The 54,599-nt window shown below is 68.7% G+C and carries 59 protein-coding genes (1 of these 59 running past the window's edge); 33 read left to right on the forward strand and 26 right to left on the reverse strand.

Annotation, left to right across the window (positions count from 1 at the left end; genetic code table 11):
• The 4 genes from VKQ35_RS01655 to VKQ35_RS01670 form a co-directional block, all read right to left on the reverse strand.
• Positions 1 to 606, reverse strand: a 606-nt coding sequence (locus tag VKQ35_RS01655) for a hypothetical protein (protein WP_414692301.1), incomplete at its 3' end; no start/stop codon positions are given.
• On the reverse strand, positions 603 to 1,133 hold the full coding sequence (locus VKQ35_RS01660; RefSeq protein WP_324358307.1) for a DUF6468 domain-containing protein: 531 nt from the start codon (positions 1,131 to 1,133) through the stop codon (positions 603 to 605). The genes VKQ35_RS01660 and VKQ35_RS01655, both read right to left, overlap by 4 nt.
• Positions 1,130 to 2,227, reverse strand: coding sequence for a flagellar motor switch protein FliM (gene fliM / locus VKQ35_RS01665; RefSeq protein WP_324358308.1), 1,098 nt, complete (start codon positions 2,225 to 2,227; stop codon positions 1,130 to 1,132). The genes VKQ35_RS01660 and fliM overlap by 4 nt, the downstream gene beginning before the upstream one ends.
• A gap of 39 nt (positions 2,228 to 2,266) precedes the next feature.
• Positions 2,267 to 2,857 carry a flagellar basal body-associated FliL family protein gene (locus VKQ35_RS01670; protein WP_324358309.1) on the reverse strand — a complete coding sequence of 197 codons (591 nt, stop codon included), beginning with the start codon at positions 2,855 to 2,857 and terminating at the stop codon, positions 2,267 to 2,269.
• Between the two features lie 222 nt (positions 2,858 to 3,079).
• On the opposite strand from VKQ35_RS01670, the gene flgF reads away from it, so the two are divergent.
• From flgF to VKQ35_RS01695, 5 genes are read left to right on the forward strand one after another with little or no spacing between them, the layout of a single operon-like run.
• On the forward strand, positions 3,080 to 3,820 hold the full coding sequence (flgF, locus tag VKQ35_RS01675; RefSeq protein ID WP_324358310.1) for a flagellar basal-body rod protein FlgF: 741 nt from the start codon (positions 3,080 to 3,082) through the stop codon (positions 3,818 to 3,820).
• 14 nt (positions 3,821 to 3,834) lie between these two features.
• The gene (gene flgG, locus VKQ35_RS01680) at positions 3,835 to 4,623 is read left to right on the forward strand and encodes a flagellar basal-body rod protein FlgG (protein WP_324358311.1); all 789 of its coding nucleotides are present in this window, start codon (positions 3,835 to 3,837) and stop codon (positions 4,621 to 4,623) included.
• A 4-nt stretch (positions 4,624 to 4,627) separates the two neighbouring features.
• A complete protein-coding gene (gene flgA, locus VKQ35_RS01685; RefSeq protein ID WP_324358312.1) occupies positions 4,628 to 5,383 on the forward strand; it encodes a flagellar basal body P-ring formation chaperone FlgA in 756 nt (251 codons plus the stop codon).
• A gap of 15 nt (positions 5,384 to 5,398) precedes the next feature.
• Positions 5,399 to 6,151 carry a flagellar basal body L-ring protein FlgH gene (gene flgH, locus VKQ35_RS01690; RefSeq protein ID WP_324358313.1) on the forward strand — a complete coding sequence of 251 codons (753 nt, stop codon included), beginning with the start codon at positions 5,399 to 5,401 and terminating at the stop codon, positions 6,149 to 6,151.
• A gap of 22 nt (positions 6,152 to 6,173) precedes the next feature.
• A complete protein-coding gene (locus tag VKQ35_RS01695) occupies positions 6,174 to 6,632 on the forward strand; it encodes a hypothetical protein (protein ID WP_324358314.1) in 459 nt (152 codons plus the stop codon).
• 36 nt (positions 6,633 to 6,668) lie between these two features.
• On the opposite strand, the gene VKQ35_RS01700 is transcribed toward VKQ35_RS01695, so the two are convergent.
• The 7 genes from VKQ35_RS01700 to VKQ35_RS01730 form a co-directional block, all read right to left on the reverse strand.
• Complete coding sequence (locus VKQ35_RS01700; RefSeq protein ID WP_324358315.1) at positions 6,669 to 6,998, reverse strand: hypothetical protein; 330 nt, start codon at positions 6,996 to 6,998, stop codon at positions 6,669 to 6,671.
• A gap of 16 nt (positions 6,999 to 7,014) precedes the next feature.
• Positions 7,015 to 7,791, reverse strand: a complete 777-nt coding sequence (locus VKQ35_RS01705) for an FRG domain-containing protein (protein ID WP_324358316.1) — start codon at positions 7,789 to 7,791, stop codon at positions 7,015 to 7,017.
• A gap of 1 nt (position 7,792) precedes the next feature.
• Complete coding sequence (gene dxs / locus VKQ35_RS01710) at positions 7,793 to 9,706, reverse strand: 1-deoxy-D-xylulose-5-phosphate synthase (protein ID WP_324358317.1); 1,914 nt, start codon at positions 9,704 to 9,706, stop codon at positions 7,793 to 7,795.
• A 27-nt stretch (positions 9,707 to 9,733) separates the two neighbouring features.
• A complete protein-coding gene (locus tag VKQ35_RS01715) occupies positions 9,734 to 10,651 on the reverse strand; it encodes a farnesyl diphosphate synthase (protein WP_324358318.1) in 918 nt (305 codons plus the stop codon).
• A 516-nt stretch (positions 10,652 to 11,167) separates the two neighbouring features.
• On the reverse strand, positions 11,168 to 11,410 hold the full coding sequence (locus tag VKQ35_RS01720; protein WP_324358319.1) for an exodeoxyribonuclease VII small subunit: 243 nt from the start codon (positions 11,408 to 11,410) through the stop codon (positions 11,168 to 11,170).
• A 9-nt stretch (positions 11,411 to 11,419) separates the two neighbouring features.
• The gene (locus VKQ35_RS01725) at positions 11,420 to 12,007 is read right to left on the reverse strand and encodes a histidine phosphatase family protein (RefSeq protein ID WP_324358320.1); all 588 of its coding nucleotides are present in this window, start codon (positions 12,005 to 12,007) and stop codon (positions 11,420 to 11,422) included.
• Positions 12,008 to 12,060: 53 nt separating this feature from the next.
• Complete coding sequence (locus VKQ35_RS01730) at positions 12,061 to 12,984, reverse strand: histone deacetylase family protein (RefSeq protein ID WP_324358321.1); 924 nt, start codon at positions 12,982 to 12,984, stop codon at positions 12,061 to 12,063.
• Positions 12,985 to 13,011: 27 nt separating this feature from the next.
• Between VKQ35_RS01730 and VKQ35_RS01735 the strand changes: the two genes are divergently transcribed.
• Complete coding sequence (locus VKQ35_RS01735; protein WP_324358322.1) at positions 13,012 to 13,584, forward strand: GNAT family N-acetyltransferase; 573 nt, start codon at positions 13,012 to 13,014, stop codon at positions 13,582 to 13,584.
• Between the two features lie 120 nt (positions 13,585 to 13,704).
• Positions 13,705 to 14,247: a recombinase family protein gene (locus VKQ35_RS01740; RefSeq protein ID WP_324358323.1), complete on the forward strand. Its 543-nt coding sequence runs from the start codon at positions 13,705 to 13,707 to the stop codon at positions 14,245 to 14,247.
• A gap of 7 nt (positions 14,248 to 14,254) precedes the next feature.
• Here the strand turns inward: VKQ35_RS01740 and VKQ35_RS01745 are convergent, their stop codons facing one another.
• From VKQ35_RS01745 to VKQ35_RS01755, 3 genes are all read right to left on the reverse strand, one after another.
• A complete protein-coding gene (locus VKQ35_RS01745) occupies positions 14,255 to 15,814 on the reverse strand; it encodes a DHA2 family efflux MFS transporter permease subunit (protein WP_324358324.1) in 1,560 nt (519 codons plus the stop codon).
• A 26-nt stretch (positions 15,815 to 15,840) separates the two neighbouring features.
• Positions 15,841 to 16,983, reverse strand: coding sequence for an HlyD family efflux transporter periplasmic adaptor subunit (locus VKQ35_RS01750; RefSeq protein WP_324358325.1), 1,143 nt, complete (start codon positions 16,981 to 16,983; stop codon positions 15,841 to 15,843).
• A gap of 69 nt (positions 16,984 to 17,052) precedes the next feature.
• Positions 17,053 to 18,498, reverse strand: a complete 1,446-nt coding sequence (locus VKQ35_RS01755) for an efflux transporter outer membrane subunit (protein ID WP_324358326.1) — start codon at positions 18,496 to 18,498, stop codon at positions 17,053 to 17,055.
• Between the two features lie 212 nt (positions 18,499 to 18,710).
• Here VKQ35_RS01755 and VKQ35_RS01760 point away from each other — a divergent pair, with 212 nt between their 5' ends.
• Entirely contained in the window at positions 18,711 to 19,274 is a 564-nt protein-coding gene (locus VKQ35_RS01760) for a TetR/AcrR family transcriptional regulator (RefSeq protein ID WP_324358327.1), read from the forward strand.
• 97 nt (positions 19,275 to 19,371) lie between these two features.
• Here VKQ35_RS01760 and VKQ35_RS01765 read toward each other — a convergent pair whose 3' ends face one another.
• Positions 19,372 to 20,679, reverse strand: a complete 1,308-nt coding sequence (locus tag VKQ35_RS01765; RefSeq protein WP_324358328.1) for a serine aminopeptidase domain-containing protein — start codon at positions 20,677 to 20,679, stop codon at positions 19,372 to 19,374.
• A gap of 260 nt (positions 20,680 to 20,939) precedes the next feature.
• On the opposite strand from VKQ35_RS01765, the gene VKQ35_RS01770 reads away from it, so the two are divergent.
• Together VKQ35_RS01770 and VKQ35_RS01775 are read left to right on the forward strand one after the other, a co-directional pair.
• A complete protein-coding gene (locus VKQ35_RS01770) occupies positions 20,940 to 22,118 on the forward strand; it encodes a VWA domain-containing protein (protein WP_324358329.1) in 1,179 nt (392 codons plus the stop codon).
• 7 nt (positions 22,119 to 22,125) lie between these two features.
• Positions 22,126 to 22,785, forward strand: coding sequence for a TetR/AcrR family transcriptional regulator (locus VKQ35_RS01775; RefSeq protein ID WP_324358330.1), 660 nt, complete (start codon positions 22,126 to 22,128; stop codon positions 22,783 to 22,785).
• 297 nt (positions 22,786 to 23,082) lie between these two features.
• On the opposite strand, the gene VKQ35_RS01780 is transcribed toward VKQ35_RS01775, so the two are convergent.
• Both VKQ35_RS01780 and VKQ35_RS01785 read right to left on the reverse strand, forming a co-directional pair.
• Positions 23,083 to 23,349, reverse strand: a complete 267-nt coding sequence (locus VKQ35_RS01780; RefSeq protein WP_324358331.1) for a hypothetical protein — start codon at positions 23,347 to 23,349, stop codon at positions 23,083 to 23,085.
• 123 nt (positions 23,350 to 23,472) lie between these two features.
• Complete coding sequence (locus VKQ35_RS01785) at positions 23,473 to 24,522, reverse strand: class I SAM-dependent methyltransferase (RefSeq protein WP_324358332.1); 1,050 nt, start codon at positions 24,520 to 24,522, stop codon at positions 23,473 to 23,475.
• Positions 24,523 to 24,675: 153 nt separating this feature from the next.
• Between VKQ35_RS01785 and VKQ35_RS01790 the strand changes: the two genes are divergently transcribed.
• The 8 genes from VKQ35_RS01790 (at position 24,676) to VKQ35_RS01825 (ending at position 30,913) form a co-directional block, all read left to right on the forward strand.
• On the forward strand, positions 24,676 to 25,389 hold the full coding sequence (locus VKQ35_RS01790; protein ID WP_324358333.1) for a glutathione S-transferase family protein: 714 nt from the start codon (positions 24,676 to 24,678) through the stop codon (positions 25,387 to 25,389).
• Between the two features lie 363 nt (positions 25,390 to 25,752).
• A complete protein-coding gene (locus VKQ35_RS01795; protein WP_324358334.1) occupies positions 25,753 to 26,367 on the forward strand; it encodes a DUF6134 family protein in 615 nt (204 codons plus the stop codon).
• A 54-nt stretch (positions 26,368 to 26,421) separates the two neighbouring features.
• Positions 26,422 to 27,747 (forward strand): MFS transporter, encoded by a 1,326-nt coding sequence (locus tag VKQ35_RS01800; protein ID WP_324358335.1) that lies wholly within the window; start codon positions 26,422 to 26,424, stop codon positions 27,745 to 27,747.
• Between the two features lie 4 nt (positions 27,748 to 27,751).
• On the forward strand, positions 27,752 to 28,534 hold the full coding sequence (locus VKQ35_RS01805) for a prolipoprotein diacylglyceryl transferase family protein (RefSeq protein WP_324358336.1): 783 nt from the start codon (positions 27,752 to 27,754) through the stop codon (positions 28,532 to 28,534).
• A complete protein-coding gene (locus tag VKQ35_RS01810) occupies positions 28,428 to 29,867 on the forward strand; it encodes a radical SAM protein (RefSeq protein ID WP_324358337.1) in 1,440 nt (479 codons plus the stop codon). The genes VKQ35_RS01805 and VKQ35_RS01810 overlap by 107 nt, the downstream gene beginning before the upstream one ends.
• 59 nt (positions 29,868 to 29,926) lie before the next feature.
• Complete coding sequence (locus VKQ35_RS01815; RefSeq protein ID WP_324358338.1) at positions 29,927 to 30,112, forward strand: hypothetical protein; 186 nt, start codon at positions 29,927 to 29,929, stop codon at positions 30,110 to 30,112.
• Complete coding sequence (locus VKQ35_RS01820; RefSeq protein WP_324358339.1) at positions 30,109 to 30,393, forward strand: hypothetical protein; 285 nt, start codon at positions 30,109 to 30,111, stop codon at positions 30,391 to 30,393. The genes VKQ35_RS01815 and VKQ35_RS01820 overlap by 4 nt, the downstream gene beginning before the upstream one ends.
• Positions 30,371 to 30,913 (forward strand): hypothetical protein, encoded by a 543-nt coding sequence (locus VKQ35_RS01825; protein ID WP_324358340.1) that lies wholly within the window; start codon positions 30,371 to 30,373, stop codon positions 30,911 to 30,913. Before VKQ35_RS01820 ends, VKQ35_RS01825 begins: the two co-directional genes overlap by 23 nt.
• Here the strand turns inward: VKQ35_RS01825 and VKQ35_RS01830 are convergent.
• The 6 genes from VKQ35_RS01830 to VKQ35_RS01855 form a co-directional block, all read right to left on the reverse strand.
• Positions 30,876 to 31,955, reverse strand: a complete 1,080-nt coding sequence (locus tag VKQ35_RS01830) for a Glu/Leu/Phe/Val dehydrogenase (protein ID WP_324358341.1) — start codon at positions 31,953 to 31,955, stop codon at positions 30,876 to 30,878. The two genes, VKQ35_RS01825 and VKQ35_RS01830, sit on opposite strands and share 38 nt — an antisense overlap.
• A gap of 79 nt (positions 31,956 to 32,034) precedes the next feature.
• Positions 32,035 to 33,072 carry an alpha/beta fold hydrolase gene (locus VKQ35_RS01835; protein WP_324358342.1) on the reverse strand — a complete coding sequence of 346 codons (1,038 nt, stop codon included), beginning with the start codon at positions 33,070 to 33,072 and terminating at the stop codon, positions 32,035 to 32,037.
• 46 nt (positions 33,073 to 33,118) lie between these two features.
• On the reverse strand, positions 33,119 to 33,379 hold the full coding sequence (locus VKQ35_RS01840) for a DUF3253 domain-containing protein (protein WP_324358343.1): 261 nt from the start codon (positions 33,377 to 33,379) through the stop codon (positions 33,119 to 33,121).
• Entirely contained in the window at positions 33,380 to 34,528 is a 1,149-nt protein-coding gene (locus VKQ35_RS01845; protein WP_324358344.1) for an acyl-CoA dehydrogenase family protein, read from the reverse strand.
• A 2-nt stretch (positions 34,529 to 34,530) separates the two neighbouring features.
• Positions 34,531 to 35,727, reverse strand: a complete 1,197-nt coding sequence (locus tag VKQ35_RS01850) for an acetyl-CoA C-acetyltransferase (protein WP_324358345.1) — start codon at positions 35,725 to 35,727, stop codon at positions 34,531 to 34,533.
• A gap of 68 nt (positions 35,728 to 35,795) precedes the next feature.
• On the reverse strand, positions 35,796 to 36,584 hold the full coding sequence (locus VKQ35_RS01855) for a hypothetical protein (RefSeq protein ID WP_324358346.1): 789 nt from the start codon (positions 36,582 to 36,584) through the stop codon (positions 35,796 to 35,798).
• A 57-nt stretch (positions 36,585 to 36,641) separates the two neighbouring features.
• On the opposite strand from VKQ35_RS01855, the gene VKQ35_RS01860 reads away from it, so the two are divergent.
• The 5 genes from VKQ35_RS01860 (at position 36,642) to VKQ35_RS01880 (ending at position 40,586) form a co-directional block, all read left to right on the forward strand.
• Positions 36,642 to 37,115 (forward strand): PaaI family thioesterase, encoded by a 474-nt coding sequence (locus tag VKQ35_RS01860; protein ID WP_324358380.1) that lies wholly within the window; start codon positions 36,642 to 36,644, stop codon positions 37,113 to 37,115.
• Between the two features lie 74 nt (positions 37,116 to 37,189).
• Positions 37,190 to 37,546 (forward strand): GFA family protein, encoded by a 357-nt coding sequence (locus VKQ35_RS01865; protein ID WP_324358347.1) that lies wholly within the window; start codon positions 37,190 to 37,192, stop codon positions 37,544 to 37,546.
• A 4-nt stretch (positions 37,547 to 37,550) separates the two neighbouring features.
• Positions 37,551 to 38,558 carry an MsnO8 family LLM class oxidoreductase gene (locus tag VKQ35_RS01870; RefSeq protein WP_324358348.1) on the forward strand — a complete coding sequence of 336 codons (1,008 nt, stop codon included), beginning with the start codon at positions 37,551 to 37,553 and terminating at the stop codon, positions 38,556 to 38,558.
• A complete protein-coding gene (locus VKQ35_RS01875; RefSeq protein ID WP_324358349.1) occupies positions 38,555 to 39,466 on the forward strand; it encodes an MBL fold metallo-hydrolase in 912 nt (303 codons plus the stop codon). Before VKQ35_RS01870 ends, VKQ35_RS01875 begins: the two co-directional genes overlap by 4 nt.
• Positions 39,467 to 39,497: 31 nt before the next feature.
• Positions 39,498 to 40,586 carry an FAD-dependent oxidoreductase gene (locus tag VKQ35_RS01880; protein ID WP_324358350.1) on the forward strand — a complete coding sequence of 363 codons (1,089 nt, stop codon included), beginning with the start codon at positions 39,498 to 39,500 and terminating at the stop codon, positions 40,584 to 40,586.
• Between the two features lie 10 nt (positions 40,587 to 40,596).
• Here the strand turns inward: VKQ35_RS01880 and VKQ35_RS01885 are convergent, their stop codons facing one another.
• Positions 40,597 to 41,226, reverse strand: a complete 630-nt coding sequence (locus VKQ35_RS01885; RefSeq protein ID WP_324358351.1) for a glutathione S-transferase — start codon at positions 41,224 to 41,226, stop codon at positions 40,597 to 40,599.
• Positions 41,223 to 42,617, reverse strand: a complete 1,395-nt coding sequence (locus VKQ35_RS01890) for a NupC/NupG family nucleoside CNT transporter (protein WP_324358352.1) — start codon at positions 42,615 to 42,617, stop codon at positions 41,223 to 41,225. Before VKQ35_RS01890 ends, VKQ35_RS01885 begins: the two co-directional genes overlap by 4 nt.
• Positions 42,618 to 42,829: 212 nt before the next feature.
• Here VKQ35_RS01890 and VKQ35_RS01895 point away from each other — a divergent pair, with 212 nt between their 5' ends.
• The 7 genes from VKQ35_RS01895 to VKQ35_RS01925 all read left to right on the forward strand — a co-directional run bounded on the left by VKQ35_RS01895 (position 42,830) and on the right by VKQ35_RS01925 (position 51,161).
• The gene (locus VKQ35_RS01895; RefSeq protein ID WP_324358353.1) at positions 42,830 to 43,912 is read left to right on the forward strand and encodes a hypothetical protein; all 1,083 of its coding nucleotides are present in this window, start codon (positions 42,830 to 42,832) and stop codon (positions 43,910 to 43,912) included.
• A 197-nt stretch (positions 43,913 to 44,109) separates the two neighbouring features.
• Positions 44,110 to 45,252, forward strand: a complete 1,143-nt coding sequence (locus VKQ35_RS01900) for an ABC transporter permease (protein ID WP_324358354.1) — start codon at positions 44,110 to 44,112, stop codon at positions 45,250 to 45,252.
• Positions 45,249 to 45,998, forward strand: coding sequence for an ABC transporter ATP-binding protein (locus VKQ35_RS01905; RefSeq protein ID WP_324358355.1), 750 nt, complete (start codon positions 45,249 to 45,251; stop codon positions 45,996 to 45,998). The genes VKQ35_RS01900 and VKQ35_RS01905 overlap by 4 nt, the downstream gene beginning before the upstream one ends.
• Positions 45,999 to 46,009: 11 nt before the next feature.
• A complete protein-coding gene (locus tag VKQ35_RS01910; RefSeq protein ID WP_324358356.1) occupies positions 46,010 to 46,984 on the forward strand; it encodes an efflux RND transporter periplasmic adaptor subunit in 975 nt (324 codons plus the stop codon).
• A 208-nt stretch (positions 46,985 to 47,192) separates the two neighbouring features.
• On the forward strand, positions 47,193 to 48,101 hold the full coding sequence (locus tag VKQ35_RS01915) for an SDR family NAD(P)-dependent oxidoreductase (RefSeq protein WP_324358357.1): 909 nt from the start codon (positions 47,193 to 47,195) through the stop codon (positions 48,099 to 48,101).
• 129 nt (positions 48,102 to 48,230) lie between these two features.
• On the forward strand, positions 48,231 to 49,637 hold the full coding sequence (locus VKQ35_RS01920) for an MFS transporter (protein WP_324358358.1): 1,407 nt from the start codon (positions 48,231 to 48,233) through the stop codon (positions 49,635 to 49,637).
• A gap of 138 nt (positions 49,638 to 49,775) precedes the next feature.
• Positions 49,776 to 51,161 carry an MFS transporter gene (locus VKQ35_RS01925; RefSeq protein WP_324358359.1) on the forward strand — a complete coding sequence of 462 codons (1,386 nt, stop codon included), beginning with the start codon at positions 49,776 to 49,778 and terminating at the stop codon, positions 51,159 to 51,161.
• Between the two features lies 1 nt (position 51,162).
• Here the strand turns inward: VKQ35_RS01925 and VKQ35_RS01930 are convergent, their stop codons facing one another.
• Positions 51,163 to 52,275 (reverse strand): Mrp/NBP35 family ATP-binding protein, encoded by a 1,113-nt coding sequence (locus VKQ35_RS01930; protein ID WP_324358360.1) that lies wholly within the window; start codon positions 52,273 to 52,275, stop codon positions 51,163 to 51,165.
• A gap of 135 nt (positions 52,276 to 52,410) precedes the next feature.
• Between VKQ35_RS01930 and hflK the strand changes: the two genes are divergently transcribed.
• The 3 genes in view from hflK to VKQ35_RS01945 are tightly spaced (at most 4 nt apart) and all read left to right on the forward strand, a layout consistent with a single transcriptional unit that may run on beyond the window.
• Entirely contained in the window at positions 52,411 to 53,583 is a 1,173-nt protein-coding gene (gene hflK / locus VKQ35_RS01935) for an FtsH protease activity modulator HflK (protein WP_324358361.1), read from the forward strand.
• Complete coding sequence (locus VKQ35_RS01940) at positions 53,580 to 54,497, forward strand: protease modulator HflC (protein WP_324358362.1); 918 nt, start codon at positions 53,580 to 53,582, stop codon at positions 54,495 to 54,497. Before hflK ends, VKQ35_RS01940 begins: the two co-directional genes overlap by 4 nt.
• 4 nt (positions 54,498 to 54,501) lie before the next feature.
• Positions 54,502 to 54,599: the 5' portion of a GNAT family N-acetyltransferase gene (locus VKQ35_RS01945; RefSeq protein WP_324358363.1), read on the forward strand. The gene runs 442 nt beyond the window's last position; 98 of the gene's 540 nt are visible here — the first part of the coding sequence; it begins with the start codon at positions 54,502 to 54,504; its stop codon lies off the right edge, out of view.

Here is a 54,599-nt window from a genome sequence, read left to right on the forward strand (position 1 = left end):
CATGCCCTCGAACACCTTCACCAGCCGGTCGGTCTCGGCGGCTTCGCGGCCGTCGGCCTGGGCCAGCAGCGCTTGCACATCGGCCTTCAGGCCCTGCAGCACCTTGGTCTTGACGTCGATCTTCGCCTCGGCGGCGGCCAGCAGGGCAAGTTGGGTGGAGAGGTCGGCTTCGCGCTGGTCCAGCTGACCGCGGCGCGCGCCCAGGTTCTGCAGCACCTGCAGTTCGGCGGGCGAGAGGCCGGCTTCCTTGGCCAGTTCCGCGGCGGTGGGCGCGCAGACCGGCTTGGCGGTGATGGTCGGCGGCGGCAGGCCGGCGGTGGCGGCTGTGTCGGCGGCGTCACCGGTGGCCGCGGCAACGGTCGAGCCGCCCGGGACGGCGGGCATGACGGGCTTCGCCGCCGCATCGGCGGGCGTGGCGTCGGCCGGCTTGGCGGACTTGGCCTTGGCCTTCTTATCGCCGCCGATCGGCTTGGCGGCCTCTTCGGCGAAGGCCTTGGCGCCGGAGATCAGGTCGGGAAGACTGCGCGCGCCGGCGAGCGCATTGATCGCCAGCACGCCGCCCAGCGCGACCCCCACCAGCGGCAGGATGCGAGGCATGTTCTTCACCGGCGGGCTCCGCGGATAGCTTCAAGGATCAGGGGTTCGTCGTCGAAGAGCTCGTCCTCGACGGTGCGGCGGGCGCGCGCCGGCTGTTGCGGCTGCATCTGGGCGCGGACCTCGTTGCGGACTTCCGGGCGCAGCGGCGGCATGACCCGCTCGGGGCGCGCCTCGCGGGCGGCGGCCAGCAGGGCGCCCAGACGGCGCTCGGCCACCGGGTCGTCCGGGGTCGCGGCGGCAGGGCGCTGCGGCACCGCGGCGTGCTCGGCCAGGCGCTCCAGCTTCATGGCCAGGCTGCGGCCCTTCTCGATACGGTCGGCCAGCATGTCGACGGCCTCGTCGGTGGCGGCGCGCAGGTCGGAAAGGCCCTGTTCGGCGCGGGCCGCGGCGGTGTTCAGCTCGGCGACGGCGGTGGCGAAGCCGTCATGGCTGTCGCGCAGCGCCTTCAGGCGGCGGTTCAGGCGCCAGCCCATCATCAGGGCGGCGACCAGGAGCCCGGCCAGCAGCAGGTTCATGGCCAAACCGATCAAGCTCATGATGTCCTCGTCACGGCTTGCCGCGCGTGCGGCGTCAGCGGCGCCTCCACACGGACGGCGATGTGGGCGTTGCGGCGGCCCATGCGGCCGCGGGTGAGCGGGATGACGCCGGCGCGCAGCTCGATCAGACTGTCCGGCGTGGCGTTCAGCATCAGGGTGTCGCCGACCTTCAGGTCGAGCACCTGCTTGAGGCCCATCTGCTGCTCGTCGAGCACGGCGCGGACGTCCATCTGGGTGGTCCAAAGCTCGGTGGCCAGGTGGCCTTCCCAGATGTTGTCGCGGCCGAACTTCTCACCCATGAACTGCTGCAGCAGCATCTTGCGGATGGGTTCCAGCGTGGCGTAGGGCAACAACAGCTCGATGCGGCCGCCGCGGTCTTCCATGTCGATGCGCAGCTTCACCAGAATGGCGGCGTTGGCCGGGCGCGCGATGGCGGCGAAGCGCGGGTTGGTCTCCAGGCGGTCCAGCGTGAAGTTCACCGGGGTCAGCGGCTCGAAGGCCTCGCGGGCGTCGGCCAGCACGACCTCGACCATCCGCTGCACCAGCACGCGCTCGATGGTGGTGTAGGGCCGGCCCTCGATACGCATGGCCGCGGTGCCGCGGCGCCCGCCCAAGAGCACGTCGACGATCGAATAGATCAGGTTCGAGTCGACGGTCAGCAGGCCGTAGTTGTTCAGCTCTTCCGCCCGGAACACCGACAGGATCGCCGGCAGCGGGATCGAGTTCAGATAGTCGCCGAAGCGGATGGACGAGATGTTGTCGAGGCTGACCTCGACGTTGTCGGAGGTGAAGTTGCGCAAGGACGTGGTCATCAACCGCACCAGGCGGTCGAAGACGATTTCCAGCATCGGCAGGCGCTCGTAGGAGACCAGCGCCGAGTTGATGATCGCGCGGATGCCGGTGCGCTCGCCGCCCTCTTCCTCGGAGAGGTCGAAGCCGAGCAGGCTGTCGATCTCGTCCTGATTGAGGATGCGTTCGGACTGGCCGTCGGGGTCGTCGGCCCACGAGTTGGTGTCCTCGCCGTTCGGCGCGGCGTCGGCGGCCTGGACCCCTTCGGGCGTCTCGGCGGTGATGTCTTCGGGTTCGTCGGCCATGCGTCTTGAGCGATCGCGGGCGCGTCCTGTGAGGGCGCGCTAGTTGATCAGCATCTCCTCGATCAGGACGGCGTTGGCCTTCGACGGCGCGATCACCAGGTTGACCCGGCGCAGGATCTCCATGCGCAGCTGATAGGAGCCCTGGCTGCCGGAAAGGTCCTCCGGGCGCAGTTCGCGCAGGAAGGTCTGGAACATGTCCTGGAGCCTGGGCATGTTCGGCTCCAGGTCGTCGACCGTCGCCTGGTCGGGCAGTTCCAGGGTGAGCTTGAGCTTCAGGAAGGTCGGCTTGCCGTCGGCGGTCTGCATGTTCACGACCACGTCGGGGATCGTATAGAACAGGACGCCGTCCGGGCCTTCGCGGACCACGGCCGCGGTCTTGTCGTCCTTCTTGTCCTTGTCGCCCTTCTTCTTGGCGGGCTTCTTCTTGGCGTCCTTGCCGGCCGCGGCCTCGGGTTTGGGCTTCAGCAGGAAGAAATAGGCAGCCCCGCCGCCGCCGAGCACGAGCACCATCGCGGCCGCGCCGGCGATGAGCATCATCAACGGCAGCTTCTTCTTGGGCTTGGCGCCCTCGCCGTCTTCGCCCTCGGGGGTTTCCCCCTCCGGCGCTTCCTTGACCTTGTCTTCGGCCACGCGCGCGTTCCTTAGAAACTTACGCCTCTCTCATGGGGGCAAGTTGGTTAACGCGCGGTTTTTAACGGTCGTTAATAGGTGCGAACCCTGCCCGGCATTTTCCGCCGCTGGGCAGGCGTTAACTATTCTATTTGTTGATTTCGTTCAGCTTTTAAGTTGGCCCGAAGCTTGCAGCCCTGACTGGCGAAAGTGTCGCGTCCAACAAGGCTGCAAAGAAATTCCATGGACAACGCCCTCTACGTCGGCCTGTCGAACCAGATGGTGCTCAAGCGCCAGATGGACATCATCGCCAACAACATCGCCAACGCCGACACCAACGGCTTCAAGTTCGAAAACCTGATCACCAAGACGGTGCCGGGCGCGCCGGCCTTCACCACGGGCGGCCCGCGTCCGGTGAAGTTCGTGGGCGCCGACGGCGTGGCCCGCGACTTCGGCCAGGGCACCCTGCGCAAGACCGACGCCAACTTCGACCTCGCCATCGAGGGCCAGGGCTTCTTCAAGGTCACCACCAAGAACGGCGACCGCTTCACCCGCGACGGCCACTTCCGCACCGACGCCAACGGGGTGATCACCACCCAGGCCGGCGATCCTGTCGCCGACGACGGCGGCGGCCAGGTCACCATCGACCCGTCGAAGCCCGGCGCGATCACCATCTCGCAGGATGGCATCGTCAGCCAGGGCGCCGAGCGGGTCGGCAAGATCGGCGTCTACAAGTTCGACAGCCTGTCGGCCCTCGAAAAGACCGGCGACAACCAGTTCCAGAACGCCGCCAACCAGCAGCCGACCGCCGCCACCGACGCCAAGGTGCGCCAGGGGATGCTGGAAAGCTCCAACGTCAATCCGATCGTCCAGATCACCAAGATGATCGATGTCAGCCGGGCCTACGAGTCCGTCACCCAGATGATGTCCACCGAATCCGATCTGTCGCGCAACTCCGTCGCGCGGCTCGGCAAGGCCAATTAGTGAGGACCTGAGCGATGCAAGCTCTCCGTACCGCCGCGACCGGCATGGCCGCGCAACAGATGAACGTCGAGGTCATCTCGAACAACATCGCGAACATGAACACCGTCGGCTACAAGAAGCAGCGGGCCGAGTTCCAGGATCTGCTCTACCAGACCCTGCAGCAGGCCGGCGCGCAGTCGTCCGACCAGGGCACCGTGGTGCCGACCGGCGTGCAGATCGGCGCGGGCGTGAAGGCCGGCTCGGTCTACCGGATCAACACCCAGGGCGCGCTCACCCAGACCGGCAACCAGTACGACCTGGCGATCAACGGCCGCGGCTTCTTCCAGGTGCTGACGCCCACCGGCGAGATCGCCTACACGCGGGCCGGCAACTTCTCGACCAACGACCAGGGCCAGCTCGTCACCCAGGACGGCTACCAGGTTCAGCCGGCGATCTCGATCCCGCAGGACGCCACCAACGTCACCATCTCGCCGTCGGGCCAGGTGCAGGTCACCCAGCCCGGCAACACGACGCCCAGCACGGTCGGCCAGCTCGAGCTCGCCAGCTTCACCAACGAGGGCGGCCTTTCGGCCCAGGGCGGCAACCTCTTCCTGCAGACCGGCGCGTCAGGCGCACCGGTCACCGGGGTCCCGGGCGTCCAGGGTTTCGGCACCCTGACGCAGGGCTACACCGAGGCCTCCAACGTCGATCCGGTGACCGAGATCACCTCGCTGATCGTCGCCCAGCGCGCCTACGAGATGAACTCCAAGGTGATCTCGACGGCGGACAACATGCTGCAGGTCGCCAACCAGGTGAAGGGCTAGGGTCATGCGCGGCTTCGTAAGCTTCATCGCGGTTCTGGCCTTTGCCGGCCCCGCCCTGGCGGGCAGCGCCGTCAGCCTGAAGGCCGACGCGGCGAGCGCCGACAGCGTCGTCACCCTGGGCGACCTCTTCGACGGCGCCGGCCCGGCCGGCCGCGTCGCGGTCGCCACCCGCACCGGCCAGACCGTGGTGCTCGACGCGGCGACCGTCCAGGCCGCGGCGCGCCGCGCGGGCCTCGACTGGGCCAACGCCGAGGGTCTGCACCGCATCGTCGTCCACGCCGGCGCGCCCAGCGCCGCGGCGGGGGGCTCGCCTGCTGTGTCCGCCGCACGCGGCAATACCGAGGTCCTGACCTACACCCGCAGCCTGGGCGCCGGAGAGATCGTCCAGCCCACCGACCTCGCCTGGACCAAGGCGGTCGGCGCGCCTGGCGACGCGCCCTCCGACGCCGACCAGGTGATCGGCCAGATGGCCAAGCGTCCCTTGCGCGCCGGCGCGGTGGTGCTGGCCCACGACGTGGCCGCCGCCATCGTCATCAAGGCCGGCGACCTGATCAGCGTGAAATACGACTCCGACGGCGTCTCGCTGACGCTGGAGGGCAAGGCCATGGCGTCGGCCGGCATCGGCGAGACCCTGGCCGTGATGAACACCCAGTCCAAGAAGATCGTCCAGGCCGTGGTCTCCGGACCCGGCCAGGCCGTGGTCGGCCCCGGCGCCGACCAGATGAAATCCGCCCGCTCCCTCCGCTACGCCGCCCGCTAAGAGGAAATCCGTTCCATGCGTACCCGCACCCCAATTCTTGCCTGCACTGGCGCCGCCCTCGCCGTCCTGATCCTGGCCCCGCTCGGCGCCTGTTCCTCGATCAAGGAGGCCGTGAAGGGCCCCGAGCTCTCGCCCGTCGGCTTCCCCGCCCAGCTCGCGCCGCTCGACCAGAAGATCTACGCCCAGAACCCGGCGCCGCAGCCGGCCACCGCCAATTCGCTGTGGCGCACGGGGGCCAGGACCTTCTTCAACGACCAGCGCGCGCACCAGCCCGGCGACATCCTGACCGTGCTGATCAATGTCAACGACAGCGCCAAGACCTCCAACGAGACGACCGCCGGCCGGACCTCGAGCAACAACGTCGGCATCCCCAACCTGCTCGGCCTGGAATCGACGCTTGGGAAGATTCTGCCGAGCGGCTTCAACCCCGCGACCGCCGTCAGCACCAACGCCAAGACCACCAGCGACGGCGTCGGCGCGGTGAACCGCCAGGAGCAGATCACCACCACCATCGCCGCGGTGGTCGCCTCGGTGCTGCCCAACGGCAACCTGGTGATCCAGGGCACCCAGCAGATGATGATCAACAACGAGATGCGCCAGGTGACCATCGCCGGCATCGTGCGGCCCGAGGACATCTCGTCCGCCAACACCATCCTGCACACCCAGATCGCGGAAGAGCGCCTGAACTACGGCGGCCGCGGCGACATCAGCCGCGTCCAGAAGACGCCCGCTCTGCAGTCGATCATGGAGAAGTTCTCGCCGTTCTAGGGCGAGAGGAGGTCGCTTTAAGATGCGCGGGTTGATCGCCCTGGGGTTGCTCGCGGCCGCGCTCGGCGGCTGCGCGACGCCGGTGGAACGCGTCTCCTGGCTGTTGGGTGAGACTCCTCAAGGGACCCTTCAGCTCATGTTGGGCGTCCCCAACTCGGACGATCTGCGGGTTCTGGCCGCTTGCCGGCCGCACTCCGGCGAGATCCGGCTGACGGTCTTCGGCCAGCGCGGCGATCCGCCGATCGTCGAACTGCATTCCGGCGAGCTCTTCAAGCGCTACGGCGGCGGCGGCGTGGACTATGGCGCCGACAGCCTTGGCGGGGTGGAGCTGCAGTTCCAGCTGCGCGCCGACGACCCGATCCTCGCCCGGGTGGCCGATACCGGCGAGCTGAAGATGAAGCTCGGCGACCGGTGGCTGAACCTGCCCAACGGCTTCGCCCAGCAGCACGACTTCCTGCGGCTCTGCCGGGCGAGTGATTAGCAATCCGCGCCACACAAGCTCTTGCAGACTACTTTGCTAGCTAGCGAGAGCTACTTGATCGACTTCAATGCCACCGGCATCGCTTACGTGAAACAAAATGGTCGCACGCCGAGACTGAGAGCTCTTCGAATTTCCCCCACTCGATTCTATATAGACGACACCCGGCGCTTCGTAATTTCCCTCAGCTCTACGAAGGACCAGCCCAGGAACCACGTCGATTCCTAGGACAACCACGGTTCCCTCGCCGCCAGGGCGCAGCTCGCCGTCGATTTTGTCCAAGCCAATCCCATCGACCGCCGCTTGCAGGTCGGAAGCTGAAACATTTCCTGCTTCAAGAGTCGGAGAGGTGTTGGGATCGTTGTCCATGATGGAGGCTATCAGATTAGAGCGACGGGTTCATGTAGCGCCATGTCAGCGCCTCGCAGATTCCACCGAGATCAGACATAATTGACGAGGCATCAACTCCTAGGCTGCCAATGCGGTTCTGAAAGTGAAGGCGAAACGCGGCGGGAATCTTAAATCTCCGCGGTTTGATGATCCGATATCGAGGTTGACCCAGAAGTCTCCGCCGAAACCCCTCCCAATCTTCGGTCGGGTTCAGATGAACCGAAAATACCCCGCGCTGCGAAATCATTCTCGGGGCACGTATTAGCGGCCTCACAAAAGCGACACCGCCTTGGGCATCAAATTGGGAAGGCCAAGTGTCGCTGTCAAACGGCCTTGGGTTCCGCGCGCCTTCATCATTGAGGTCCAGGTAATCGCGCTCTCGAGCGAGGACAGCCACGACCTCGGCGTCCGTATTCAGCGGGCGAGACGAAACTGCAAAATAGGCGGCCACAAGAGGATTTTGAGTCCAATCCAACATACGGGTCGGCAAGCCAAAATGCTGAGCCAGAGCCAGCCAATCCCAATCGCTGAAATCCACTCCCGTCTCGAATTGCCGAGCTCTCCGCTTGAACTCGGCGAGTAACGCGACCTCTGCGGAAGCGGTCCATTTCGAGACCAAATCCTCTCGACCGATCTTAGGGCGTAGCTTCCAAGATGTGTCCGAATGGCCCCGAAACACCCAGTCAGGCGATGAGAGTTCCGAAAGAAATCGTTCAAATCGCCGCCATTGGGGCTCCGGCTCGGGAGGTCTTCCTCTGCGAGCGTCGGCCATTCTAAGCTCGCCAACCCTTGGCGATGGCGTTGTCCATGCCGAGCGCGGCGAGCGCCCCGCGCACGATACCCTCCGCGTCGAGGCCGGCCTGGGCGTACATGGCGTCCGGCTTGTCCTGGTCCTGGAAGACGTCCGGCAGGACCAGGCTGCGGATCTTCAGGCCGCGGTCGAGCGCGCCGTGGTCGGCGAGCGCCTGCAGGACGAACGCGCCGAAGCCGCCCATCGCGCCCTCTTCCACGGTGATCAGCGCCTCGTGCTCGCGGGCGAGCCGCAGGATCAGATCGACGTCCAGCGGCTTGGCGAACCTCGCGTCGGCGACCGTGGCGGGCAGCCCGCGCGCGGCCAGCATGTCGGCGGCCTTCAGCGCTTCGCCAAGGCGCGTCCCGAACGACAGGATGGCGACGGCGGTCCCCTCGCGCACGATGCGGCCCTTGCCGATCTCGTAGGCGTCGGCGAGCGCGGGGATTTCCACGCCCGTCCCCTCGCCGCGCGGATAGCGGAAGGCGGACGGGCGATCGTCGATCTCGACGGCGGTGGCGATGGCGCGGGCGAGTTCGGCCTCGTCGGCCGGGCCCATCAAGACCATGCCCGGCAGCGCGCCCATGAAGCCGATGTCGAAGGAGCCGGCATGGGTCGGCCCGTCGGCGCCCACCAGGCCCGCGCGGTCCATGGCGAAGCGCACCGGCAGGCGCTGGATCGCCACGTCATGCACCACCTGGTCGTAGCCGCGCTGCAGGAAGGTCGAATAGACCGCCGCGAACGGCTTCATCCCATCGGCCGCCAGGCCCGCGGCGAAGGTCACCGCATGCTGCTCGGCGATGCCGACGTCGAAGGTGCGCTCGGGGAAGCGGTCGCCGAACAGGTCCAGGCCGGTGCCGGACGGCATGGCGGCGGTGATGGCGACGATCTTCGGGTCGAGCTCGGCCCGCTTGATCAGTTCCTGGGCGAAGACCTTGGTGTAGCTGGGGGCGGCGGCCTGACCCTTGGCCTGCTGGCCGGTGACCACATCGAACTTGACCACCGCATGGTGCTTGTCGGCGGCGTTCTCGGCCGGGCCGTAGCCCTTGCCCTTCTGGGTGACCACGTGGACCAGCACGGGCCGGTCGTTGATGCCGCGCGCGTTCTGCAGCACATGGACCAGGGCGTCCATGTCGTGCCCGTCGATCGGCCCGACATAATAGAAGCCCAGCTCCTCGAAGAAGGTGCCGCCGGTGACCATGCCGCGGGCGAATTCCTCGGCCTTGCGGGCCGCCTCCTGCATCGGCTTGGGCAGCACGCGCGCCACCGACTTGCCGACCTTGCGCAGCGACTGGTAGCCGCCGCCGGAGACCAGGCGCGCCATATAGGCGCTCATCCCGCCCACCGGAGGCGCGATCGACATGTCGTTGTCGTTGAGGATGACGGTCAGCTGGCGGGTGGTCTCGCAGGCCTGGTTCATCGCCTCATAGGCCATGCCGGCGCTCATCGAGCCGTCGCCGATCACCGCCACGACCTTGTTGTCCTCGCCCTTCTGGTCGCGGGCGGCGGCGAAGCCGAGCGCGGCCGAGATCGAGGTCGCCGCGTGCGCCGCGCCGAACGGATCGTAGGCGCTTTCCGCCCGCTTGGTGAAGCCCGACAGCCCGCCGCCCTGGCGCAGCGTGCGGATACGGTCGCGCCGGCCGGTGAGGATCTTATGCGGATAGGCCTGGTGGCCGACGTCCCAGATCAGGATGTCCTTGGGCGTCTCATAGACATGGTGCAGGGCGACGGTCAGCTCGACCACGCCAAGTCCCGCGCCGAGGTGGCCGCCGGTCACCGACACCGCGTCGATGGTCTCGGCCCGAAGCTCGTCGGCCAGCGTCTTCAACTGGGCGATCGTCATGCCGCGGGTGTCGGCGGGCGAGGCGACCGTGTCGAGCAGAGGGGTGTCGGGCATGGATCTCAAGCGGACCGCGAACGGGAACTAGTTTCGGCGCTCTAACACGAAATCGACGCTCGCCCGCAGGAATTCGGCCGCCACGCCGAAGGGCTCCAGGTGAGCCTTGGTCTGGTCGCGCAGCAGGCTCAGCCGCTCGCGCGCGGCGTCGACGCCCAGCAGGGTGACGAAGTTCGCCTTGCCCTTTTCAGCGTCCTTGCCGACCGCCTTGCCCAGGCTCGCCGCGTCGCCCTCGGCGTCCAGCAGGTCGTCGACGATCTGATAGGCCAGGCCCAGATCGTGGGCGAAGGCCAGCATGGCGTGGCGCTCGCTATCCTTGGCGCGGGCGATCACCAGCGGCAGCTCGAAGGCGCAGGCGATCAGCGCCCCGGTCTTCAGCCGCTGCATGCGCGCGACCCCGCCCAGATCGTCGCGCACGCCCAGAATGTCGATCATCTGGCCGCCGGCCATCCCCTTGGCGCCCGCCGCCTGGGCGAGCTTCATCACCAGCTCGGCGCGGATCGCCCCGTCGGAATGGGTGTCCGGGTGCGCCAGGATCTCGAAGGCCGCGGTCTGCAGCGCGTCGCCGGCCAGGACCGCGGTCGCCTCGTCATAGGCCTTGTGGGTGGTCGCCCGGCCGCGCCGCATGTCGTCGTCGTCCATGCACGGCAGGTCGTCGTGGATCAGGCTGTAGGCGTGGATGCACTCCAGCGCGCAGGCCGCGCGCAGCACCGCGCGTTCCGGCGCGTCGAACATCTTGCCGGTCTCCAGCGCGAAGAAGGTGCGCAGCCGCTTGCCGGGCCCGAGCGCCGCATAGCGCATCGCCTCGGTCAGCCGGCCCTCCGGCCCGTCCGCCCGGGGCAGAAGCTCGTCCAAGGCGACGGTGACCAGATCGGCGGCCTGGGCCACACGATGGGAGATCGCTCCGGTCCGGGGCGCCGGCCCGCCTGGATCGTTGGCGGGCATCAGCTGAACTCGGCGGGTTCGGCTGCCCGAGGACCGGTCATGGCTTGCCCCTTTCACCCCAAAACAGCCAAGCGTTGAGGCGCATGTTGTTGGCGCTCAGCGGCGACATCACGGCTCCCCAAACCACCACGAGGGCGAAGACCATCAGGGCGGAAGCCGCTGCCCAAGCAACAGCATGTGAACGAACCGGCGGAGGCTGAAGGTCGCGCAGTGAGCCATCTCCGGGATGGCCGTTCTCAAGCCAGACCTTCAAGGGCTGTCCTCGATGGAGATCAAAGCAATCGGGGGGACCGACCGGGCTGGAACCGCTGGTCTGGAATGTCCTTCCACCCACCTGGTAGGCAAATGTGACCCGGCCGTGGTTCTGGCAATCGGTCGACAACAACCACCCTGCGACTACGGATTCGCCAGCAAACATCTCCGGAGGGGGATTTGGTGCGAGCCAGAGAATGGCGGCAGCGCCGGCTGCGCAGAGCAGTCCGAACAAGACCTGAACAGCGAGAACCGCCCGGCGCATCAGCTGAACTCGGCGGGTTCGACTCCCGGCGGGCCGCCCGCGCCCACCACAATCTTCTCCACGCGCAGGCGCGCGGCCTCGAGCCGCGTCTCGCAGTGGGCCTTCAGCGCCGCGCCGCGTTCGTACATGCGGATGGAGTCCTCCAGCGGCGCCTGGCCGCTCTCCAGCCGCGCGACGATCTGCTCGAGCTCGGCCAGCGCCTGTTCGAAGCTGAGGGTGGCGATGTCGGCCGGTTCGGACATGGGTCCTTCCTAACGCCGCTCGAAGCGCCGCGTCGACCAGTACTTGTAGCCTTCACGCAGAGTCGGACGCCAACCGCGCCGCTTCAGCGCGCGCGCGATCAAAAAATTGAAGAACCCGTGGGCCAGGACCACGACGTTCTGTCCGCCAAGCGCCAGCTCTTGCAGCTTGTCCGCCGCCTGGTCGGCGCGGGCCTCGGCCTCACGCCGCGTCTCGCCGCCTTCATGATGATCGAAGAACCACCACCAGAACCGCGCGAAGAAGCCCCAGAGCCTGGGCGACAGCCGGATCCACGACGGCCAGTTGGGTGGCGGCAAGGGCGCCTCGACCAGAAGGGCCTCCTGCTCGAAGGCGCGGCCCTGTCCCACCGCCTGGGCGCTCTCGATGGCGCGCAGGCGCGTGGACGCGATCAGCAGGTCGCACTGCTCGACGAAGACGGAGAGGTGCGCCGGCGGCGTCTGGCCGGGCAGCAGGCCCATGATCTCGTAGTTGGCCCAGAAGTCGCGGTATTCGCTGGCCGACAGCCTGACCTTGCGCGAGAGCGCCGGCTCGCCGTGACGGGCGAGCGTGATCGCGCCAGTGGATTTGGAGGCGGTCAAGGCGCCTGCCGGTCCATCTGAACGGCCTGCCAATTGACCCCCACGCGCCGCCCCTAACCCTCGGAGAGAGCCCGCACGTGCGCCACCGCCGACGAGCCCAATGCTTCAAGGTCGTAACCGCCCTCCAGCGAGGACACAACCCGGCCCTTGGCGTGGCGGTTGGCCACCGAGGCGATGGCGCGGGTGGCCCAGGCGAAATCCTGCGCCTCCAGCGACTGGCCGCCGGCGCCCAGCGGGTCGCGCACATGGGCGTCGAAGCCGGCGGAGACGATGATCAGGTCGGGCGCGAAGGCGTCGACCTTGGGCATCAGGCTCTCGAACGCCTTGCGCCAGACCTCGCGGCTGCCGCCCTCCGGGGCCACGGCGTTGGCGATATTGGCGCTGACCGGCTCGTCCGGATGGCCGGTGCCGGGCCACATGGGCCACTGCTGGATCGAGGCCAGGAACAGGCCGTCCTGGCCGTCGAACGCGGCCTGGGTGCCGTTGCCGTGGTGGATGTCGAAGTCGACGACGGCGACCTTACGTAGGCCCGCCTCCTGGGCGGCGCGGGCGGCGATGGCCACGTTGGAGAAGATGCAGAAGCCCATCGGCAGGCCGGGCTCGGCGTGGTGGCCCGGCGGGCGCACGGCGCAGAACGCACGGTCGGCCTCGCCGGCGGCCACGTCGCGCACCGCGGCCACCACGGCGCCGGCGGCGCGGCGCGCGGCGTTGAGGCTGCCGGCCGACATCCAGGTGTCCTCGTCGAGTTTCAGCCGTCCGGCCGCGGGCTGGCTGGCGAAGATCGCGTCGAGGTAGGGCCGGCGGTGGACGCGGGCGAGATCGGCCTCCTCCGCCAGGGGCGCGTCGCGCACCATGAAGCGCATATCGCTGTCGCTCAGCGCCTGCGTCACCGCCTTCAGCCGCTCCGGCCGTTCGGGGTGGCGATCGCCTGGATGGTGGTCGAGCATATCGACATGGGTGTAGAGCGCGACAGTCATGCTTCACCTTACCTCAGATTCCGCGTTATGCCTGAACCCCTGATCCGCCGCGCCGGGTCCGCCGATGCGCAGATCCTCGCCGCCATCGGCGCGCAGACCTTCGTCGAGACCTTCGGGCATCTCTATCCGCCGGACGACCTCGCGAGCTTCCTCGCGGAGGCCTACGGCCTGGAGCGCACCCGCGCCGACCTGGCGGACCCGCAAAAGGCCGCGTGGCTGGTCGAGGCGGGCGGCCAGGCCATCGGCTACGCGCTGGCCGGGCCCTGCGGCCTTCCCCACGCCGAGGTGACGCCCCAATGCGGCGAGCTCAAGCGCATCTATATGCGCAAGGACGCGCAGGGCGGCGGTCTGGGCCTGCGCCTGTTCGGCGAGATCATGGCCTGGCTGGAGGCCCAGGGGCGGCGCACGGTCTGGCTCGGCGTCTGGTCGGAGAACCACGGCGCCCAGCGGTTCTACGCCCGCCAGGGGTTCGCGAAGGTCGGCGAGTATGGCTTCGCGGTCGGCAGCGTAGTCGATCACGAATACATTCTCAGGCGAGATGGGAACAGTTTTGCCGGCGGGACCGCGAAATCGGCGTCAAACGAACACAATCTCGCCTGAATCGGCCCGTCACGCGGTAGAATATTGCCGCGATTTAACCTTTCGCCTCTTGGCGGGAAGCTCTGCATTTGGGACTCTGCGCGCCGGAACCTCTTCAAACGGCGGGGCGCGGGCGGGCGCATGCTCAGGATCGGCTATGTGAGGCTGCGCGAGCCGGCGCCCGGAAGCGAGGCTTCCGACGGCGTCTCCTTGGGCGACGCGGCTCGGGACGCGGCGGATCTACGCGCGGCCGGCTGCCAGGTGGTGCGCGCCGAGGAGCCGCCGCAGCCGGGCGCCGATCCCTTCGCGACCCTGCATTCGATCCTCGACTTCATCGGCTCGGGCGATGAGCTGGTGGTCGGGCGGCTGGACCATCTGGGCGCCAGCGGCCGGGCCATGCTGACGGTGCTGGAGCGTCTTGAGCGGCGCGGCGCCAGCCTGCAGATCCTGCGGCCCGACCTCTCAAGCCGCGGCCCCGGCGGCCCGGCGCTCCGCGCGGCGCTGGAGGCGGTGGCGGCCTTCGAGCCGGTGGGCCCGGCCCGGGCGCGCAAGCCCGCCGCGACCCAGGAAATCCGCGCCCTGCAGCGCGCCGGCGTCGGGCCGGTCGAGATCGCGCGGCGCCTGGGCGTCAGCCGCATGACCGTCTGGCGCAAGCTCCGCGCGCTGGAACCCTGCGGCGGCTAGTCCGCGGCTAGTCGGCCGCGTGCGCGGCGCCGCCGGCGCCCAGGGCCCGCTTGGTCAGCCAGACGCAGGGGATCAGTACCACCATGGCGAAGGACGCGATGCGGAAGATGTCGTCGGTGGCCAGCAGATAGGCCTGACTGGTCACCTGGTTGGTCACCGCGCCCACCGACTGCTGGAGGCTGAGGCCCAGGCCCTGCAGCCGGCCCAGCGCCGCGGTGAAGGTCGGGTCGGCCGAGCCGATCACCTCTGAGAGCCGGCTCTGGTGCATGTTGGCCGACTGCTCCCACCAGGTGCCGACAATGGAGGCCGCGAAGCTGCCGGCGGTGATCCGCAGGAAGTTGTAGAGGCCCGACGCCTGCGGCACCTGGGCGCCCTGCACGCCGTTCAGCGTCAGCGTCACCATGGAGACGAAGAAGGTGCTCATGGCGATGCCCTGCACCAGCATCGGCACGACCAGGACACCGAAGCTGACGTCGGTGGTGTACTGCGAGCGCAGGAAGAAAGAGGCCGCGAAGGCGGCGAGCGACAGGCTGGCGGTCCAGCGCGCGTCGATCCTGTTCATCAGCCGCGCCGCGAAGGGGGTCAGGAACACCGCCACGACGCCCGACGGCGCGGCGACCAGGCCGGCCCAGGTGGCGATGTAGCCCATCCGGGTCTGCAGCCAGAGCGGCTGCAGGAGATTGGCCCCGAAGAACAGGGCGTAGCCGACGCAGGACACCACCGTGGCGATCACGAAGTTGCTCGACCTCATCAGCGACAGGTCGACGATCGGGTTGGCTTCGTTCAGCTCCCAGATCAGCCAGGCGATGAAGCCGATGATGGCGATGATCAGCTCGACGACGATCGCCGCGGAGTTGAACCAGTCGGCGTCCTTGCCGGTGTCCAGCATGACCTGCAGGGCGCCCACCCAGGTGAGCAGCAGGAAGAAGCCGGTGCGGTCGATCGGCACCACGCGGGTCGGGGTCTCGCGGCTGCGCATGTTCCGCCAGCACAGCACCGCGCAGATGATCCCCACCGGCACATTGATCAGGAAGATCCACGGCCAGGAGATGTTGTCGGAGATATAGCCGCCCAGGATCGGTCCGCTGATCGGCGCCACCAGCGTGGTCATCGACCAGATGGCGAGCGCGGTGCCGCGCTTGGCCGGCGGGAAGATCATGATCAGGAGCGCCTGCGAGCCGGGGATCATCGGCCCGGAGACCGCGCCCTGCAGCACCCGGAAGATGATCAGCGACGGCAGGTTCCAGGACACCCCGCAAAGGAACGAGGCGATGGTGAACATCACCACCGAGCCGACGAAGGTCTTGACCACCCCGTAGCGCATCATCAGCCAGCCGGTCAGCGGCACCGAGACGCCGTTGGCCACGGCGAAGGAGGTGATCACCCAGGTGCCCTGGCTGGTGGCGACGCCGAGATTGCCCGAAATGGTCGGGATCGAGACGTTGGCGATGGTGCCGTCCAGCACCTGCATGAAAGTGCCGAGCGCCAGCGCGATCGAGGTGATCGCCAGCATCGCGCCGGTCATCGGGGCGGGCGCTGCGGACGTGGTGGCGCCAGTGCTGGCCATGGTCTTGAGCCTTCGATGCCGGAAGCTTAGTTCGCGCTAGAGATGTCGACCGAGGCCTTCATCGACAGGCCGACCCGCAGCGGGTGCTGCGCCAGCTCCCTGGGATCCAGGTCGATGCGCACCGGCAGGCGCTGCACCACCTTGATCCAGTTGCCGGACGCGTTCTGGGCCGGGATCAGCGAGAAGGCCGATCCGGTGCCGCCGGAGAGGCCGCGCACGCGGCCGTGGAACTTCACCTTCGAGCCATAGAGGTCGGACGTGAGCGTCACCGGCTGGCCGGGGCGCACCTTGTCGAGCTGCACTTCCTTGAAGTTGGCGTCCACATAGGCCTCGCTGGCCGGGACGATGGCCATCAGGGGCGCGCCGATGGCGACCTGCTGGCCGACTTCCACCTGCTTCTTGGAGATGATGCCGTCCATCGGCGCGCGCAGCACGGTGCGGGAGAGGTTCAGCTGGGCGGCGTCGAGGCGGGCGCGGGCGGCGGCGACCTCGGGGTTCTGCTCCAGGCTGACGCCGGCGATCAGCACGCGGTTGGCCTCGCGGCTGCCGGCCGCGGCGGCGCGGCTGGCCTGGGCCTGAGCCAGCGCCGCCTGCGCCTCGGTGTATTTGTTCTTGGCGTTGGTCAGTTCGTCGCCGGAGACCGCGCCGGAGGCGGAAAGCGCCTGGCGCCGGTCGAGGTCGGTCTTGGCCCGGTCGAGGTCGGAGCGGGCGCGGGCGATGTCGGCGTCGCGCGCGGCCACCTGGCCGGCGAGCGCGGTGTCGCTGGCGCCATAGCCCTGCACCTTGCGCTCCGCCTGGCCGAGCGCGGCCTGCGCCTGCTCGACCGCGATCCTGGCGTCGGCGTCGTCGAGGACCACCAGCGGCTGGCCGGCCTTCACCGCTTCGGTCTCGCGCACCAGCACCTTGGCGACGGGCCCGGCGATCAGCGGCGTCACCTGGCCCACATCCGCGCCGACGTAGGCGTTGTCGGTCGACACCGTCTTGCCGGTGAACAGGAAGGCGTAGACGCCGTAGAGCGCGGCGCCCACGACCACCGCCGCCGCCAGCCAGATCAGCAGCCGCCGGCGCCGCGCCTGGGCGGCGGACGGGCCGGGCTTGGCGCCCAGGCTTGCACCGGTCGCGGCGCCGGTCGGCGCAGCGGGCTTGTCGAGGGTGGCGGCGTCGGCCATCGGGGCGGTCCTTGAGGTCGGGCGATAGTTCATGGGGCTAACCGGGTCTTTGTCGAGTCAGGTCGGGTTTCAGGCCGCGGCGTGATAGCCGCCGCCAAGCGCGCGGATCAGCTGGACGTCGAGGGCCAGCGCGCGGGCGTCGAGGTCGGCGACGGTGCGCCGCCGGCGCAGCACCCCCTGCTCGGCCAGCAGCACGGTGGGATAGGTGGCGAGGCCTCCCTTGTAGCGCAGGGTGGCGATCCGATAGGCGTCCTCGCTGGCGGCCAGCGCCGCGCGGGAGTCGGCGACCTGCGACTGCAGCGCGCGGCTGGAGGCCACCACGTCGGCGACCTGGCGGAAGGCCTCGGTCACCGTGGCGTCGTAGCTGGCGACCGCGGCGTCGCGGTCGGCCTCGGCGCCGCGCAGGCCGGCCCGCAGGCGCCCGCCGTCGAAGATCGGCAGGCTGACCGCCGGCCCCACCGAGCCGATGTCGGAGCCCGAGGCGAACAGCTTGTCCAGGTGCAGCGCCTCGGTCCCGATGAAGGCGGCCAGGTTGATGTCGGGATAGAAGGCCGCGCGGGCCTCATGGATGCGGCTGGCGGCGGCCTCGGCGCGCCAGCGCGCGGCGGTGACGTCGGGGCGGCGGCCGACCAGGTCGGCGGCCAGTTGAGCGGGCACGCCCACGGCCTTCAGCGCCGCGGCGTTCGGGCGGGTGAGCGTCAGGCCCCGGTCGGGACCGGCGCCGGCCAGCGCCGCCAGGCGGTTGCGGGTCAGCGCGATCTGCTCGTCGATGGCCGTCAGGTCGGCCTTGGCCTGCAGCGGGTCGGCCTCGGCCTGGCGCTGCTCGGCCAGCGTGTCGAGGCCGTTGGTCACCCGATCGCTCACCAGCTTGCTGGTCTCGGTGAGCACGCCGATGGAGGATTCGGCGACGTCGCGCTCGGCGTAGAGCCGCGTCAGGTCGGCGTAGGCGGCGGCCACATTGGTCGACAGCATCAGCCGCGCCTCGGCGGCGTCGGCCTGGGCGGCCTTGGCGTCGGAGACGGCGGCGGCGACCGCCGCGCGGTTCTTGCCCCAGAAGTCGAGTTCCCAGTTGAAGTCGAGCGTCAGGCGGCCATAGGCGTTGTAGCCCTGCGGCACGAACTCCGGCGGGATGCCGAAGTTGTAGCTCTGCTTCTGGTCCTCCGCGCTCGCGTTGGCGGTGACGGTGGGGGTCTCGCGGCTCCGCGCGGTCGCGGCCAGCGCCTCGGCGCGGCGCACCCGGGCCTGCGCCTGGGCCAGGTCCGGCGCGCCGGCCAGGGCCTCGGTCATCAGCGCGTTCAGCTGCGGGTCCCCATAGGCGGTCCACCAGGCGTCGGCCGGCCAGTCGCGGCTGGGGCCGGCGAGGGCCTGCGTGGCGGCATAGCTCGCCGGCGCCTTGGCGATCCGGGCGGGCGCCGCCGCCGGCAAGGTGGCGCAGGCCCCAAGCACGAGGGGGAGCGCGGTGGCGGCGAGGAGGCCCAGGAGCGTCTTCGGGGCGGAGGTGCGGGAAACGGTCATTGGCGGACTCTTGTCATACCGTACAGTACGGTCATATATTGTGCGAGACGATATAGCGAGCGCCAGCGTGGCGCGTCAAGACTGACCATACTGTACGGTTGAGAAAAAACATGCAGACGGCCATAGCAAAACTGGATGCCCCCGGGCGCGAGACACCCCGTCCGGAACGTCCGCGTTTGGATAGAGACGCGCGACGGGAGCGCATCCTCGACGTGGCGACGGAGGTTTTTCTCGAGGAAGGCTTCGCCAGCGCCTCGATGTCGACCATCGCCGCACGGCTCGGCGGGTCGAAGGGCACGCTCTACAACTACTTCAAGAGCAAGGACGACCTGTTCGCCGCCTATGTTGAGCGGCGCTGCGTCTGGCAGCAGGACGAGGTCTTCGCGGTGAAGCCGGGCGAGACGCCCGACGAGGCGGTCCATCGCATCGCCCGCTCCTTCCTGGCCTTTGTGGTCGACGAGACGACGGTGCGCAACTTCCGCGTGGTGGTCGGCGAGGCCGAGCGTTCGCCGGAGATCGGCGCGATTTTCTATAACGCCGGGCCCGTGCGCGGAACGGCCCGCCTGGCGGCATTCCTGGCCGAGCTGGAGGCCGACGGCGCGCTCGATCTGGAGGGCGACGCGCTGGGCGCGGCGCAACATCTGCTGGGCCTCGTCCAGGCTCCGACCTTCAAGGGCCGCCTCTGCAACGCCATTGCCGACCTCAGCGAGGCCGACCTCGACCGCGAGGCCTCCCGCGGCGTCCGCGCGTTCCTGCGGGCTTACAGGCGCCGCTAGGCCCCTGGCGCAGGAGCCGACGTAGAGCCCGCGGTAGCGGTTGGCGGCCATCGGCGTCCCCGTTTCCGGAAGGCCGACTCCCCAAAAGACGCGCGGCTCAGGGCGCGGCGAAAGACTCCCCGTAGGGCGGCGCGCGGACGCCCTTGGCCCAGTCGGCCAGCAGCTTGAGATAGCCGTCGGCCATGTTGGGCGTGGCGTGATGCTGGCCCTCGGCGTCGGCGGTGTAGAGCCGGATGCCGTGGTCGGCGTGCGGGAAGACGCGGATGTCGATGTCGGCGCCGGCCTGCCGGAGCTTCTTGAGACGCGCGATCGAGGGCGCGCTCACCGCCACGGAATCGTCCTGCGCCATCACCCAGAGCTGCGGCGCCTTCAGCCGCTTCAAGACGGCCTCGGAGTCGTAGTCCCAGGGCACATGGGCGGCGAGCCAGTCGTCCAGCTCCTTGCGGTCGAGCGCCGGACCGGGGACCAGCTTGCCCGACAGTATCTCGCCGGAATACTGGCCCGAGATCTTCGAGAACCAGGGCTCCGCGCCGTAGCGCTCGCGGACCGCCTGCAGGCCGTCGAGATGGCCCGCGAAATCGGCGCGGGCGACGGCGGCGGTCGCGTCGGTCACCGCATGGACCTTGGGCAGGATGTCGGGCGAAAAACCCCGCGCCTTCAGCTCGTAGTCCACCTGCCAGACGTCCTGCTCGATGGGCGTTGCGACCATGCCGAAGGCGACCTCCACGAAGTCGGCGCGCGCCTTCGCCGCCGCGGCCGGCGCGATCCAGCCGCCCTGGCTGCCGCCCTCCAGGCCGATGCGGCCGATCCGGCCCTTGGCAAGCCGGCGCACCTCCTCCACCGCCGCCGCCGCGTCGTCGGCCAGCACGTCGAAGTCCTGGGTGTAGACGCCCTGCGACTGGCCGGTGCCGCGCTTGTCGTAGGCGAAGGCCGCGACCCCCTGGCCGGCGAACATCACCTGGTAGAAGCGCAGGATCGGCGAGGTCGCCTCCGAGCCATGGACCAGCACCACCGCCGGCGGCTTTCCGGCGGACCGGACCGGCTCCAGCAGCAGACCGTGCAGGCGGACGCCGCCGTGGCCGATGAAGTCGGTCGGCGTGGCGCGCAGCGGGATCCGGGTCCAGGCGCCGCCCCCGACACCGTCCTTGCCGCGGTCTTTGAGCACGCCGCCCTCGCAGACCACCGGCGCGTCCGCCGCGCCCAGCTTTCCCGCCCGCCCGTCGATCAGGTTGTAGCGCTGCGGGTCCCCGGCCGGGGCGCCCGGCGGCGCGGTGGCCAGCGCCGCGACCCGCCCGTCGGGCGCCCGCCAGGCCCCGTTGGCGCAAGCCTCCTGCGCCCGCGCGGCGCCGGCCAGGACAGCGACGCTCAGGGCCAACCCGACGACGGCAACGGCGGTCCAACGCATGAAAACCCTCCAAACGGCAGCGGCCCTCCCGCCGCCCAGGCCTAGCGATAGCAGCCCGCAGCGGCCCGTTAATTCGAGGTAAGTCGAAGTGTCAGGGCGCGCGCGGGGCATGGCGCCTCAAAGACGTTCGTCCCACGCCAAGGCCGACATTTCCGCCCGCCGCGACGCTTCGCCCCGGTGCAGAGCTAAGCTGGACATCGCGGACCCAAGGCCGCATCCTCCGCGTTCAAACAGACGTTCGTCGCGCAAGGTCCCGCCGCATGTTCATGCGTTTCTTCACCGAGCTTCGCCAGGCCAAGGTGCCGGTGACGCTGAAGGAATACCTGATGCTGATGGAGGGCCTGGATAAGCAGGTCATCGACCGTTCGGTGGACGATTTCTACTACCTCTCCCGCGCCGCCCTGGTGAAGGACGAGAAGAACATCGACAAGTTCGACCAGGTCTTTTCCCACGTCTTCAAGGGCCTGGAGCGGATGGGCGACGACGTGGCCGTCGACATCCCGGCCGAGTGGCTGAAGCGGCTCTCCGACCAGTTCCTGACCGAAGAAGAGAAGGCGCAGATCGAGGCCATGGGCGGCTTCGAGGCGCTGATGGAGGCGCTGGCCCAGCGCGCCAAGGAGCAGAAGGAAGCCCAGGACAAGGACGGCAAGGGCCCCGGCAACGGCGGCGCCAACTCGCCGTTCGGCGCCAACGGCTACCACCCCGAGGGCATCCGCGTCGGCCAGGACAAGGGCCGCCACGGCAAGGCGATCAAGGTCTGGGACAAGCGCGAATACAAGAACCTCGACGACTCCGTCGAGCTTGGCACCCGCAACATCAAGGTGGCGCTGCGCCGCCTGCGCAAATGGGTCCGCGAGGGCCATCCCGACGAACTCGACATGGGCGGCACCATCAAGGGCACCGCCGAGAAGGGCTACCTCGACATCCAGATGCGCGCCGAGCGCCGCAACAAGATCAGCGTGCTGATCTTCTTCGACATCGGCGGCTCGATGGATTCGCACATCAAGGTCTGCGAGGAGCTGTTCAGCGCGGCCCGCTCCGAGTTCAAGAACATGGAGTTCTACTACTTCCACAACTGCCTCTACGAGAGCGTGTGGAAGGACAACCGCCGCCGTCACGCCGAGAAGCTGAACACCTGGGACATCCTCCACAAGTTCCCGCACGACTACAAAGTCATCTTCGTGGGCGACGCGACCATGAGCCCCTACGAGATCACCTATCCGGGCGGCTCGGTGGAGCACTGGAACGAGGAGGCGGGCGCGGTCTGGATGGACCGGGTCTCGAACATCTTCGACCACATGATCTGGCTGAACCCGACCGCCGAGCGGCACTGGGACTACACGCCGTCGGTCGGCCTCATCAAACAGCTGGTCGGCGACCGGATGTTCCCGCTGACCCTGTCGGGCCTGGAGAAGGCCATGAAGGAGCTCGCCCGCTAGGCCGGCCATGACCGACGTCACCCACGAAGCGCCCGAGACAGAAGAGGCGCACGCCGCCACCAAGGCCGCGGTGTTCAACGCCGCCGAGCGGCTGTTCGCCCTGCACGGCTTCCAGAACGTCTCGGTGCGCGACATCACCGCCGAGGCCGGGGTCAACCTGGCGAGCGTGAACTATCACTTCGGCTCCAAGGACGCCCTGCTGTTCGAGATCTTCCGCCGCCGCACCGGCGAGCTGAACCGCGAGCGCGCCCGCATGCTGCACGAGGCCAACGACCGGCACGGCGGCAAGCCCCCGGTGCGCGAGATCCTGGCCGCCCTGTTCGCCCCGCCGCTGCGCTGGGCCGACCCGGCCCACGACCGGCGGATCAGCGTGCAGTTCATCATCCGCGCGCGGTCGGAGGGCACGGCCGAGATGCGCGACGCCCTGCAAAACGACGTCAGCCACCTGGCCCGCTTCGCCGAGGCGCTGAAGACCGCCCGGCCGGAGCTCTCGCCCGAGACCGTCTACTGGCGGCTGCACTTCGTGCTCGGCATGGTCCACAACAACCGCTTCGTGGAGTTCGACCGCCTGCACCACCTCTCCGGCGGCCTGACCCGCGAGGGCGACGTCGCCGGCCTGCTCGACCGCATGCTGGACTTCGCCGAGGCGGGGTTCTTGGCGGCGTAGCGCCCTCTCGCCGCGCGAGCCGCAATCAAGAATTTGAACCACGGAAAACACGGAAAGAGCACGGAAAGAAGAAGAAGAAGAACCACGGACCCACACAAACGCACACGGACGCGTCCTGCCGCTCGAAGGGCCGAAGGCCATCTTCCGATAGGCTCTGACTATGATGAGAAGGCGAGCTGCGCTCGCAACCGCTGAAGCGCGTCCGTGTGCGTCTGTGTCCGTCCGTGGTTGAGCCTTCTTCTTTCCGTGCTCTTTCCGTGTTTTCCGTGGTTCCTCTTTCTTCCGCTTTGCCGACGCCTAGCGCTTCACCGACACGGGCAGCTTGACGCCGGCAGCCGCCGCGGCGGCCCGGCAATCCTCATGCTCGCGCGCCTCCCAGGCCTGGGATTCGCCGGTGTTCCGCGCGTCGGCGTAGGCCGCGGCCACCAGCTTGGCCTTCACGCAGCGGTCGAGCGGGGCGCGCGCCTTTTCATAGTCGCTGGTGGCGTCCCTGATCTTCAGGGTCTCGACGAGCTGGCCCTGCGCGTCGGCCACCTGCCCGCAGCCCGCACAGATCAGTCCCACAGCGAGTAACGCCAGCCCCCGCATCGCGCTTCGATTCCCCGGCCCTCAGGCGGGCCATGGTGAACGCGGTTGTGTGGCTCAATCGTGGCGCGGTTGGGTCCGCGCGGTGACGGTCAAGCTTGGTCAGGCGGCCTTCGTCAGCACGATGGTCCCTTCCATCATCAGCTCCAGCTTGGCGTCGCGGGTCAGCGCGTCGTCGAAGGTGGCCAGGATGTCGTCGGCCCAGGCCGGCAGGGTCAGGTCGTCGCGGCCGGAGCCCAGGCGCAGCTGCACCGCGGCCATCTCGCGATAGATCGTCGGCTTGCCGCCGTGCGGCTTGAACCGCGCCTCGCCGAAGCCGGCGGCGCGGGCCGCCTCTTCGATCCGCGTGCGGGAGAACAGCCACTTGTCGTCCAGGGCGGCGAAGCCGGCGGCGTCGGGATCGGGATCGCTGCGCGCCGCCACGTCGACGATGGTCGCCCGCAGCACCGCGTCCGCCGCCGGGTCCAGCGGCTGGCCGCGTAGGTCCGCCTCGGCCAGGATCCACTGGAACGCCAGCCGCATGATCGCCCAGCCGTGGAAGGGCTCGAAGAAGATCGCGTGGCCCCCGGGCTTCAGCGCCCGGGCGGCCGCCGCCAGGCCCTGTTCGGGGACGGTGAGGTGGTGCAGGATCGAGGCGCCGGTGACGAGGTCGAAGGCGCCCGGCGTCACCGCCTCGCCCATGGCGTCCATCCGCACGCAGGTCACCGATCCCGAAGCCCCGCTGTCCAGCGCGTAGCCGGCGAGCATGGCCAGGAGCTCGCCCGAGAGGTCGGTCGCCACCATCCGCGCGCCCGGGAACAGCCGCAGGCAGGGCACGATGGAGTTGACGCCCGAGCCGCTCCCCAGGTCGAGGATCAGCGGCGCCGGGGCGACCGCGATCCCGCTCGCCTCGATGCCCTGACGGAACAGGCGCTCGAAGTGGTCGCTGGCGGCGTAGCGGCGGTGGTACTCCTCGGCGTTGGCGGTGAACTGGTCGGTGATGGTCCCCGCCGCGCCCGGGTCGTCGATCGCCCAGACCAGCACCCGGCCGTCGTCGCGGGCCAGCAGAGGCTTAAGGCCGCCCGCGAACAGCGGCCGCGCCCAGGCCGGCGCCGCGCCGGGCGCGTGCGCCGCGGCCGCCCTGCCGCCCCGCAGAAGATCCCGAAACGCCATCCACTCCCCTCGCGCTCGCTCAGCGCCGGTTTCGAGCGTTAGGCGATTGGCGTGGGCGGGGCAATCGCCCCGGCCGGCTGTCCATTGCTGACATCAGGCTGACAGCAGGCCCCGCCGAGGATGGCCCCGTCACCCGCCACGGAAGGCCTCGCCATGATCGTCCTCTATTGCTTCGGTCCCCTGTGGGGCCTGCCCGACCCCAGCCCCTTCGTGGTCAAGACGGCGGTGCAGCTGAAGATGTCGGGGCTGGCCTTCCGCACCGACAAGTCGCGCCCGCCCGAGGCGCCCAAGGGCAAGCTGCCGTTCATCGAGGACAACGGCGTGCGGATCGGCGACTCGGTGTTCATCCGCGAGCATCTGGAACGCAAGTACGGCGTCGATCTCGACGCCGGTCTCGACGCGCGCCAGCGGGCGCAGGCCTGGGCCGTCGAGAAGGTCGTCGAGGACCATCTGTACTGGGCCACGGTCTACGCGCGCTGGGCCGTGAAGGAGAACTTCGACAAGGGCCCGGCGATCTTCTTCGGCGACGCGCCACCCGAGGTGCTCGAGGCCGCGCGCGGCCGCGTGCTCGAGGTGCTTCATGGTCAGGGCTTCGGCCGCCATTCGCTGGGCGAGGTCGCCCACCTGGCCGGACGCTCCTTCGCCTCGCTGGCGGAGCTGCTGGGCGACGGACCCTATCTCGCCGGCGAGACGATGGGCGGCGCCGACGCGACCCTGTTCGCGGGCCTGAGCGCGGTGCTCACCCCGCACTTCGACACCCCGGTGCGCGACGCGCTCCTGAAGCATCCCAACCTCGTCGCCTTCAGCCAGCGGATGATGCAGCGCTTCTACCCGGTCCCGGCCAAGGCGGAGCCCGCGACGGCCTGAGCTGCCTTGACGGCGCGTCTTCACGCAGACGTGCGCCGCGCCCCGGTCGCTTCCACGGCGGCGGTGAGGCATTTTAGCGCGCAGGTCAAAGATCACCGCGGGAGGTGCGACGATGACGCAGGGCTTCCAGCAGCAAGACCGCTTCGTGAACTTCAGTTTCCCCAAGTCCGCCCCTTCGCCGCAGCATGGGCGAAGTTCCGACGGCAAAGCCGCGGCGCCCTCGCGCCCCGCGCGGATCGTCGAGCCCCGGCCCGGGCACTAGGCGCCGGTCGCGCGTCAAGCCGCCCACTAGCGCATCCGTCTTCAATCGGGTTTCGTAGTCCTGGCAAGTCCGGCGCAACCGCGCCGCCCAAGGGGTCCTCGATGCCTGAGTTTTCCGTGCTGTCCCGCCGCGCCATGCTGGCCGGCGGCCTGATCCTGCCTTTGGCCCCCCGGCTGGCGCTCGCCGCGCCCAGGAACCTGACCTTCGCGGTGTTCCGCAACGGCGCCAAGATCGGCGAGCATCACGTGGCCTTCGCCGGCGACGAGGCCAACCTCACCGCCACCACCGACGCGGTGATGACGGTCAAGATCGGGCCGGTGCCGGTGTTCAAGTATCACCACCACGCGCTGGAAAAGCACGCCGGCGGCGTCTTCGCCTCGCTGGAGACCTCGACCACCACCAACGGCAAGGACGAGAAGGTGATGGCCGAGCGGGCCGGCGGCGCGATCCACGTCGACTGCAACTACGGCAAGGCCACCTTCAGCGCCGACACCAATCCGATGAACCACTGGAACGAGCAGATCTTCTCCGGCGCGCCCCTGTTCAACCCGCAGACCGGCAAGATCCTCAAGGTCAAGGTGGCCAAGGTTTCGCCCGACCACGTGACCATCCGCGGCGAGACCGAGATCGACGACTTCTACGACGCCGCCGGAACCTGGACCTCGCTCACCGGCAAGCTCGACGACGGCTCGAAGGTCGAATACCGGCGGGTCTAGGCAGCCCTGCCCGCCGGCCCCTTTCGCAGGCCCAGGGGACTCTGTTAGACCGGCGTGGCTTTGGACGCAGAGATCGAACCCACCGACGAGGTTGCAGGCGAGCCGGACCTCGCTGCGCGCGAGGCGGCCTATGAGAAGTTCGTCTGGGACAATCTGAGGCGCAACTACCTCGGCAACTACCTGCACGGCATGCTGGGCATGACCGGCTTTCGGCTGGTGAACGCGCCCACCTTCCTGCCGGCCTACATCCACATGATCTCGGGCTCCAATGTCATCGTGGGTCTGGCGCTGGCGCTACAGCAGCTCGGCGGCGTCATCGCCCCGATCTTCGCGGGCTCGCAGGTGGAGCACCGCAAGAAGGTGATGCCGGCGGCCATGTGGATGGGGGGACTGGGCCGGGTCGCGATCCTCTGCATGGCGCTCTCCGGCTGGTTCCTGAAAGGCCAGCCGCTGCTGATCGCCATGCTGTTCTTCATCGGCATGTTCGGCCTGTTCATGGGCGCCCAGCGGGTGGTGTTCGGCCTCTTGATCGCCAAGGTGATCCCGACCAGCCGGCGCGGTCGCCTGCAAGCCTGGCGCAACGCCACGGGGGGCTTCATCGCCGCGATCCTGGCCTGGGTGGCGGGCAAATACTTCATCGGGCCGAACCTGTTCGGGAACGGCTATTCGACCACCTTCGTCTTCGCCTTCATCCTGACCAGCCTGGGGCTTTCAGCCCTGCAGATGCTGCTGCGCGAGCCGGAGCCGCCGACCACGCGCCAGCAGGCGCGGTTCCGCGACCGGCTGCGCGACGCGCCGGCCCTGATCGGCCAGGACCGCAGCTACGCCTGTTTCCTGCTGGTCCAGATGCTGGCCACCTCGGCGCGGATCGCGACGCCGTTCTACATCCTCTACGTGGGCCACCAGATGCACCTAACGGGCGGCCTGCTAGGCAACCTGTCGCTGGCGTTCCTGGGGGCCGACACGCTCTCAAACCTGGTCTGGGGCAACCTGGGCGACCGGACCGGCTTCCGCCTGGTGCTGCTGTTCTCGATCGCGCTGTGGATCGCGGCCACCGTGCTGCTGCTGGAGATCCATGTGGGCCCGGCGATCTTCGTGTCGTTCTTCGGCCTGGGCGCGGCGCAGGCCGGCTACATGATGGCCGCCCAGACCATGATCCTGGAGTTCGGCCACCGCGACGACCTGCCGATGCGCATCGCCGTCTCGGCCACCGCCGAGAGCATCACCGCCACGGCCGGCCCCCTGATCGGCGGCTGGATGGCCGACCTCTTCGGCTACGGCGCGGTCTTCGGCGCCTCCATCGGCATGCTGGCGGCGGGCCTGATCCTGCTCATCGCCGCGGTGAAGGAGCCCCGCACCGCGCGGCTGGCGGCGCTCTAGGCGCGTGATCCAGGTTCCCACCGCGGCCTGGACGCACACCGCCTTCGACCTGGCGGCCTGGGCGAGCGGCGGGGCGTTGTCGTTCGTCCTCTATCGCTGGCGGCTGAAGGACGTGGCTCGGGAGGTGGCGCGCCGCGTGGACGGCGGCTATTTCGCCGCTCTGGCGCTCGGCGCGATCCCCGGCGCCTGGCTGGCCGGATCGCTCAACACCCTGCGCGACAGCCATCCGGCGCTGAGCCACAGCGTGGTCGGCGCCCTGGTCGGCGCGATCGTCGGCGTGGAGGCCTACAAACGCCTGCGCGGGATCGCCGGCTCGACCGGCGGCGTGTTCGTGGGCTCGTTCTCGCTGGGCGTGGTCGTCGGCCGGTTCGGCTGCCTGTTCGCGGGCCTGCCGGACGGGACCTACGGGACGCGCACACGCCTGCCCTGGGCCGTCGACCTGGGCGACGGGGTCGGCCGACACCCGGTGGAGCTTTACGAGAGCGGGGCCATGGCGCTGTTCCTCGCCGCCTATCTCTGGGGCCTGAAGGTCCGCGCGCCCTGGGCGATGCGGCGCGGCTTCTACGCCATGTGCCTCTGGTACGGGGTCCAGCGCTTCGCCTGGGAGTTCCTCAAGCCCTATCCGCCGCTGATCGGGCCGTTTAACCTCTTCCACGTTCTGTGCGGGGGACTGGTCGCCTATGGATGGCTCTACTGGCTCGGCGACCTTAGGCGAGAGCGGGCAGCGCAAGGTCGCGCCCTATCTGTTCCAAGGTCAGACCACGAGCCTCTGCGAAACCTGCCTTAGCCTGGTTCCAGCCAAGATCATCTCCGAGGGCGGCGACGTCTTCTATCTGAAGCGCTGCCGCGAACACGGGGTGCAGAAGACCCTGATCAGCGACGACCTCGGCTACTGGAAGGCCCAGAAGGACTGGCTGAAGCCCGGCGACCGGCCGCTCGGCGTCCAGACCCGCACCGAGCACGGCTGCCCTTGGGATTGCGGCCTCTGCCCCGACCACGAGCAGCACTCATGCCTGGCGATCATCGAGGTCAACGAGGCCTGCAACCTCTCCTGCCCGGTCTGTTTCGCCGACTCCTCGGTGAAGCGCGCGGCGCATCGGCCGCTCGCCGAGATCGAGGCCATGCTGGACGTGCTGGTCGCCTCCGAAGGCGAGCCGGACCTGGTGCAGATCAGCGGCGGCGAGCCCACCATCCATCCGCAATTCTTCGAGATTCTCGACGCCGCCAAGGCCCGACCGGTGCGCCATCTGATGATCAACACCAACGGCCTCAGAATCGCTCGCGAGCCCGGCTTCGCCGAGCGGCTGGCCGCCTATATGCCGCGGTTCGAGGTCTACCTGCAGTTCGACAGCCTGAAGCGCGAGGCGCTGATGGACCTGCGGGGCGCGGACCTCACCTCGGTGCGCCAGCAGGCGCTGGAAGCGCTGGAGCGCAACAACATCTCCACCACCCTGGTGGTGACTCTGAAGAAGGGCGTCAACGACGGCGAGATCGCCGACATCGTGCGCCACGCCCTGGAATGGCGCTGCGTGCGCGGGGTGACCTTCCAGCCGATCCAGGACGCCGGGCGCAACGACGGCTTCGACCCCAAGGCGCACCGGATCGTGCTCACCGAGGTGCGGCGCGCGATCGCGCAGGCGGGCGTCTTCGCGCTGGAGGACCTGATCCCGCTCCCCTGCAACCCCGACCAGATCTGCATCGGCTATGGCCTGCGGAACGGGCGCGAGGTGCAGCCGATCACCGCCATGCTGCCGCGCGAGCTGTTCGTGGCCGCCGCGCCCAACACCGTGACCTTCGAGGCCTATCCGGATCTGCAGAAGGCGGTGTTCAACCTGCTCTCGCTCTCGACCGCCCAGGCCGACACCACCGACAAGCTGGCCGGCCTGCTCTGCTGCCTGCCCGAGGCGGTGGTGCCGCAGGAGGTCGCCTACGAGAACACCTTCCGCGTGGTGGTCAGCCAGTTCCTCGACCGTTTCAACTTCGACCTGGGCACGGTGAAGCGCTCCTGCGTGCATTTCGTCCAGCCGGACGGGCGGATCATCCCCTTCGACACCTTCAACACCTTCTACCGGCCGGGTGCGGCGGGGGCGCAGGCGTTGCGGAAGGGCCAGGGACTATGAACAGAACCGGATCAGCCCTCGGACTGTTCGTCGGCGGCGCCCTGCAGGCTGTCGCAATCATGCTGATCGCCTACGCGGGCCTTTGCGCCTGCTATATGGCGACGACGAGCCCGGGCGCTGAATTCAGACCATCCAACGACGCCTGGATCCAGGTGCTGGTCGTCATCCCCGGCTTGGCGCTTTGGTTCGCTGGGCGCTGGCTCATGCGGCGCAGCAGCGCAGCGCCTCCGGCCGATCCGAAATGACCAAGCCGACCGGCAAATCCGACCCGGTGCTGGTATTCTTCGGCGGCGCGCTGTTGGCCATCGGCTGGCTTTCGGTGGTGCTGGGCGGGCTCTGCACCCTGGCGGTCGGCTTCTTCTCAATCGTCGGCGTCGGCGATCACGAGGGGCACGTGGCCCTCGAGGACTTCATGCCGGCGATCATCACGCTGGGCTTCGGGGCGGGCTGCGTCTGGGCCGGGCGGCGGATGCGGCGGCCGCCAGAGACAGTGGGACAGGACGATGGCGGACCGCGACCCGATTGAGCGCTTCGCCGCCTACGCGGTGATGCTGGTGGGCGGACTGATGCTGGGGCTGTCGGGCCTTTGCACCGCGGGCGTGGGCTGGGCCCAGATCGCCTATCTGTTCCAGCCTGGTCAGTCTGGAGGACTGGACTCGCTTGGCGGCTTGGTCACGACCGTGATCGCCCTCGCCATCTTTGGTGGGATCCCGATGGTGGCGGGCTTTCTGATCCTGCGATGGGGCCGACGCCTAAATGCGTCTGGCGCCCCGACCGGCGGCCAGCACGAGCCGTTGGCCGGCGCGATCGGCCTGGCGCTCGGTGGCGTCCTTGCGGTCGTTGGGGCCGCCGCCAGCCTCTGGCTGTTGGCGGTCGCGATCCAGACCTTGGCGCGGGGCGGTCGCGACAGCTTCTATGGCCTGATGGTCGCGCCCTTTGTTTTCATGACCGGCCTGCTGACGGCCTTCGGCCTGTGGCTGGCCATCAGCGCCTACCGGATGTGGCGCCCTAGGCCGCCGCCTTCTTCTGCTCCGCCGCCAGGCTGATCCTCGCCTTGGCCATTTCGTTGGCCACTTCGTGGGTCGGGCGGTGTTCGGACTTGGAGCGGTCCAGCACCTCGGCCAGCGTCTCCATCAGGCGGCCGAGCTTCATCTCCACCCACGCCGGGTCGAAGGCTTCGCCCCGGTCCAGCGCGCGGATCTCGCCGGCGACGTTGATGATGCCGCCGCCGTTGATCACATAGTCGGGCATGTAGAGCATGCCGCGCTCGTAGACCGCCGCGCCGATCTCGGGCTCGGCCAGCTGGTTGTTGGCGCCGCCGGCGATCACCTTGGCCTTCAGCTTGGGCAGGGTGTCGATGTTGATGGCGCCGCCCAGCGCGCAGGGGGCGAAGACCTCGGCCTCGGCGTCGAAGATGGCGTGCGGCGGAACGATCTTGGCGCCGGTCTTGTCGGCGACTTCGCGGAGCGCGTCCTGGTTGACGTCGGTGATGATCAGCTTGGCGCCGGCGGCGTGCAGCTTCTCGGCCAGGTAGGCGCCGACGTGGCCGACGCCCTGGATCGCCACGGTGACGCCATCGAGGTCGCGGTTCAGCGCCCGGCGCACGCCCAGCGTCACCCCCCGGAACACGCCCTCGGCGGTCACCGGGCTCGGGTCGCCCGAGGCGGCGGCGTGGCCGGTCAGGCCGGCCACGTAGCGGGTGGTCTTGCGCGCATGCATCAGGTCGGCCGGCGAGACGCCGACGTCCTCGGCGGTCCAGTACTTGCCGCCCACGTCCTCGACCGCGCGGCCGAAGGCTTCGAAGAGCGCCGGGGTCTTCATGGTCCGGCTGTCGCCGATGATCACGGCCTTGCCGCCGCCCAGCTCCAGGTCGGCCATGGCGTTCTTGTAGGACATGGCGCGCGAGAGCCTTAAGGCATCCTCCAGCGCCGCGTCGGCGCTGGGGAACGGCCACATGCGGCAGCCGCCGGCCGCGGGACCGCGGGCCGTGGAATGCACCGCGATGATGCATTTGAGGCCGGTTTTTTCGTCGAAAAAGGCGTGGACGCCTTCGTGGCCCTCGAATGCTGGGGAATCGAACAAGGTCATGCCGCGGACTTCACTGGTTCTGGGGGAAGGATTTGCGGGCCCAGCCTCTACGCCGGACCGGTTAACGGAACAACCCCGATCAGGCTCCGGCCGCCGCCTGGGCCCGCCCCTTCGTCGCATGCTGCCGGCCGCCGGGCGCGGTCGGGATCGGCGGCGCGCCGGACGGCAGCGGCGCGGCCGGATCCTTGATGAAGCTCAGCACGTCCTTCCACACCATCGGCCCTTGATGATCGCGCATCATCAGGTGCCAGCCGTGCGCGTAGTAGGCCGAGCGATCGGTCGCTTTCAGCTGCGCCGCCGCCTTGAACGCCGCGTTCTTCGGGATGATCTGGTCGTGGGCGCCGTAGAGGTAGAGCGTCGGCAGGCCGGCCTTCCCCACATCGTCGGCCGCCTTATCCATGGTCGAGACCAGGCCGTAGAGGGTGTCCGACCGCGCGCCCCAGATCATCAGCGGGTCCTTCCCCATGGCGATCAGTTCGTCGCGGTTGTCCGACGGGCTGACCTTGGAGGTGAGCCAGCGCGGCGGCTCATAGACCTTCTGGCCGGTGAAGTTGGCGGCGAACCACAGGAGGGTCTTGTTGGGCAGCGGCTGCGAGCGCCAGCCCCAGACCGCCGGCGACATCAGGATCAGCCGGTCGGCGGTGGGCGGCCGGTCAGAGGCGAAGGCCTCCGCCGCCACAGCGCCGCCCAGGCTCTCGCCGTCCACGACCAGAAGGGCGTGCGGATACTTCTGGCGCACCAGGGCGCAGACGGTGCGCAGGTCCTCAGTCATCAAGTCGTCGCCGGCCCAGACGCCCCGGCCAGGCGAGCGGCCAAAGCCGCGCTGGTCGTAGGCGATGGTGGTCACGCCCTGCTGCGCCCACCAGGGCGCGGCCATGTGGAAAGCGTTGGCGTAGTCGTTCATGCCGTGCACGCCGACGATCACCGCCCAGGGCTCACCGGACGTCGCGTCCCACTCAGAGAGGCCGAGCTTGGCGCCGTCAAAGCTGACGATGTCGCTGGCCTCGATGCGCGGGCCGCCAAAGCCCAGCGGCGGCTGACCGGCCTGCTGCACCATCAGCGGCGTGCAGGCGCCCAGCAGCAGGGCGGCGAAAAGGACGGCGAGGACGCGGATCATATCGTGGAACGACCTGCCAGAGCCTTTCGGCGGATTCTAGGCGCCCTCAAGTCGCAGCGTCGTCCGGCAGCGGCAGCCGCAGGCGATAGACGCCCTTGAAGTCGTCGGGATCGGCCGGCTTGTTGTGGCGCAGGATGACGAGCTTCCCCTGCCGCGCCAGTCCGCGGGCGACGGCGCGGACGTGTCCGAGGGTACGTCGCCAGCCCTCCGGATCGGCGGCGCGGGCCACATCCTCCGGCGAAACGGACTTGCCCGGGGCGACCTTGGCGAGGAGATCGAAGATGGCGGTCTCGATTTCGGCGCTCACTCAGCCGCCCCGCTTCAGAGTCTCACGCGCGATGACCACCTGCTGGATCTGGCTGGTGCCCTCGTAGATGCGGAAGATGCGCACGTCGCGGTAGAGCCGCTCGATGCCGTGGTCGGCGACATAGCCGGCGCCGCCGAAGATCTGCACCGCGCGGTCGGCGACACGGCCCACCATCTCGGACGCGAAGTACTTGGCCGCGGCCGCTTCCATGGTCACCGACTGGCCGGCGTCGCGCTTGCGGGCGGTTTCCATGGTGAGCGCCTTGGCCGCCAGACTCTCGGTCTTGGAGTCGGCGATCATCCCCTGCAGGAGCTGGAAGTTCGACAGCGCCTGGCCGAACTGCTTGCGCTCGCCCATGTACTCGACGCAGTCCTTGATCAGCCGCTCGGCGACGCCGACGCAGACCGCCGAGATGTGCAGGCGCCCGCGGTCCAGCACCTGCATGGCGACCTTGAAACCCTCGCCCTCGCGGCCCAGGCGGTTCTCCACCGGCACGCGGACGTTGTCGAAGATCACGTCGCAGATGTGGGCGCCCTGCTGGCCCATCTTCTTTTCGGGCTTGCCGACGGAGAGGCCCGGCAGGTTCCGCTCCACCAGGAAGGCCGACACACCGCCCGCGCCGGGCTTGTCCGGATCGCTTCGCGCCATGACCGTGAAGAGGTCGGCCTTGTTGGCGTTGGTGATGAACCGCTTGGCGCCGTTCAGGACGTAGTGGTCACCGTCGAGGATGGCGCGGGTCTGGACATTGGCGCTGTCGGACCCGGCCTCCGGCTCGGTGAGCGCAAACGAGGTGATGATCTCGCCCGACGCGATGCCGGGCAGGTACTTCTCCTTCTGCGCGTCGGTGCCGAACATGCACAGGCCCTGGCTGCCGATGCCGACGTTGGTGCCGAAGGCCGAGCGGAAGGCCGGGCTGGTGCGGCCGAGCTCGACCGCCACCAGGCACTCGTCCTCCATGGAGAGGTCGAGGCCGCCGTACTGTTCGGGGATCGAGAGGCCATAGAGGCCGAGCGCCTTCATCTCGTCGAGGAGATCGTCGGGCATGGCGTCGTCTTCGGCGACCTTGGCCTCCAGCGGCCGCAGGCGCTCGGCGACGAACCGGCGGACGGTGTCGATCAGCTGATCGCGGGTTTCAAGATCGAGGGCCACGGTCAGGCGCGCTCGAAGATCGCGGCGATACCCTGGCCGCCGCCGATGCACATGGTCTCCAGGCCGTACTTGCCGTCGCGGCGCTGCAGCTCCCGCAGCAGATTGGCGAGGATGCGGCCGCCGGTGGCGCCGATCGGGTGGCCGAGCGAGATGCCCGAGCCGTTGACGTTCAGCCGGTCGCGCTCGTCCCAGCCCCAGCCCTTCAGCACCGCCAGCACCTGCGGGGCGAAGGCCTCGTTGAGCTCGACGAGGTCGATATCGTCCCAGCCTAGGCCGGTGCGTTCGAAGAGCCGCTTCACAGCCGGGACCGGGCCGATGCCCATGCGCGAAGGCTCGCAGCCGGCCGCGGCCCAGCTCACGAACCAGCCCATCGGGTCGAGGTTCAGCTCGGCCAGCTTGTCCTCGGAGACCACCAGGCAGGCGGCGGCCGCGTCGTTCTGCTGGCTGGCGTTGCCGGCGGTGACCACGCCGTCCTTCTCGATAGGACGCAGCTTGCCCAGGCTCTCGGCGGTGGCGTCGGCGCGGACGCCTTCGTCCATGCGGAAGATGATGGGATCGCCCTTCTTCTGCGGCACCGAGACCGGCACCACCTCGTCGTCGAACTTGCCGGCGGCCCAGGCGGCGGCGGCGCGCTTGTGGCTCTCGGCGGCGTATTCGTCCGACGCTTCGCGACTGATCTGATAGTCGCGGGCCAGGTTGTCGGCGGTCTCGATCATGCCGCTGATCACCCCGAAGCGCTCGATGGGCTGGCTCATCACCCGGCCGCGCGCCAGTCGGTCGTGCAGGGTGACCGAGCCCATCCGGGCGCCTTTACGCATATCGTTGGTGTAGTACTCGGTGTTGCTCATGCTCTCGACGCCGCCGGCCACGACCACGTCGGCGACGCCGGTCTGCACCATCATCGCCGCGTCGACCACCGCCTGCAGGCCCGAGCCGCAGCGGCGGTCGAGCTGGTAGCCGGGCACCTCGATCGGCAGGCCCGCCGCCAGCGCCGACCAGCGTGCGATGCAGGGCGCCTCGCCCGACGCATAGCCCTGGGCGAAGATCACGTCGTCGATCTTGCCCGGATCGATCCCGGTCCGCTCCACCAGCGCCCTCAGCACCACCGCGCCCAGGTCGCCGGCGGTGATGTCGCTGAGCGCGCCCAGGTATTTGCCCACACCGGTGCGGATGGGGGAGACGATGGCGGCGCGTTTCATGGGGTCGGTCCTGTGGTCCTAAGCTGGACGTCCCTATAGCGCGCCTCCCGCGACGGCGTCCAAGCCGATCACTCGAACTCTTCCCAGGCGCCATTACGCCGGAGCAGCAAGCGGTCACACAGGAAATCGGACGTCCGATAGCCGGCGGCCAGTCTTCTCAGTAGTTGGATAAGTTCACTGTCACCGAACCTGGCGACGACAACTTGGTCGCGCTCGATGGGGCAGACGACGAGGTCCCCTTCCGACGCGAAATGGGGATGTCGCCAGAACTCCTCGACCGCAAGAACGCTCGCGGCCAAACCAGTCCCGGTCTTAAGCGTGGTCACCTTTCCCCGCTCCATTTTTGGCGGCACGGGATCGATTCGAGCGCGGAGATTCTCGAAGGCCCGCCGCCAGATGGCGTCTTCGTCCATTCCGAGCTCGTCGCGCAGTTCGCAGGCCGTCGCCATTCTGAAGCCTGCGGGTTGATCAACCGCCACGACAGCGATCAGCCCCGCAGCGATATCATGCGCAAGTCCGCGGTCATCGCTGCCTCTCTCTCCCACCTGAAACGATTCTGGCCGAGTCAGCACGATGAGGCTCTCTGGCGTCGCGGCCGCAGGCTCATAGACAGCCAAGTCCGCGAGTTGTCGGATGACGAGATCCATCTGTTGCGGATTCTCGAGATAGTAGGCGTACCCACGACCAACGTTGCCTTCGCCGCCACCGATCGTCTTCATCCCCGCCTCGCCGACCCGCTCGATCTCAAGGTCTGGCCGCATGCGCAGCACTTCCTCGATCACTCTCTCCCTGAACTCAAAGAGGGCTAGCGGCGGCTTGCGCCGCAACCCAAGCCGTTCGAGCAAACCCTTCCCCATTCCCTACCTCCATGCTTTGAGAAGCTTCCCTTAGCTCACCTAGAACAGACTGTGAACATGGACGGCGGCGAACTCGACACCAACTACACCTCCAAGATGGTCACCATCACCGAGGGCGAGTGGGCCGGCTGGAACCAGTATCCGGGCGGCGATCCGTTCGAGGATCTGGCCGGGCCGTTCTATTGCCGCATCGACAAGGAGGGCCGCCGGCTCAGCGCCTTCCGCGCCGAGCACAAGCACATGAACGGCGGCATGTTCATGCATGGCGGCTGCGTCATGACCTTCGCCGACTTCTCCCTCTTCTGGATCGCCCGCGACGCCATCGAGGGCCAGAGCAGCGTCACCGCCACCTTCAACGCCGAACTCGTCGGCACCTGCGGGGTCGGCGATCTGGTGGAATGCCGCGGCGAGGTGGTGAAGGCCGGCCGCAGCATGGTCTTCCTGCGCGGGATCATCACCAACGCCTCGGACGGCGGCGCGCCGATGATGAGTTTCTCCTCCGTCCTCAAAAAGACCACCCGGCGTTCCTAGATATCCGCCCAAGATAAGGGGACTGGACAGGCCTTGCCGCCTTGTCCCCCTATGGACGGGTACGGAGGACCAGGATGATCGAGGCCGCCTGCCATTGCGGGGCCGTGAAGCTGACGGCGCCCGCCGCGCCGCACACGGTGACGGAGTGCAACTGCTCGATCTGCCGCAAGCTCGCCGCCCGCTGGGCCTACTATTCGCCGGCCGAGGTGGGCATGCCCAAGGCGGGGTCCACTCAGCCCTACGTCTGGGGCGACCGCATGCTGGCCTTCCACCGCTGCAAGACCTGCGGCGTCGCCACCCACTGGCAGAGTCTCGACGGCGCCCAGGAGCGGATGGCCATCAACGCGCGGCTGGTCGACGGGCTCGACTGGCCCGCGATCCGCATCCGCCAGTTCGATGGGGCGGACACCTGGAAGTACCTGGACGAGTAGCCGGGTGATCCTCTCCGCGCTCGACCTGTCGCCGGTCACCGGCGACGCCACGCAGGCTGAGGCCGTGCGCCAGACGATCGAGGTCGCCCGCGCCGCCGAGCGCGTCGGCTATCACCGCCTGTGGCTGGCGGAGCATCACAATATCGCAGCCCTCGGCTCGCCCGCCCCGGAGATCCTGATCGCGGCGTTGACCCAGGCGACCAGCACCATCCGGCTGGGGTCCGGCGGCGTCATGCTGGTGAACCACTCGCCGTTGAAGGTCGCCGAGGTGTTCATGGAGCTGGAGGCCTTGGCGCCGGGCCGGATCGACCTCGGCCTTGGCCGCGCGCTCGGGACCGACGCACGGACCGGCGGCGCCCTGCGCTCGGTGGGCTCGGAGGCCTTCCCGCAGTATTTCCACCTGCTGACCAGTTGGCTGCTTGATGCGTCGGGCAAGGCGCCGATCGGCGATGAGCACCCGCTGCACGGCATCCACGCCAGTCCCGCCGGCCCGTCGCATCCGCAGGTCTTCGTGCTCTGCACCTCGGAGGAGAGCGCGATCTTCGCCGGCCAGATGGGCGTCGGCATGGTCTTCGCCGAGTTCATCGCCCGCGCCGAGGGCGGGGCGGCGGTGGCGGCCTACCGTAAGGCTTTCCAACCCTCGGCGCTCAGCGCCGAACCCTGGGCCGGGATCGCCTTGATCGCCTATGCCGCCGAGACCAGTGAGCAGGCCTGGGCGGAGGATGCGCTGCGCCGCGCGGCCACCGTCTCGATGCTGTCCGGCCGCCGGCGGCGGTTCACCGACCTGGCGAGCGCCGAAACCTTCCTGGCCGAACATGCCGGCACGCCGGTCCGTGCGCTCGTCGAAGGCCAGGCCCTGGCCGCGGACGCCGCAACCGTCCATGGGCGCCTCGCCGACAAGGCGCACCGCGCCGACGCCGACGAAGTCTTCGTCCTGGCCACCGGCCCCAGCCTTGACGCGCGCATCCGCTCGCTTGAACTGATCGCCCAGGTCCATCGGAGCGCCGCATGAGGTTCGCGACCCTGCTCGCCGCCGCCGTCCTGGCCCTCCCCGCCGCCGCCTTGGCAGCGCCGCTGTTCCAGCCCTGGATCGACGGGACGCATGCGGCCGAGCCGCAGATGCAGGTGCAACGCTACGACGCCGACACCTATGTCATCCGCCAGTCGGTGAAGACCAACTTCGAGGCGCCCTTCCTCTATCTGCTGTTCGGTCAGGACAGGGCGCTGTTGCTCGACACCGGCGCCGGCGGCCTGGCCGTGCGGCCGACCATCGACGGCGTCATCGCCGACTGGCTCAAGGCGCATCGTCGCGCCTCGATCCCGCTGGTGGTCGCCCACACCCACAGCCACGGCGACCACCGCTCGGGCGACGGCGAGTTCATGGACCGGCCGGACACCGTTGTCGTTGGCTGGACTCCGCCCGAGGTCGCCGCCTTCTTCAAGATCGCCGACTGGCCGCGCGACATCGTCAAGTTCGACCTCGGGCGCCGCGTGCTCGACGTCGTCCCGACGCCCGGCCACCACCCCTCGCACATCATGTTGTTCGACGAGAAGACGCATCTGCTGCTGTCCGGCGACACCCTCTATCCGGGCCGCCTCTATGTGCCGGCGGACCAGCTTGCGGCCTACCGCGACAGCATCGACCGCGTCGTCGCCTTCACCAGAACGCGCAAGGTCAGCCATATCCTGGGGGCCCATATCGAGATGACCACGACCGCCGGCCAGGATTTCCCGATGCGCGCGCCGGCGCACCCGAGCGAGCATCGCCTCGAACTGCCCTACGCCGACCTCCTCGAGCTGCAGGCGGCGGTTCACGAGATGGGGGACAAGCCGGTGCGCGACAAACACGACGACTTCATCGTCTGGCCCCTGCCCCCAACGCCAACCCCCGCGCCGCCTGCGCCCAAACCGGCCGGCTGAACCGGCGCCTTCGAAGAGCGTTGCCTCAACCATGGCCAAAGCCCCCTCGCGTCCGAAGATCCTGATCGTCGGCGCCGGCCCCTGCGGCCTGACCGCGGCGCTGGAGCTGGCCCGGCGCGGCTACCATCCGCGGATCATCGACAAGGCCCCAGGCCCGACGCCGCTCAGCAAGGCGGTCGGGATCAATCCGCGCAGCCTGGAAATCCTCGAGCCCACCGGCGTCACCGACCGGCTGATGGCCCAGGGCATCCGCATGCAGGGCGTCCAGGCCCGCTACGAGGGCCGCCTGCTGGCCGAAATCCAAATCAGCCGCCTGCCGCACCGCTTCAACTTCATGCTGGCCTTGCCGCAGAGCGAGACCGAGACGGTGATGGAGGACGTGCTCGTCAGCCTGGGCGTGCGACCCGAATGGAATGTCGAGCTGACCGACATCCGCCTGGCCGGCGGCAAGGTGGAGGCGGAACTCAGGGGCGCCCACGGCGGAACCTTCGACTATGTGTACGGCGCCGACGGCGCGCACAGCCGGGTGCGCGAGGTGCTGAACCTCGGCTTCTCCGGCTACACCCACAAGCGCCTGTGGAGCATCGCCGACGCGACGATCCCGGACTGGCCCTATCCGGAGGCCACCGCCATGGCCAACCTGCACGGGAACGGCGACATGGGCTTCATCATCCCGATCGGCCCCAAGCGGTTCCGGGCGGTCGCCAATACGTCCGATGCGCTCAGCCAACTGCCCGGCGTCGAGAGCGCGCAAGTCAGCCAGAGCGACACCTTCCACATTCCGGTGCGCCAGGCCGACAGCTATCAGACCGGCGGCGTCTTCCTGGGCGGCGATGCGGCCCACGTCCATTCGCCGATCGGCGCGCGCGGCATGAATCTGGGCATCGAGGACGCCTTCGTCTTCGTCCGCCGCCTCGCGGAGGGGACGCTGGATGGCTACACCTCCGAGCGGCATCCGGTCGGGCGCCGCTGGATCCTGCTCAGCGAGCGGCTGTTGGCCGGCGTGCAGCTTTCCAACCCGCTGCTGATCCCCCTGCGCAACCTGGCCCTCAGCACCCTCGCCCACCTGACCGCCGTGCAGCAGCCGATGATGGCGCGCGTGGCGGGTCTGCGAGAGTAGGAGGCCTCCTTCAGGCGGCTTGCGGCATCCCCGCCTTGGCCGCCGGGCGGGCGGACATGGCGGCGTGCCAGCGCACGACGTTAGTCAGGTCCTCGGGCGGCTTCACCTTGATCATCCGAGCGAAGTCCAGGCCGATGAAGGCCACGACGTCGGCGATGGTGATCCGCTCGGCGGCGATCCAGTCGCGGCCTGCAAGCCGGCGGTCGAAGAACTTCAGCGCCTTCAGCGCGCTGTCGCGGCTGTGCTCGCCGACGGCGGCGTTCTGCTGCTCGAGCGCCGCCATCGCCGGATGGGTGTGGCGCACGCCGATCATCATCGGATGCGCCACCATCAGCTCGGCGCGGCGCAGCCACATCTCGATGATGGCGGTCTCCTCGGGTCCACGGCCGAACAGGTTCGGCTCCGGGTAGCGGCTCTCCAGATAGCGGCAGATGGCGACGGACTCGCCGATGGTGGTCCCATCGTCGAGCTCCAGAGCCGGCACCACCGGCAGGCCGGCCTTGGCCACATAGTCCGGCGCGCGCTGCTCGCCCTGCATCAGGTTCAGCGTGATGACCTCGATGTCGTCGATGCCCTTCTCGGCCATGAACCAGCGGACCCGGCGCGGATTGGGGGCGAGTAGGGTGTCGTAGAGTTTCATGGCTTGCTCGGAGCGGCTGTGGGGGAGGTCGTGTCGGTGGCCGCGGCCGGATTGGGCGCCAGCGTCGGCTGCAGCACCGGCGGCGCGGGCCTGGCGGGCGGCGGCGGTTCGTGGCCGAATAGTTCGCTTGGCATGAAGCCCACCACGGACGCGGTCAGGCAGGTGGCCAGGAAGCCGGCCATCATCGCCTTCCAGACCATGCCCATGATTTCGGCGCGGCGCTCGGGCACCAGCACCGAGTAGCCGGCGACATTGATGCCCACCGAAGCGATGTTGGCGAAGCCGCACAGCGCATAGGTCATGATCACCCGCGTCCGCTCGTCGATGGCGCCGGCCGGGATCGCGCCCATGCGGATGAAGGCGGTGAACTCGGTCAGCACCAGCTTCACGCCCAGCAGCGAGCCCGCCGTCGGCGCATCGGCCCAGCGGATGCCGAGCGCCCAGGCCAGCGGCGCGAAGACGAAGCCCAGGATGCGCTCCACCGAGATCGGCGCGCCGCCCACCGGCGGGATCATCCCCAGGATGCCGTTGACCATCGCCACCAGGGCGACGAACACGATCAGCGTGGCTGCGATGTTGAGCACGATGGAAAGGCCGTCGCTGGTGCCCTTGATCAGCGCGTCGACCGAGCTTTCGTAGACCTTGTCCTCCTCGGGGCTCAGCGGTTCGGAGACCTCGGTTTCCGGCATCCGCGGCACCAGGATGCGGGCCAGCAGGATACCCGCCGGGGCGGAGATGATCGAGGCGGTCAGCACGTGGCTGGCGGCGTTGGGCAGCACGTCCTTCAGGATCGTCGCATAGGCCACCATGGTCGAGCCGGAGACGCAGCTCATGCCGACCGCGATCAGCATGAAGAGCTCCGACCGCGAGAGCCTGGGCAGGTAGCTGCGGATGAAGATCGGGCCTTCCACCTGGCCCATGAAGACGGTGGCGGCGGTGGCCAGCGCCGGCGGCCCGCGCAGGCCCATGGTCTTTTCGAAAACGATGCCGAAGCCCTGGGTGATCCAGCGCAGGATCCGCCAGTGCCACAGAAGCGCCGCCAGCGCGCAGACCACCAGGATCACCGGCAGCACGCGGAAGGCGAAGACGAACAGCGAGCCCGGGTCGGTCAGCGCATAGGGCTGGTTCGGCGTGCCGGCCAGAAAGCCGAACACGAAGGCGACGCCGGCCTGGGTCGAGGCCGATAGCCCGTCCACCGCATGGCCGACGCCCTGCAGGGCGGAGCGCAGCGCTGGCAGGCCGAACAGCGCCAGCACCAGCGCCGCCTGCACCAGCACCGCGCCGATGGCCAGCTTCCACGGGAACCGGCGGCGGTCCTCCGACAGCGCCCAGCAAAGGCCGATCGCCAGAGCGACGCCCACCAGGCTCTGCGCATTCTCAAGACGGAACATCAAACCGCGATCCCCTCCGCCGCGCCCAAGTCTGCAAACTTGAGTCTCGCGGCCCCCAAACCGGCGATAGAGCGGCAGAAGCCCGATCTGTGCAAGGTGGGTGCGCGCAAGATTGCAGCCTGCGGAACCCTGCGGACTCTGCTAGACTCTGTGGCTCAAAACGGACGGGCGCCCGGCCTATCGCGAGAGCGCCCGCGCAAGGGAGCAGGGCTATGGGCAAGGGCGTCTCGATCGCTGCGATGGTAGCGTGTGCTTTGGCGGCGGCCGGCGCCGCCCAGGCGGCTGAGAAGGCCTACAGCCCACCGCGCACCAGTTCCGGCCATCCCGACCTCACCGGCGTCTGGTCCAACGCCTCGGTGACAAACCTGACGCGCGCGCCGGGCGTGGGCTCGCTGGTGGTCGACCAGGCCCAGGCCGCCAAGCTCGCCAAGGAGAGCCCTTTCGAAAAGCTTGCCGAGGCCGAGGAAGGCCCGTCGAACCTGAACGACAACCTGCTCAAGGACGGCAACAACGACCGCGGCTACAACACCTTCTGGATCGACCCGGGCAAGAGCCTGGCCAATGTGAAGGGGCAGTTCCGCACCTCGTGGATCGTCGAGCCGGCCAACGGCCAGTTGCCGCTATCCGAGGCCGGCCGCAAGCTGCTCACCGCCTTCCGCGCCGAGCGGGCCAACCACCTGTTCGCCGGGCCGGAATACCTGCCGCTGCCGGAGCGCTGCCTGATCGGCTTCACCGGGGCCGGCGGTCCCGGCATGCTGAACACGATCTACAACAACAACTATCAGATCGTGGAGACGCCCGACGCCATCGTCATCGACGTGGAGATGGTCCACGACGCCCGCGTCATCCCGCTGTTCAAGTCAAAGGCCGAGGCCATCGCGCACCACCGCCCGGCGACCATGGCGCCGTGGCTGGGCGACTCCGTCGGCTGGTGGGACGGCGACACCCTGGTGGTCGACACCGTCAATGTGAACCCGCAGGAGGGCCGCGGCGGCCCGATCTTCCTGTCGGACAAGGGCCATGTGACGGAGAAATTCACGCGCTCTTCAGCGACCCAGATCTTCTACGAGTTCCAGGTCGAGGACCCGGTCTACTACACGCAAGCCTGGCGCGCGGAGGAGAGCCTGAACGCGCGCCAGGAGCACGTCTACGAATACGCCTGCCACGAGGGCAACTACGCCATGGCCGGCATCCTGGGCGGCGCGCGCAGCCAGGAGGCCCAGGGCATCAAGCCGTCCATGGGCCCCGGCATCTTCGGCACGCCCATTCCGGAGAAGGCCAAGCCCGGCCAGTAGCCGGCCGGGCGCCTTCCGGCGGCGGATTACAAAGGTTTAATCGGGCGGATCGCATCTGACGCGACGCCCTCGCGTCTCCTTGTCATTGAGCGCCTCCCACGCTCGCGAAAGGTCGGCTGTTGCGTCCCTGCTACCGGGATTTGACTGGCCCCCTGGCGGCGGCGGGACCACCTGGCGCTCGAACGGGAGGGACCTCCATGTCGCTGGCTCTGGCCACGCTGCTTTACGAGTGGAAGCGCTACAGCGCCGCCATGGTCGCGCTCGCCTTCTCGGGCCTGCTGATCCTGGCCCAGGTCGGCATGTTCACCGGCATCGTGAAGGGCATCACCGCTTCGATCGACCGCTCGCGGGCGGACATCATGATCCTGGCGCCTAAGAACGACAGCCTGATCAATTCCGGCCCCAATGGCCTGCCCGAGCGCATCCAGCCGCTGATCTACCTCAACCCGCAGGTCACCGAGGTCGAGAGCCTCGACGGCGACGGCGCGCGCTGGGTCAATACACCGGAGCCCGGCAAGAAGGCCGTGACCACCTTCGTCAACACCTTCGACGTCGACCCGACGCCGGGCTCGGTCACCCTGCCGATCGACTATCCGGAATCGATCCGGCTCGCCCTGCTCGAGCCCTATGCGGTGATCATGGACAAGACCGCGCTGGCGCGGCTCGGCACCCATCTGGGCGCCACCGCGACGCTCGGCGGCAAGACCGTGCACGTGCGCGGCGTGCTGGAAAACTACCCCAACGTCGATCAGCCGACCGTCTACATGTCGCGCGACACGCTTCGGCTGCTGGGCATGGGCCCGAAGAACGGCAAGACCGGTCCCCTGATGGTGCGCCTGAAGGATCCGACAAAGGCCCTGCAGGTCCGCGACGAGTTGAACGCCGCCAGCCACGGCGCCTACAAGGCCTGGAGCAAGCCGGACCTCGCCGCGGCCAATGAAAAGGCCCTGATGGGCGAGCAGATCATCGGCATCTTCCTGGGCTTTTCGCTGTTCCTGGGCCTGTTGATCGGGGTCGGCATCACCTCGCAGACCCTGCGCGGCGCGATCCTGGCCAGCATCAAGGAGTTCGCCAGCCTGCGGGCCCTCGGCGTCTCCATGCGCTCGCTCAGCGCCATCGTCTTCGAGCTGTCGCTGTGGGTCGGCGTGGCCGGCCTGATCGCCACCGGCGTCTTCACCTTCCTCGTCTATCTGCTGGGCAGCAGCATGGGCATGCCGATGGGCTTCCCGCTGCCCTGGGTGATCACTGTGGTGATCCTGCTCGCCGCCATCTCGATCCTCTCGGGGCTCTTCTCCCTGGGCATCCTCAAGAAAAGCCAACCTGCGGACCTGCTGCGATGAGCTCTTCCCAACCTGCCCTGGTGGCCAAAGGCCTCGCGAAGCGCTTCAAGACCGGGCGCACCCACATCGAGGTGCTGAAGTCGGTCGACTTCGAGGCCCTGCACGGCGAAGTGACCATGGTGATGGGCCCGTCGGGCTCGGGCAAGTCGACCCTGGTCGCCGCACTCTCCGGCCTCTTGCGGCCCGACGCCGGGTCGGTCAGCGCCATGGGCCAGGACATCTGGGCGCTGAAGCCCAACAAGATCGACCGCTTCCGGCTCGACCACTGCGGCTTCATCTTCCAGGGCTTCAACCTGTTCCCGGCGCTGACCGCGCGCCAGCAGGTGGAGATCATCCTGAAATACAAGGGCTTCTCCCGCTCCGAGGCCCGCCACAAGGCGGCGATCGCGCTCACCGAGGTCGGCCTGGAGATGCGTATGAACTCGCGCCCCTCCGAAATGTCCGGCGGCGAGAAGCAGCGCGTGGCCATCGCCCGCGCGCTCGCCAAGGACCCGCAGCTGCTGTTCGCCGATGAGCCGACCAGCGCGCTGGACGGCGAGAACGGCCAGGTGGTGATCAAGCTCCTGCAGCGCGCCGCCAAGTCGTTCGGCGCCGCGGTCGTCGTCGTCACCCACGACCCCAGGCTGGAAGCCTACGCCGACCGCATCATCCACATCGAGGACGGTCACATTCTCGACGACCGGCGCGCTGACCCCCTGTCGACGCCCGAACCCCATCACCACCACCCCGAATTCGCCGGGGCCTAAGGACCATCGTCATGCTTGCCCTCGCCCGTAACCGTATCGTCTGGTTCGTCGCCGTCCTCGTCGTGATGGTCGCCGCCGGCGGCGTCTTCTGGAACAGCCAGGCCGCCGCCAAGAAGACCCAGGCCGCCAAGGTCGCCGCCGCCAACGCGCCCAAGAGCCCCTACGTCGCCATCGCCAACGGCAAGGCCGACGTGGAAGGCGGCGTGATCCAGGTCGCCGCCCGCACCTCGGGCATCGTCCGTGAGGTGCTGGTGCAGGAAGGCGACGACGTGAAGAAAGGCCAGATTCTGGCCCGCCTGGAGGACGAACAGCCGCGCCTGGCCGCCGACGAAGCCGCCGCGGAACTGCGCCAGGCCAAGGCCCAGGTCGCCCTGCTGCAGGTGCAGATCTCGACCGCCAAGCGCGAGTTCAACCGCCTGCAGCCGCTGATCGAGAAGAACTTCGCGGCCCGCCAGCAGGTGGACCAGGCGCAGGATGCGATCCGCCAGTCCGAAGCCGGGCTGGAGGCGCAGAACGCCGCCATCGCCACCTATCAGGCCAAGCTGAACGAGGCGCAGTACAATCAGGAGCTGACCATCATCCGCGCCCCGGCCGACGGCCGCATCGTGCGCCGCTACGCCAATCCGGGCGCCGGCGCCTCGACGCTCAACGTCTCCAACATGTTCGACCTTGAGCCCAAGGCCAACCGCATCGTCCGCGCCGAGATCTCCGAGAGCGCGCTCCCCTTCGTGCTGATCGGCCAGAACGTGCAGCTCTCGCCCGAAGCCGATCCGGCCAAGGTGGTGCAGGGCAAGGTGCTGCGCCGCGCCGCGGTGTTCGGCGCCCGCAAGCTGCAGTCGGACGATCCGACCGAACGCACCGACGAACGCGTCGTCGAAGTGGTCGTCGCCACCGACGGCGCGCCCTTCCTGATCGGCCAGCGGGTGCTGGTGAAGTTCATGCGCACCCAGCAGCAGGCCCAGGCGAACACCCCGGCGGTGGGATAGGCCGCAGGGGTGTCGCCGGCGCCCGGGGATTTTCGGGCCGCCGGCAAAAGGCTCGCGCACCCAGGCGCGAGATAGGGGCGTTCGGCAGGCCGCCGCCAACCCGGCCTGTCGGGCGCCCCTTACCTGTTCCGTCAGCCGCCTTGACGCCTCCCGCGCCGCGCCGCACAAGGCGCGCCGAATTCCAGCGCTTCTCCAGAGAGGACTCCCCATGGCGGACATCCGCTTCGACGGCAAAGTGGCCATTGTCACCGGCTCCGGCGGGGGCCTCGGCCGCCAGCACGCGCTTGAGCTCGCCCGGCGCGGCGCCAAGGTGGTGGTCAACGACCTGGGCGGGTCGGTCGACGGCTCCGGCGGCGGCTCGGACGCGGCGAACGCCGTGGTGGAAGAGATCAAGGCCTTCGGCGGCGAAGCCATCGCCAACGGCTCCTCGGTGACCGACGACGCCGGCGTCGCCCTGATGGTCAAGCACGCCATGGACGCCTGGGGCCGCATCGACATCCTGGTCGCCAATGCCGGCGTGCTGCGCGACAAGACCTTCGCCAAGATGGAGATCGCCGACTTCGAGTTCGTGCTGAACGTCCACCTGCTGGGCACGGTGAAGCCGGCCAAGGCCGTCTGGGAGATCATGCGCGAGCAGAACTACGGGCGCATCGTCTGCACGACCTCGTCCTCCGGCCTCTATGGCAACTTCGGCCAATCGAACTATGGCGCCGCCAAGCTCGGCATCGTCGGCTTCATGAACACGCTGAAGCTCGAGGGTCAGAAGAACAATATCCACGTCAACGCCGTGAGCCCCGTCGCCGCCACGCGGATGACCGAGAACCTCGGCATGCCGCAGGAGATCTTCGACCGCCTGAAGCCGGAATATGTGACGCCGGGCGTGGTGTTCCTCTGCTCGGAGGAGGCGCCCACCGGCTGCATCATGACCGCCGGCGCCGGCGCCTTTGCGCTCGCCCGCATCGTCGAGACCGAGGGCGTCTACCTGGGCGAAGGCGGGCTGTCGGTGGAAGAGGTCCGCGACAACTGGAGCAAGATCACCGACCCGGCCGGCCAGCAGGCCTATCAGGCCGGCGGCGAACAGACGGGCAAGTTCTTCCGCAAGCTGCAGGGCGGCTGACGCCCGTTCCCGGAGCGGCGCTCCGCGAGCGACATTACGCCGAATCCACTTGCGCGGCTGAGGCCCCGCGCGCGTAACCTTCTCCGCTGACCGCACCCGCCAGAGGCGCGGCGTCGAGGAGGTTTGCGTTTGGCCAAATCCGCCGCGAGTGCGCCCCTGTCGCTGGGCTCCATCCTCACCTTCGCCTGCTGCTACCTGCCGTTCTCGGCGCTCAACACCTCGGTGGCGGTGCAGGTGCCCAACTACTTCGCCCGCCATATCGGCCTGGGCCTGGCGGTCGGCGGCGTGTTCGGCCTGATCCGGCTGATCGACATCCCGCTAGACCCGTTCCTGGGCCTGGTGATGGACCGCACGCGCACGCCGCTCGGCCGCTACCGGCCGTGGATGATGCTGGGCGCGCCGGTGCTGATGGCGGCGATCTACATGATGTACGAGGCGCCGGTGGGCGCATCTCGCGGCTATCTGCTGTTGTGGCTGCTGATCATGTACCTGGGCATGTCGCTGCTGTTGCTGGCGGCCAACGCCTGGGCGGCGGCGCTGGCGGCGAGCTACACCCAGCGCTCGCGCATCTTCGGCGCCATGCAGGGCCTGGGAACGCTCGGGGCCATCGCCATCCTGGTGATCCCGATCCTCACCCACAACATGCACAAGACCGACGCCCAGGGCATCCAGGCCGTCGGCTGGTTCCTGGTGATCATGGCCCCGGTGACCATCGCGCTCGTGACATTGCGCACGCCCGAGCCGCTAAAGCATATGGCGACCAGCCGGGTGCGGCTCGCCGACTACGCGAGCCTGCTGGCGCGGCCCAATGTGCTGCGCCTGATCGCCGCCGACTTCTTCATCATCATGGGCCCGGCCTGGATGAGCGCGCTCTACCTGTTCTTCTTCACCGACAGCCGGGGGTTCTCAGTCTCGCAGGCCAACCTGCTCTTGGTGTTCTACATCGCCGCCGGACTGGTCGGGGCCCCGGCCACGGCCTGGCTCGCCAACCGCGTCAGCAAGCACCGGGCGCTGGCGGTGACCGCCGTCGGCTATTCGCTGATGCTGGTGGTGATCTTCCTGTCGCCCAAGGCCAGCGTGCCGATCGCCGCGCCGGCGATGTTCCTGGCCGGTGCGCTCGCCTCCGGCAGCGTGGTGATGATCCGCTCGCTCACCGCCGACATCGGCGACGAGATCCGTCTGGAAAAGGACCAGCATCAGATCGGCCTGCTTTACGCGATGACCAGCGGCACCACCAAGGCGGCCGGCGCGTTCGCGGTCACCCTGACCTTCTGGGTGCTGGACCTGGTGGGCTACAATCCGGCCGAGCATGCGGTGAACGGACCCGCGCAGATTCGCGGCCTGGAGCTCGCCTACGCCATCGGCCCGATCGTCTTCGTGATGCTCGGAGGCGCCTGCTTCCTCGGCTACAAGCTGTCGGCCGAACGCCACGCCGACATTCGCCGCCAGCTCGACGCGCGCGACGCCGCCTACGACGAGGCCCCGGTGATCCAGGGTTTGACCGGGTCGGGAGAGGTCGCGGTCTCGGGCTCGTGACCGTCCGCGGCGCCCAAAAGCCCTTGCGCGTCCGAAATCTACGGGCTTCCCTGCTTGGATAACCACCCCATCAGAGGGTGACCTAGTCATATTGGGAGACGCACAGTGACTGTAAGCTCGGGGGCCCCCGTGGGCCGGATGCCGCTACCGCGGCTGCTCGCCTTCTCCCTCGGCAGCATCCCTGCCTACATGCTGATCTCGATGACCGGCGTCTATCTGCCGCCGTTCTACGCCGGCAAGATGGGCGTCACCCTCACCGTCATCGGCGCGACCATCGGCCTGCTGCGGCTCGCCGACCTGGGGCTCGACATTGCCCTGGGCTGGCTGATGGACAAGACCCGCACGCCGCTCGGCCGCTATCGGCCCTGGTATCTGGCCGGCCTGCCGGTGCTGTGGCTGTCGGTCTACAAGGTGTTCAACCCGCCGGCGAACCCCGACACCACCTACCTCTTTGTCTGGTACATCCTGCTCTATGTCGCCTATTCGATGCTGGTGCTCGGGCACTCGGCCTGGGCCGCGACGATCAGCGGCAAGTACCACGAGCGCTCGCGGATGTTCGGCTGGATGCTGGGCGTCGGCGTGGCCGGCTCGTCGTTCCTGGGCCTGTTGCCGAAGCTGACCAACGGCAAGATCGCGCCCGCCGACCCGGGCAGCATCCCGACCATCGGCTGGATCATCATGGCGGTCAGCACGGTCGCGGTGGTCATCGCCTTCTTCTCGACGCCGGAACGCTCGACGCCCGTGGCGGCCAAGGAGCGCAACACGCTCAAGGACTACTTCGCGGTGATCACCAACCCGTCGATGTTCCGGCTGGTGGCGGCGGACCTGTTCCTGATCCTGGGCCCGGGCGCGAGCGCGCCGATCTATCTGTTCTTCTTCCACGAGGCAAAGGGCTTCACGCCCGCCAACGTCGGCCTGCTGCTGATCCCCTATGGCGCGGCGGGCATCCTGGCGGCCCCGATCTGGGCGAAGATCGCCCAGCGCCTCGGCAAGCACCGCACCGTGCAGGTGGCCGGCGTCTGCTATGCGATTTTCCAGACGATCCTGATGCTGGTCCCGGCCGGCATGTTCTGGCCGACCTTCCTCAGCATGTTCAGCGTCGGCTTCTGCGCGGCGGCCTTCATCGTGCTGATCCGCGCCATGGTGGCGGACGTCGCCGACGAACTTAGGCTCACCACCGGCCAGGAGCGCTCGGGCGTGCTCTATGCCTTGGTGACGCTGACGCAGAAGCTCGGTTCGTCGCTGGCGGTGGCGATCATCTATCCGATCCTCGACCTGTTCCACTATGTGGCCAAGCCCGGCTATCACAACACGCCGGAAGCCATCCGGGGCCTGGAGATTTGCTACGTCTTCGCGCCCATCATCCTGGTCGTCGTCGGGTCGGTCTGCCTGGTCGGCTACAAGCTCGACGCCAAGCGGCAGAACGAGATCCGCACCGCGCTGGAGGAACTTGACGCGAAGGACTACGCCGCCAGCCTGGAGGCGCTGGGCGGGCCCGGCGAAAAGATCGCCGCGGCCGAATAGCTCAGAGCAGGCGGCGCGCGATGTCCATGAAGACGTGCGCCGCCGGGCTGTCGGGATGGGTGGCGACGAGCGGCGCGCCGTCGTCGCCGGACTGACGCACGGCGACCTCTATCGGCACTTGGCCCAGCAGGGGCACGCCCAGCGCCTGGGCCTCCCTGGCCGCGCCGCCCTCGCCGAAGATGTGGATGCGCGCGCCGCTTGTGGGGTCGGAGAACCAGGCCATGTTCTCCACCACGCCCAGGATCGAGGCGCCGGTCTTGCGGAACATCGTCGCGCCGCGCCGCGCGTCGATCAGCGCGATCTCCTGCGGCGTCGAGACGATCACCACCCCGTCGAGCTGCAGCCGCTGAACCAGCGTCAGCTGGATGTCGCCGGTGCCGGGTGGCAGGTCGATGATCAGCACGTCCAGCGGATCAGCTTCCGTCCCCCAGACGCTGTTCATCAGGGTACGCAGCGCCGAGGACGCCATCGGCCCCCGCCAGATGTTGGCCGTGCCGTCCTCGACGATGAAGCCGATGGACATGACCTTCACGCCCCAGGCCATCAGCGGGATCAGCCGCTTGTCCTCATCGAAGGTCGGCTCGTCCCTGATGCCCATCATGTGCGGTGCGGACGGGCCATAGATGTCGGCGTCCAGCAGCCCCGCCTTCAGGCCCAGGCGCGCGAAGGCCGCCGCCAGGTTCACCGAGACCGTCGACTTGCCGACCCCGCCCTTGCCGCTGGCGATGGCGATCACCTTGCCGACGAAGGCCGGGCGCTCGGCCTCGGCCATGGGCGATAGCTTCGCCTGCGGGTCTTCCTGCACCCGCGCGGTGGGCCGGCGCGGCGTGACGCGCAGGTTCACCTGCGGCCCCGCCGTCTCGGCGGTCAGCACCACCTGGGCGGTGGCGACGCCGGCGACGGCCGCCATGGCGCGTTCGGCCGCCTCGCGGACCGGGGCGTAGCGGGCGGTCTCGGTGGCCGGGATCTCCAGCATGAACGCCGCCTTGGCGCCCCGGATCGTCAGACCCCGCACCAACCCGGCCGCGGTCAGGCCCTTGCCGGTCCTGGGGTCCTCCACGCGGTCCAGCGCGGCCAGGATTTCGTCTCGATTCGGGGCGGGCTGTTCGCTCATGACGCCTTAAGCTTGCTTTGACCCCTGTTGGGTCTCATATCCGGTCAGGACTGCGCCGGTTTACACGCCCGCCGCGGCCGGATCGACCACAACAAGCTTCAAGTCAAAAGCACAGAACAAAGACCGACCCGGCCAATGCCCTGGAACGACAACGCCAATCCCGGCCCCTGGGGCTCTCCGCCTTCGGGCGATGACGGCGGCGGCAAGGATCCGCCCAAGCGCCCGGGCGGCGGCGGACCCCGCCGGCCAGGCGGCCCGGACCTGAACGCCGGCCTCAACGATCTGGGCCGCCGCATGCGCGGCCTCCTGGGCGGCCCGGGACAGGGCGTGCGCCCAGGCGCCATCGCCGCCATCGCCGCGGCCGCCTTCGCGCTCTGGGCGCTCAGCGGCATCTATCAGGTGGCGTCCAACGAGGAGGCCGTGGTCACCCGCTTCGGCGCGTTCGACCGGGTCGAGGCGCCGGGCCTGCGCTATCATCTGCCGAGCCCGATCGAACATGTGGAGAAGGTGGCGGTCACCTCGCTGAACCGCCTGGACATCGGCGGGTCCGGAACCGCCGACGGCGACATCCCGCAGGAGAGCCTGATGCTCACCAGCGACCAGGATATCGTCGACCTGGATTTCAGCGTCACCTGGCGCGTCTCCAACGCCGCGCAGTTCGTCTTCTCCACCCGTGCGCCGGACGACGCGGTGAAGGCCGTCGCCGAGAGCGCCATGCGCCAGGTAATCGGCAAGACGCCTCTCGACGTCATCCTGACCAACGGCCGGGGCCAGGTGCAGCTGGCCACCGCCGAACTCATGCAGAAGACGCTCGATTCCTGGGGCGCCGGCGTCACCGTGGTCGAGGTGCAGATCCGCAACGTGAACCCGCCGCAGGAGGTGGTCGCCGCCTTCCGCGACGTGCAGAGCGCCGAGCAGGACCGCGACTCCGCGGTCAATGAGGCTGACGCCTACCGCAACCGCGTGGTGCAGGAGGCCAAGGGTGACGCGGCCAAGATCCTGCAATCCGCGCAGGGCTACCGCGAGCAGTCGGTGCGCACCGCGACCGGCGACGCCGCCCGCTTCAACTCGATCTACGGCGAATACAAGCGTGCGCCCGAGGCGACCCGCGAACGGCTCTATCTGGAGACCATGGAGCGCGTGCTCGCCCATTCCAACAAGGTGGTGATCTCCGGCAAGGGCGTGACCGCCCCGGTGATCCTGCCGGCCGACGTCTTCCGCCCGCGCGGTGGCCCCAACGCCGCCCCGCCGGCCGCCCAGGCCCCGCCCGCGCAACCACAGGCTCCGGCGCCGGGAGGCCAGCCATGAGCCGTTCAACGCCGCTGATCGTCTATGCGATCCTCATCTTCGTCGGCCTGATCGTTGTCGCCAATTCCCTGTTCATCGTCGAGCAGCGGGAGGAAGCCGTCGTGCTGCGTTTCGGCCAGCCCGAGCGGGTGATCCACGCGCCCGGCCAGGGCGGCGCGGGCCTCAATTTCAAGCAGCCGTTCCTGGAAAACGTGGTCACCTTCGATCGCCGCAACCAGGCCCTCGAAGCCGACCAGGAAGAGATCGTCGACGGCAACCAGGAACGCCTGGTGGTCGACGCCTTCCTTCGCTACCGCATCGCCGACCCGCTGCAGTATTACCGGACGCTGCGCGACGAGCACACGGCTCAGGATCGGCTGGAGCGCCTGGTGAATTCCTCGCTCCGTCAGGTGCTGGGGTCGAGCACGACGGACGAGATCATCTCCGGCAAGCGCGACGTGCTCATGCAGCAATCGAAGCTCGACGTGGCGAAGCGCGCCAAGGAATCCCAGCTGGGCATCCAGGTCATCGACCTGCGCATCAAGCGCGTCGACCTGCCGCCCGGCGCGACCCAGGCGGCCGTCTATCGCCGCATGCAGACGCAGCGTCAGCAGATCGCCGCCCAAACCCGCGCCAATGGCGAACAGCAGAAGCGCGAGATCTTCGCCGCCGCCGACAAGGAAGTGACGATCACGCTCGCCAACGCTCAGCAACAGGGCGAAACCACCCGCGGCGAAGGCGATGCGCAACGCACGCGCATCTTCGCCCAGGCCTACGGCAAGGACCCCGGTTTCGCGGCCTTCTACCGCTCGATGCTGGCCTATGAGGCGGGCCTCGGCCAGGGCGACACGACCATGATCCTCGCCCCCGACAGCGCCTTCTTCAAATATTTCGAACAAGGCCCGAGCGGCGGTGGCGCGGCCGCCAAGCGCTGAGCCGATGCCGAGCCTCGTCCGGGCGGAACTGGCCTATGTCCCAAGCCTCATCGAGGCGATGCGGGAAGGCTATTCGCGTGACAATCTGCGACCGACCACGGC

It is taken from the genome of Phenylobacterium sp. (assembly GCF_035309685.1).
Lineage (GTDB): Bacteria > Pseudomonadota > Alphaproteobacteria > Caulobacterales > Caulobacteraceae > Phenylobacterium.

Coding starts and splice junctions, on each gene's coding strand:
- VKQ35_RS01660 (WP_324358307.1), bottom strand. CDS start 1,133: ATGAGCTTGATCGGTTTGGCCATGAACCTGCTGCTGGCCGGGCTCCTG.
- fliM (WP_324358308.1), bottom strand. CDS start 2,227: ATGGCCGACGAACCCGAAGACATCACCGCCGAGACGCCCGAAGGGGTC.
- flgF (WP_324358310.1), top strand. CDS start 3,080: ATGGACAACGCCCTCTACGTCGGCCTGTCGAACCAGATGGTGCTCAAG.
- flgG (WP_324358311.1), top strand. CDS start 3,835: ATGCAAGCTCTCCGTACCGCCGCGACCGGCATGGCCGCGCAACAGATG.
- flgA (WP_324358312.1), top strand. CDS start 4,628: ATGCGCGGCTTCGTAAGCTTCATCGCGGTTCTGGCCTTTGCCGGCCCC.
- flgH (WP_324358313.1), top strand. CDS start 5,399: ATGCGTACCCGCACCCCAATTCTTGCCTGCACTGGCGCCGCCCTCGCC.
- VKQ35_RS01695 (WP_324358314.1), top strand. CDS start 6,174: ATGCGCGGGTTGATCGCCCTGGGGTTGCTCGCGGCCGCGCTCGGCGGC.
- VKQ35_RS01700 (WP_324358315.1), bottom strand. CDS start 6,998: ATGGACAACGATCCCAACACCTCTCCGACTCTTGAAGCAGGAAATGTT.
- VKQ35_RS01705 (WP_324358316.1), bottom strand. CDS start 7,791: ATGGCCGACGCTCGCAGAGGAAGACCTCCCGAGCCGGAGCCCCAATGG.
- dxs (WP_324358317.1), bottom strand. CDS start 9,706: ATGCCCGACACCCCTCTGCTCGACACGGTCGCCTCGCCCGCCGACACC.
- VKQ35_RS01715 (WP_324358318.1), bottom strand. CDS start 10,651: ATGCCCGCCAACGATCCAGGCGGGCCGGCGCCCCGGACCGGAGCGATC.
- VKQ35_RS01720 (WP_324358319.1), bottom strand. CDS start 11,410: ATGTCCGAACCGGCCGACATCGCCACCCTCAGCTTCGAACAGGCGCTG.
- VKQ35_RS01730 (WP_324358321.1), bottom strand. CDS start 12,984: ATGACTGTCGCGCTCTACACCCATGTCGATATGCTCGACCACCATCCA.
- VKQ35_RS01735 (WP_324358322.1), top strand. CDS start 13,012: ATGCCTGAACCCCTGATCCGCCGCGCCGGGTCCGCCGATGCGCAGATC.
- VKQ35_RS01740 (WP_324358323.1), top strand. CDS start 13,705: ATGCTCAGGATCGGCTATGTGAGGCTGCGCGAGCCGGCGCCCGGAAGC.
- VKQ35_RS01745 (WP_324358324.1), bottom strand. CDS start 15,814: ATGGCCAGCACTGGCGCCACCACGTCCGCAGCGCCCGCCCCGATGACC.
- VKQ35_RS01750 (WP_324358325.1), bottom strand. CDS start 16,983: ATGGCCGACGCCGCCACCCTCGACAAGCCCGCTGCGCCGACCGGCGCC.
- VKQ35_RS01755 (WP_324358326.1), bottom strand. CDS start 18,498: ATGACCGTTTCCCGCACCTCCGCCCCGAAGACGCTCCTGGGCCTCCTC.
- VKQ35_RS01765 (WP_324358328.1), bottom strand. CDS start 20,679: ATGCGTTGGACCGCCGTTGCCGTCGTCGGGTTGGCCCTGAGCGTCGCT.
- VKQ35_RS01770 (WP_324358329.1), top strand. CDS start 20,940: ATGTTCATGCGTTTCTTCACCGAGCTTCGCCAGGCCAAGGTGCCGGTG.
- VKQ35_RS01775 (WP_324358330.1), top strand. CDS start 22,126: ATGACCGACGTCACCCACGAAGCGCCCGAGACAGAAGAGGCGCACGCC.
- VKQ35_RS01785 (WP_324358332.1), bottom strand. CDS start 24,522: ATGGCGTTTCGGGATCTTCTGCGGGGCGGCAGGGCGGCCGCGGCGCAC.
- VKQ35_RS01790 (WP_324358333.1), top strand. CDS start 24,676: ATGATCGTCCTCTATTGCTTCGGTCCCCTGTGGGGCCTGCCCGACCCC.
- VKQ35_RS01795 (WP_324358334.1), top strand. CDS start 25,753: ATGCCTGAGTTTTCCGTGCTGTCCCGCCGCGCCATGCTGGCCGGCGGC.
- VKQ35_RS01810 (WP_324358337.1), top strand. CDS start 28,428: ATGGATGGCTCTACTGGCTCGGCGACCTTAGGCGAGAGCGGGCAGCGC.
- VKQ35_RS01815 (WP_324358338.1), top strand. CDS start 29,927: ATGCTGATCGCCTACGCGGGCCTTTGCGCCTGCTATATGGCGACGACG.
- VKQ35_RS01820 (WP_324358339.1), top strand. CDS start 30,109: ATGACCAAGCCGACCGGCAAATCCGACCCGGTGCTGGTATTCTTCGGC.
- VKQ35_RS01825 (WP_324358340.1), top strand. CDS start 30,371: ATGGCGGACCGCGACCCGATTGAGCGCTTCGCCGCCTACGCGGTGATG.
- VKQ35_RS01830 (WP_324358341.1), bottom strand. CDS start 31,955: ATGACCTTGTTCGATTCCCCAGCATTCGAGGGCCACGAAGGCGTCCAC.
- VKQ35_RS01835 (WP_324358342.1), bottom strand. CDS start 33,072: ATGATCCGCGTCCTCGCCGTCCTTTTCGCCGCCCTGCTGCTGGGCGCC.
- VKQ35_RS01850 (WP_324358345.1), bottom strand. CDS start 35,727: ATGAAACGCGCCGCCATCGTCTCCCCCATCCGCACCGGTGTGGGCAAA.
- VKQ35_RS01855 (WP_324358346.1), bottom strand. CDS start 36,584: ATGGGGAAGGGTTTGCTCGAACGGCTTGGGTTGCGGCGCAAGCCGCCG.
- VKQ35_RS01860 (WP_324358380.1), top strand. CDS start 36,642: ATGGACGGCGGCGAACTCGACACCAACTACACCTCCAAGATGGTCACC.
- VKQ35_RS01865 (WP_324358347.1), top strand. CDS start 37,190: ATGATCGAGGCCGCCTGCCATTGCGGGGCCGTGAAGCTGACGGCGCCC.
- VKQ35_RS01875 (WP_324358349.1), top strand. CDS start 38,555: ATGAGGTTCGCGACCCTGCTCGCCGCCGCCGTCCTGGCCCTCCCCGCC.
- VKQ35_RS01880 (WP_324358350.1), top strand. CDS start 39,498: ATGGCCAAAGCCCCCTCGCGTCCGAAGATCCTGATCGTCGGCGCCGGC.
- VKQ35_RS01885 (WP_324358351.1), bottom strand. CDS start 41,226: ATGAAACTCTACGACACCCTACTCGCCCCCAATCCGCGCCGGGTCCGC.
- VKQ35_RS01890 (WP_324358352.1), bottom strand. CDS start 42,617: ATGTTCCGTCTTGAGAATGCGCAGAGCCTGGTGGGCGTCGCTCTGGCG.
- VKQ35_RS01895 (WP_324358353.1), top strand. CDS start 42,830: ATGGGCAAGGGCGTCTCGATCGCTGCGATGGTAGCGTGTGCTTTGGCG.
- VKQ35_RS01900 (WP_324358354.1), top strand. CDS start 44,110: ATGTCGCTGGCTCTGGCCACGCTGCTTTACGAGTGGAAGCGCTACAGC.
- VKQ35_RS01905 (WP_324358355.1), top strand. CDS start 45,249: ATGAGCTCTTCCCAACCTGCCCTGGTGGCCAAAGGCCTCGCGAAGCGC.
- VKQ35_RS01910 (WP_324358356.1), top strand. CDS start 46,010: ATGCTTGCCCTCGCCCGTAACCGTATCGTCTGGTTCGTCGCCGTCCTC.
- VKQ35_RS01915 (WP_324358357.1), top strand. CDS start 47,193: ATGGCGGACATCCGCTTCGACGGCAAAGTGGCCATTGTCACCGGCTCC.
- VKQ35_RS01925 (WP_324358359.1), top strand. CDS start 49,776: ATGCCGCTACCGCGGCTGCTCGCCTTCTCCCTCGGCAGCATCCCTGCC.
- VKQ35_RS01930 (WP_324358360.1), bottom strand. CDS start 52,275: ATGAGCGAACAGCCCGCCCCGAATCGAGACGAAATCCTGGCCGCGCTG.
- hflK (WP_324358361.1), top strand. CDS start 52,411: ATGCCCTGGAACGACAACGCCAATCCCGGCCCCTGGGGCTCTCCGCCT.
- VKQ35_RS01940 (WP_324358362.1), top strand. CDS start 53,580: ATGAGCCGTTCAACGCCGCTGATCGTCTATGCGATCCTCATCTTCGTC.